This window comes from Pseudoalteromonas sp. PS5, from assembly GCF_004103255.1.
In the GTDB taxonomy this organism is placed as follows: domain Bacteria; phylum Pseudomonadota; class Gammaproteobacteria; order Enterobacterales; family Alteromonadaceae; genus Pseudoalteromonas; species Pseudoalteromonas peptidolytica.
The window spans coordinates 1-57,671 of sequence record NZ_RCSQ01000030.1; the positions used below are offsets into that span (position 1 = coordinate 1).

At 42.0% G+C, this 57,671-nt stretch carries 47 protein-coding genes and 1 pseudogene (1 of these 48 running past the window's edge); 26 read left to right on the forward strand and 22 right to left on the reverse strand.

Annotated features, from left to right (window positions below; translation table 11 throughout):
- Positions 1 to 364 precede the first annotated feature (364 nt).
- Both D9603_RS03715 and D9603_RS03720 read left to right on the forward strand, forming a co-directional pair.
- Entirely contained in the window at positions 365 to 1,990 is a 1,626-nt protein-coding gene (locus tag D9603_RS03715; RefSeq protein WP_128730222.1) for a M28 family metallopeptidase, read from the forward strand.
- A 70-nt stretch (positions 1,991 to 2,060) separates the two neighbouring features.
- A complete protein-coding gene (locus tag D9603_RS03720) occupies positions 2,061 to 3,227 on the forward strand; it encodes a putative manganese transporter (RefSeq protein ID WP_128730224.1) in 1,167 nt (388 codons plus the stop codon).
- On the opposite strand, the gene D9603_RS03725 is transcribed toward D9603_RS03720, so the two are convergent.
- The 10 genes from D9603_RS03725 to tmk form a co-directional block, all read right to left on the reverse strand.
- Positions 3,209 to 3,469, reverse strand: a complete 261-nt coding sequence (locus D9603_RS03725) for a hypothetical protein (RefSeq protein ID WP_128730226.1) — start codon at positions 3,467 to 3,469, stop codon at positions 3,209 to 3,211. The genes D9603_RS03720 and D9603_RS03725 overlap by 19 nt on opposite strands.
- Entirely contained in the window at positions 3,450 to 4,394 is a 945-nt protein-coding gene (locus D9603_RS03730) for an ornithine cyclodeaminase family protein (RefSeq protein ID WP_128730227.1), read from the reverse strand. Before D9603_RS03730 ends, D9603_RS03725 begins: the two co-directional genes overlap by 20 nt.
- A gap of 9 nt (positions 4,395 to 4,403) precedes the next feature.
- Positions 4,404 to 5,492 carry a Xaa-Pro peptidase family protein gene (locus D9603_RS03735; RefSeq protein WP_128730229.1) on the reverse strand — a complete coding sequence of 363 codons (1,089 nt, stop codon included), beginning with the start codon at positions 5,490 to 5,492 and terminating at the stop codon, positions 4,404 to 4,406.
- A gap of 154 nt (positions 5,493 to 5,646) precedes the next feature.
- A complete protein-coding gene (locus D9603_RS03740) occupies positions 5,647 to 8,631 on the reverse strand; it encodes a TonB-dependent receptor (RefSeq protein ID WP_128730231.1) in 2,985 nt (994 codons plus the stop codon).
- Between the two features lie 159 nt (positions 8,632 to 8,790).
- A complete protein-coding gene (locus D9603_RS03745) occupies positions 8,791 to 12,429 on the reverse strand; it encodes an ATP-binding protein (RefSeq protein WP_128730322.1) in 3,639 nt (1,212 codons plus the stop codon).
- A gap of 534 nt (positions 12,430 to 12,963) precedes the next feature.
- Positions 12,964 to 14,802, reverse strand: a complete 1,839-nt coding sequence (locus D9603_RS03750; RefSeq protein ID WP_128730233.1) for an alkaline phosphatase D family protein — start codon at positions 14,800 to 14,802, stop codon at positions 12,964 to 12,966.
- Positions 14,786 to 15,580 (reverse strand): YchF/TatD family DNA exonuclease, encoded by a 795-nt coding sequence (locus D9603_RS03755; RefSeq protein ID WP_128730235.1) that lies wholly within the window; start codon positions 15,578 to 15,580, stop codon positions 14,786 to 14,788. Before D9603_RS03755 ends, D9603_RS03750 begins: the two co-directional genes overlap by 17 nt.
- Positions 15,581 to 15,587: 7 nt before the next feature.
- The gene (locus D9603_RS03760; RefSeq protein WP_125251442.1) at positions 15,588 to 15,911 is read right to left on the reverse strand and encodes a PilZ domain-containing protein; all 324 of its coding nucleotides are present in this window, start codon (positions 15,909 to 15,911) and stop codon (positions 15,588 to 15,590) included.
- Positions 15,912 to 15,922: 11 nt separating this feature from the next.
- A complete protein-coding gene (gene holB, locus D9603_RS03765; protein WP_128730237.1) occupies positions 15,923 to 16,822 on the reverse strand; it encodes a DNA polymerase III subunit delta' in 900 nt (299 codons plus the stop codon).
- 1 nt (position 16,823) lies between these two features.
- A complete protein-coding gene (gene tmk, locus D9603_RS03770) occupies positions 16,824 to 17,477 on the reverse strand; it encodes a dTMP kinase (RefSeq protein WP_128730238.1) in 654 nt (217 codons plus the stop codon).
- Between the two features lie 484 nt (positions 17,478 to 17,961).
- Here tmk and D9603_RS03780 point away from each other — a divergent pair, with 484 nt between their 5' ends.
- The 3 genes from D9603_RS03780 (at position 17,962) to D9603_RS03790 (ending at position 22,004) form a co-directional block, all read left to right on the forward strand.
- Entirely contained in the window at positions 17,962 to 19,143 is a 1,182-nt protein-coding gene (locus D9603_RS03780) for an extracellular solute-binding protein (RefSeq protein ID WP_125251446.1), read from the forward strand.
- On the forward strand, positions 19,118 to 21,268 hold the full coding sequence (locus tag D9603_RS03785; RefSeq protein WP_128730241.1) for an ATP-binding protein: 2,151 nt from the start codon (positions 19,118 to 19,120) through the stop codon (positions 21,266 to 21,268). The genes D9603_RS03780 and D9603_RS03785 overlap by 26 nt, the downstream gene beginning before the upstream one ends.
- A 292-nt stretch (positions 21,269 to 21,560) precedes the next feature.
- Positions 21,561 to 22,004, forward strand: a complete 444-nt coding sequence (locus tag D9603_RS03790; protein ID WP_128730243.1) for a hypothetical protein — start codon at positions 21,561 to 21,563, stop codon at positions 22,002 to 22,004.
- A gap of 40 nt (positions 22,005 to 22,044) precedes the next feature.
- Here the strand turns inward: D9603_RS03790 and D9603_RS03795 are convergent, their stop codons facing one another.
- A complete protein-coding gene (locus tag D9603_RS03795; protein WP_128730245.1) occupies positions 22,045 to 22,473 on the reverse strand; it encodes an organic hydroperoxide resistance protein in 429 nt (142 codons plus the stop codon).
- A 192-nt stretch (positions 22,474 to 22,665) separates the two neighbouring features.
- Here D9603_RS03795 and D9603_RS03800 point away from each other — a divergent pair, with 192 nt between their 5' ends.
- Positions 22,666 to 23,106: a MarR family transcriptional regulator gene (locus tag D9603_RS03800; RefSeq protein ID WP_128730246.1), complete on the forward strand. Its 441-nt coding sequence runs from the start codon at positions 22,666 to 22,668 to the stop codon at positions 23,104 to 23,106.
- A 143-nt stretch (positions 23,107 to 23,249) separates the two neighbouring features.
- On the opposite strand, the gene D9603_RS03805 is transcribed toward D9603_RS03800, so the two are convergent.
- The gene (locus D9603_RS03805) at positions 23,250 to 24,137 is read right to left on the reverse strand and encodes a LysR family transcriptional regulator (protein WP_128730248.1); all 888 of its coding nucleotides are present in this window, start codon (positions 24,135 to 24,137) and stop codon (positions 23,250 to 23,252) included.
- Positions 24,138 to 24,244: 107 nt separating this feature from the next.
- On the opposite strand from D9603_RS03805, the gene D9603_RS03810 reads away from it, so the two are divergent.
- Together D9603_RS03810 and sbcB are read left to right on the forward strand one after the other, a co-directional pair.
- A complete protein-coding gene (locus D9603_RS03810; protein WP_128730249.1) occupies positions 24,245 to 25,477 on the forward strand; it encodes an MFS transporter in 1,233 nt (410 codons plus the stop codon).
- A gap of 326 nt (positions 25,478 to 25,803) precedes the next feature.
- Positions 25,804 to 27,274: pseudogene (sbcB, locus tag D9603_RS03815) on the forward strand (exodeoxyribonuclease I).
- A 41-nt stretch (positions 27,275 to 27,315) separates the two neighbouring features.
- Here the strand turns inward: sbcB and D9603_RS03820 are convergent.
- From D9603_RS03820 to msrA, 7 genes are all read right to left on the reverse strand, one after another.
- Positions 27,316 to 28,545, reverse strand: coding sequence for a lipoprotein-releasing ABC transporter permease subunit (locus tag D9603_RS03820; RefSeq protein WP_128730251.1), 1,230 nt, complete (start codon positions 28,543 to 28,545; stop codon positions 27,316 to 27,318).
- Positions 28,538 to 29,227 carry a lipoprotein-releasing ABC transporter ATP-binding protein LolD gene (lolD, locus tag D9603_RS03825; RefSeq protein WP_128730253.1) on the reverse strand — a complete coding sequence of 230 codons (690 nt, stop codon included), beginning with the start codon at positions 29,225 to 29,227 and terminating at the stop codon, positions 28,538 to 28,540. Before lolD ends, D9603_RS03820 begins: the two co-directional genes overlap by 8 nt.
- Entirely contained in the window at positions 29,220 to 30,419 is a 1,200-nt protein-coding gene (locus tag D9603_RS03830) for a lipoprotein-releasing ABC transporter permease subunit (protein ID WP_128730255.1), read from the reverse strand. Before D9603_RS03830 ends, lolD begins: the two co-directional genes overlap by 8 nt.
- A 390-nt stretch (positions 30,420 to 30,809) precedes the next feature.
- Positions 30,810 to 31,124 carry a hypothetical protein gene (locus D9603_RS03835; protein ID WP_125251457.1) on the reverse strand — a complete coding sequence of 105 codons (315 nt, stop codon included), beginning with the start codon at positions 31,122 to 31,124 and terminating at the stop codon, positions 30,810 to 30,812.
- 255 nt (positions 31,125 to 31,379) lie between these two features.
- Positions 31,380 to 31,898: a transporter associated domain-containing protein gene (locus D9603_RS22035; protein WP_241651569.1), complete on the reverse strand. Its 519-nt coding sequence runs from the start codon at positions 31,896 to 31,898 to the stop codon at positions 31,380 to 31,382.
- A gap of 5 nt (positions 31,899 to 31,903) precedes the next feature.
- Positions 31,904 to 32,683: a CNNM domain-containing protein gene (locus D9603_RS22040; RefSeq protein ID WP_241651570.1), complete on the reverse strand. Its 780-nt coding sequence runs from the start codon at positions 32,681 to 32,683 to the stop codon at positions 31,904 to 31,906.
- 137 nt (positions 32,684 to 32,820) lie between these two features.
- Complete coding sequence (gene msrA / locus D9603_RS03845) at positions 32,821 to 34,119, reverse strand: peptide-methionine (S)-S-oxide reductase MsrA (RefSeq protein WP_194086948.1); 1,299 nt, start codon at positions 34,117 to 34,119, stop codon at positions 32,821 to 32,823.
- Positions 34,120 to 34,324: 205 nt separating this feature from the next.
- Here msrA and D9603_RS03850 point away from each other — a divergent pair, with 205 nt between their 5' ends.
- From D9603_RS03850 to asnB, 8 genes are all read left to right on the forward strand, one after another.
- The gene (locus tag D9603_RS03850; protein ID WP_128730257.1) at positions 34,325 to 35,635 is read left to right on the forward strand and encodes an MFS transporter; all 1,311 of its coding nucleotides are present in this window, start codon (positions 34,325 to 34,327) and stop codon (positions 35,633 to 35,635) included.
- Between the two features lie 86 nt (positions 35,636 to 35,721).
- A complete protein-coding gene (locus tag D9603_RS03855) occupies positions 35,722 to 37,236 on the forward strand; it encodes a leucyl aminopeptidase (protein ID WP_128730258.1) in 1,515 nt (504 codons plus the stop codon).
- Positions 37,237 to 37,575: 339 nt separating this feature from the next.
- Positions 37,576 to 38,226 (forward strand): 5-oxoprolinase subunit PxpB, encoded by a 651-nt coding sequence (gene pxpB / locus D9603_RS03860; RefSeq protein ID WP_128730259.1) that lies wholly within the window; start codon positions 37,576 to 37,578, stop codon positions 38,224 to 38,226.
- Entirely contained in the window at positions 38,220 to 39,146 is a 927-nt protein-coding gene (locus D9603_RS03865; protein ID WP_128730261.1) for a biotin-dependent carboxyltransferase family protein, read from the forward strand. Before pxpB ends, D9603_RS03865 begins: the two co-directional genes overlap by 7 nt.
- A gap of 4 nt (positions 39,147 to 39,150) precedes the next feature.
- Positions 39,151 to 39,906 (forward strand): DUF969 domain-containing protein, encoded by a 756-nt coding sequence (locus D9603_RS03870; RefSeq protein ID WP_128730262.1) that lies wholly within the window; start codon positions 39,151 to 39,153, stop codon positions 39,904 to 39,906.
- Positions 39,903 to 40,913: a DUF979 domain-containing protein gene (locus D9603_RS03875; protein ID WP_128730264.1), complete on the forward strand. Its 1,011-nt coding sequence runs from the start codon at positions 39,903 to 39,905 to the stop codon at positions 40,911 to 40,913. Before D9603_RS03870 ends, D9603_RS03875 begins: the two co-directional genes overlap by 4 nt.
- Positions 40,913 to 41,575, forward strand: coding sequence for a pyroglutamyl-peptidase I (gene pcp / locus D9603_RS03880; protein ID WP_128730265.1), 663 nt, complete (start codon positions 40,913 to 40,915; stop codon positions 41,573 to 41,575). Before D9603_RS03875 ends, pcp begins: the two co-directional genes overlap by 1 nt.
- Positions 41,576 to 42,080: 505 nt before the next feature.
- Complete coding sequence (asnB, locus tag D9603_RS03885; RefSeq protein ID WP_128730267.1) at positions 42,081 to 43,751, forward strand: asparagine synthase B; 1,671 nt, start codon at positions 42,081 to 42,083, stop codon at positions 43,749 to 43,751.
- 83 nt (positions 43,752 to 43,834) lie between these two features.
- Here the strand turns inward: asnB and pssA are convergent, their stop codons facing one another.
- Positions 43,835 to 45,160, reverse strand: a complete 1,326-nt coding sequence (gene pssA, locus D9603_RS03890; RefSeq protein ID WP_128730268.1) for a CDP-diacylglycerol--serine O-phosphatidyltransferase — start codon at positions 45,158 to 45,160, stop codon at positions 43,835 to 43,837.
- A 290-nt stretch (positions 45,161 to 45,450) separates the two neighbouring features.
- On the opposite strand from pssA, the gene trxB reads away from it, so the two are divergent.
- The 4 genes from trxB (at position 45,451) to infA (ending at position 48,654) form a co-directional block, all read left to right on the forward strand.
- On the forward strand, positions 45,451 to 46,404 hold the full coding sequence (trxB, locus tag D9603_RS03895) for a thioredoxin-disulfide reductase (protein WP_128730270.1): 954 nt from the start codon (positions 45,451 to 45,453) through the stop codon (positions 46,402 to 46,404).
- A gap of 302 nt (positions 46,405 to 46,706) precedes the next feature.
- Positions 46,707 to 47,423 (forward strand): leucyl/phenylalanyl-tRNA--protein transferase, encoded by a 717-nt coding sequence (gene aat, locus D9603_RS03900; protein WP_125251469.1) that lies wholly within the window; start codon positions 46,707 to 46,709, stop codon positions 47,421 to 47,423.
- The gene (locus tag D9603_RS03905) at positions 47,416 to 48,126 is read left to right on the forward strand and encodes an arginyltransferase (RefSeq protein ID WP_125251470.1); all 711 of its coding nucleotides are present in this window, start codon (positions 47,416 to 47,418) and stop codon (positions 48,124 to 48,126) included. The genes aat and D9603_RS03905 overlap by 8 nt, the downstream gene beginning before the upstream one ends.
- A gap of 309 nt (positions 48,127 to 48,435) precedes the next feature.
- The gene (gene infA, locus D9603_RS03910) at positions 48,436 to 48,654 is read left to right on the forward strand and encodes a translation initiation factor IF-1 (RefSeq protein ID WP_058029687.1); all 219 of its coding nucleotides are present in this window, start codon (positions 48,436 to 48,438) and stop codon (positions 48,652 to 48,654) included.
- Between the two features lie 553 nt (positions 48,655 to 49,207).
- Here infA and clpA read toward each other — a convergent pair.
- Together clpA and clpS are read right to left on the reverse strand one after the other, a co-directional pair.
- Entirely contained in the window at positions 49,208 to 51,472 is a 2,265-nt protein-coding gene (gene clpA, locus D9603_RS03915) for an ATP-dependent Clp protease ATP-binding subunit ClpA (RefSeq protein WP_125254437.1), read from the reverse strand.
- A gap of 28 nt (positions 51,473 to 51,500) precedes the next feature.
- On the reverse strand, positions 51,501 to 51,818 hold the full coding sequence (gene clpS / locus D9603_RS03920; protein ID WP_128730272.1) for an ATP-dependent Clp protease adapter ClpS: 318 nt from the start codon (positions 51,816 to 51,818) through the stop codon (positions 51,501 to 51,503).
- Between the two features lie 200 nt (positions 51,819 to 52,018).
- On the opposite strand from clpS, the gene cspD reads away from it, so the two are divergent.
- The 6 genes from cspD to purB all read left to right on the forward strand — a co-directional run.
- Complete coding sequence (gene cspD, locus D9603_RS03925; protein ID WP_125254439.1) at positions 52,019 to 52,237, forward strand: cold shock domain-containing protein CspD; 219 nt, start codon at positions 52,019 to 52,021, stop codon at positions 52,235 to 52,237.
- Positions 52,238 to 52,698: 461 nt separating this feature from the next.
- Positions 52,699 to 54,918 (forward strand): NADP-dependent isocitrate dehydrogenase, encoded by a 2,220-nt coding sequence (locus D9603_RS03930; protein ID WP_128730274.1) that lies wholly within the window; start codon positions 52,699 to 52,701, stop codon positions 54,916 to 54,918.
- Positions 54,919 to 55,029: 111 nt separating this feature from the next.
- A complete protein-coding gene (locus D9603_RS03935) occupies positions 55,030 to 55,698 on the forward strand; it encodes a pseudouridine synthase (RefSeq protein WP_128730276.1) in 669 nt (222 codons plus the stop codon).
- Between the two features lie 115 nt (positions 55,699 to 55,813).
- Positions 55,814 to 56,914, forward strand: coding sequence for a tRNA 2-thiouridine(34) synthase MnmA (gene mnmA, locus D9603_RS03940; RefSeq protein ID WP_125254442.1), 1,101 nt, complete (start codon positions 55,814 to 55,816; stop codon positions 56,912 to 56,914).
- Complete coding sequence (gene hflD, locus D9603_RS03945; RefSeq protein ID WP_128730278.1) at positions 56,914 to 57,516, forward strand: high frequency lysogenization protein HflD; 603 nt, start codon at positions 56,914 to 56,916, stop codon at positions 57,514 to 57,516. The genes mnmA and hflD overlap by 1 nt, the downstream gene beginning before the upstream one ends.
- Before the next feature lie 62 nt (positions 57,517 to 57,578).
- On the forward strand, positions 57,579 to 57,671 hold the 5' end (the start) of the coding sequence (purB, locus tag D9603_RS03950) for an adenylosuccinate lyase (protein ID WP_128730280.1). It continues 1,278 nt past the right edge of the window; only the first 93 of its 1,371 coding nucleotides appear in the window; the start codon lies at positions 57,579 to 57,581; its stop codon lies off the right edge, out of view.

The window sequence follows — 57,671 nt, forward strand, 5'->3', positions numbered from 1 at the left end:
TTATCCCGAGCTGGGGTTAATTAAGTGGTCTATTTTGAGGCGAGAAAATCTTGTCGATAACTCCGCTACCGCGTCCTGCTATCGCTAAGGTACCTACATCCATATAGGCAAGGCAAAAATTTTGCTATTTAGTTGTTCTAAATGAGAAATTTTTAACGCTGTTAGCGTCAGATTTACTCCTTCAAATTGAGCAAGTATTAAGTCAAATTGGTATAACATCGCGATGGTGATACCTGATTGAAAACGACCCTACAAGCTACTAGTAAGTCGCTTCTATAAAGTGATGAACGTCTCCTTATTCTCGAACTTTACCGTATTTTGTGTTACAAGTTACGGGTTCCTAACAAGTAAAAGAAAGGCAATTATGAAACTTAGACTGGCGCTCAGCGCACTCTCTGTTGCTGTACTTGCGGGCTGTGTTAGCACAAGCAATAGCCCTCAAGACATCGACACTGCGTATAACAGTATTAATGATGCTCAACTAAGAGCTCACATCAAAACACTCGCATCTGACGAATTTGGCGGCCGCGCACCGTCAACTAAAGGGGAAGAGCTAACACTTGCCTATTTAACCAAACATTTTAAAGCACTTGGCTATGAGCCTGGTAATGGCAATAGCTTCCTACAAGAGGTTCCCCTTGTCTCGCTGGAAGCAGACCCTAATATGACGTTAGAAATTGGTGGCAAAAGCTACGAATATAAAAAAGATATGGTGATGGGCTCTGCTCGGATCAGCGAACTTGAATCAATTACAGATTCAGAGCTTGTATTTGTTGGCTACGGTGTTAACGCGCCTGAGTACGATTGGAATGATTATGAAGGGCTAGATGTTAAGGGTAAAACAGTCGTCATGCTAGTCAACGACCCTGGGTTTGCTAACCCTGATTCAGGCAAGTTTACTGGTGAAGCAATGACTTATTACGGCCGCTGGACGTATAAATACGAGGAAGCTTCTCGTCAAGGTGCTGCTGGCGCTATTATTGTTCATGAAACCGCACCAGCTTCTTACCCATGGAGCGTAGTGGAAAACTCTTGGAGTGGACCACAATTTGGTTTCCAAAAAGAAAATAATAATATGGATCGTGTGGCTGTTGAAGGCTGGGTAACCGTTGACGTCGCAAAAGAATTATTTGAAAAAGCAGGGCTTGATTTCGAGACCGCTAAGGCAAAAGCGGCGCAAGGCGCATATCATGTCGATATGGGCAACCTCAGTGCCTCTGTCACAGTCAAGAACACGATTAAAAAATCTACTTCATATAACTTTATTGCTACCCTTCCTGGCAGTAAAAAATCTGATGAGCACATCATCTACTCTGCACACTGGGATCACTTAGGTATCGACCCAAACCGTAAAGGCGACCAAATCTATAACGGTGCTCATGATAACGCAAGTGGTACGGGTGGCATGATTGAAGTCGCTGAAGCCTTCACTAAGCTACCAACACGCCCTGACCGCTCAATTACATTTTTAGCGGTGACGGCCGAAGAGCAAGGCCTGCTAGGCTCTAAGTTTTATGCTGCAAACCCAGTGATCCCTGCAAAGCAAACTGTTGCTAACATCAATATGGATAGCCTAAACCTTTTAGGTAAAGTAAAAGACATCAGCGTTGTGGGTATTGGAAAGTCAGAGCTTGACGAAATGCTAGAAACAGCTGCAAAGGCGCAAGACCGTGCAGTCTCAGGCGATCCTCGCCCAGCGGCTGGTGGTTACTACCGTTCGGATCATTTCGCGTTTGCGAACATGGGCGTACCTGCAATGTATGCAGGTGGCGGAACTGAAGCTCGAGATGCCGCTACTGAAAAGTATCGCAAGCGCATGGGGCTGGTATTGCGTGGTTGTTATCATCAGCCATGTGATCGCTACCGTGACGAATGGGATCTAAGCGGTGCGGTGCAAGACCTGCAACTTTTCTTTAAAGTTGGCTATGATGTGTCTCAACAAAATGAATGGCCAAAATGGAAAGCAACCGCCGAGTTCCAAAGAAAATAATACAAATGATATTGATTTTCATTTAATTTAAATCTAAAGTGCAACTTAGATAATACACGGGTTGCACTTTATGCTTTCATCTCTTCTTCGATACTCTCAACCAGCACACATAGCTAAGGTGAGTTTATTGTTTAACAAACGTCTGGTTTTACCGATTTTCATCATCGTACTTTTGGCATTTGAAACAGCCAGACCTATTGTTCTTGGCGCACTAAGTGATGCTTTTTTTCAAGTCAGCGTCTTCGTTGCGGCCACTTTACTTATCTATTACTTTTTAGTTGATAAGATCCCACAACTCAACCTGAATTATCTCAGTGCTAAATCCCCTATTCTTGAAATTATCATGGCGTCAATATTAGGCGCTTTACCCGGCTGTGGTGGTGCAATCATCGTTGTTACTCAATTTACCAAAAAGCAAGCTAGTTTTGCCTCTGTTGTGGCAGTACTTACAGCAACGATGGGAGATGCCGCGTTTTTGCTATTGGCTAAGGAGCCGCTTACAGCCGTCATAATCATTACAATGGGCGTCGGTGTGGGCATTGCAAGCGGAGTTGCCGTGCACTTAATTCATAAACCCGACTTTTGTGTACCACAGCGTGTTAACAAAGTCGAAGAAGAAGCACTACATGTCAGTCGTGCTTTCAGTATCAGCCGTAAGGTTTGGAAATTATGTTTACTTCCAAGTCTGGTAATTGCACTGGCTATCGCGTTTAACTTTGACATGGCACCATTTGAAAACATAATAATATGGCTAGGCGCTATACTGTGCCTTTTCGCCGTCAGTGTTTGGGCACTAAGTTCAAAAGGTGTCAGTTATAAAGACATCACCTGTGAAGAGGGTGAATGCGACCCGCCTTCTAAGCTTACTCGGGTTTTACAGGACACGCATTTTGTCACCGCTTGGGTGGTTGCAAGCTTCTTACTCTACGAATTATCTACCGCATATTTAGGGCTTGATCTGGCTATGTGGTTTAAAGACTACGCTATCTATGCACCACTTGTAGCTATACTTGTCGGGCTGTTGCCTGGTTGTGGACCACAGATTGTTGTGACGACTCTGTATCTTCAAGGTGTGGTGCCCTTTAGTGCACTTGCAGCAAATGCTGTAGCTAACGATGGTGACGCGTTATTTCCTGCAATTGCACTGGCGCCAAGGGCAGCACTATTTGCTACTTTCTACTCAGCAGTGCCCGCATTTATTGTGGGCTACGGCTTATTTTATTTCTCACTGGGATGATAATGCCGAATGCCATTATCATCCACCATCACGTAACAGCTATCACGATTTTGGAACGCTTTGTAAAAGGTGTCATCATACAACAGCTTTTCACTTTTTGTATAACCGCCCGCCCCTTGATAGCTGACTAACATGTGGCACTGGTGACATATTAAGGGATTAACCAAGCGTTTGTCTGCGGCTTTAATTACTGCGGTGACCTCATATACTTTGCCTTGCTCTTTACTTTTGAACCAAGTCATATACTAATTTTGCTCCTATTAAATCACTTAATGCTGTTCCTACAGACTTAAACAAAGTAATTTCATGCTCATCACTTCGCCTGAGATTATTTTTAGCCATTTCGCTAAGCTCTGCAACTATCTTTTCGGCGCTGAATTTGCCTTCACTGATCGGCAATAATAGTTCGCCGGCTTCGTTTAATACATTAGCGCGACTGTCAACAAATACTCGACTTCTCACCACGGTTGTTGTATCGCACTCTCGACAATGCTTATGGTGATTACCAATACAATCTATATGCGTCCCCCCGCTTAGCCACTCGCCATCAAATAGTGGCGAATGACTACCAGTCGCGCAACTGATCACATCTGCTGATGCAATAACAGATGCAGTTGCCCGCTTGTAACGCACAAACTCAATATCTTGATATTGTGATGATAGCAACTCTACTAACTGACCACTTTTGTGTTCATTACGTGCAATTATGGAAACTTTAGAATAATTTCTGACGCTTAAATGAGCGTTTATCATATAACGCGCTAAATTTCCTGACCCGAAAAAGACCAAATGCTTAGCATCCTTCGGTGCCAGATAATCTGCTGCTAATGCTGACACTGCAGATGTTCTCCATAACGTTACCTCGGTGCCGTCCACCAATGCCAGCGGTTCACCAAACTCGCGCCCGAATAGCATGATTTTAGAGTAAAGTGTCGCTTTATCATGCTGGGGATTGCTCGGAAAATACGTAAATGCTTTGACCCCTATCACGTCTGCATTCCACGCGGGCAAAACAGCAAACGCATCATGATTATTACGGCTATCATCCAACTCAAAAACTTGTCGTGCAGGGGTGCCCGCGGCTTGTGCAAAACCGTGCTTAAGCGCCTGTATTAGCGTTGAGTAGTTAAGGTTATTTATTACTTCTTGGCGAGAGATAATCTGCATCTTGACTCCTTAGTTCGCGAGCTGAAAGTTTTGCGGAGCATGGGTTAAACATTTAAACCCACTTTCTGTCACTAAGACATCCTCTTCAAGCCTTATGCCGCCATAATTTGGAATATAAATACCCGGCTCAATGGTGATGATATTGCCAACTTCTAATTGATGGTCAACGCCAGGTTTGATAAATGGCTGTTCATGCAAAAATAATCCAACACCATGTCCCAAACCTTCACCTGCGTATTGTGCAAATGGACTATTACTGAGCACTTGATGCGAAGCTGTATTCAACTCGCTACAATTGACCCCAGGTTTTATCAGCTCAAGCGCTGCGTGCTGAGCTGCTTGCACTGTTTCAAACATTGATTGTTGCTGTTGGCTTGATTCACCAAGTACATAACTTCTTGTCATATCAGAACGATAACCGTTTATTACAGCACCAAAATCGATGAGCACTAAGTCTCCGAGGTTGAGTTTAGTATTACTTGGGTTTCCATGAGGGAGAGATGAGCGCGCGCCGAATAGTAAAATAGTATCGAAAGCGACGCCCTCAGAGCCTAATTTTTGCATCTGATATTCAAGCTCAATCGCAACTTCTCGCTCCGTAGCTCCCGCTTTGAGAAAACGCAATGTATGCGCAAGTGCAGAGTCTGCAATCTCTGCTGCCCGTTGAATACAGTGGATTTCATATTCATCTTTCACTTGTCTAAGCGATTCCACCCATAGCGGCGCGGCTATCAGCATCTGACTTTTTGAGCTGGTATTTAATGACAAAAAATCTGCGTGACTAATGTGATGCGCCTCAAATGAAACCTGACGTACCTTACCCAGCAACCTGAAAATACAGTTGGGCAAAGATTCTTCGTCACGATTTCTTAGCACAACCTCAACGCCGACGGCTTCATTGCCTGCACGCTCAAAATACCGGTAATCGGTGATCAGTTGATGTTGTCCATTAGCTCGCACAAGTAATGTTGCTGCGTGGCCTGTAAAGCCGGTCAAATACACAATATTTTCGTAGCCATAAACAATAAGAGCATCACTTTGATGTTGTTGTAACTTCTTAATTAAACGTTGTTGTCTGGCTGAATAGTTAACCTGCATAGAAGTCAGCACCCTTTTTATTGACCTGTTTTAATAAAAGTCATGTTCACTAAAATAAAGCGAGTGAACCGTACCCGTAAGTCCACTCTGTATCAAATTTTAGTCGAGAAAATAAGCCAAACAAACCTGTTTGGCTTTGGTATCTTTAAGAAAACTAAAATGTAAACCTTGCAACTAATGAAGCGTAACGCTCTGTTTGACGCAGTGTCGCTAGGCCATAGTCGGGGTTAACCACCAATCCATTGTCTCCATCTAATGAGCGTTGCTCGTTGATGTCCAATGCCTTATCACTGTTAAGTAAGTTATAAATTGTTCCCTTCAGCAATAAATCATGCCCAAGTACGTCAGTGGAGTAACTCAATGATACATCCACTATTGTCGCCCACGGTAATTCGCCAACGCTGCCGCGAGGTATGGCCTTACCATTTTCATCATAATGAGAAACATGGCCATAATCTTTACTTACACAATCATCCCATGGGCTGCCATTTCGGCAGCTATCCACACCAACTGGGTGTTTTGAAAAATAGTTCATCGGACGTCCTGAGGTGGTACGGGCAACCAATCCCAATGTAAACTCATCAGTAATGTCGTACGATCCAGATAGCTTTATTGAATGGCGGTGATCATTAGGCAAATTACCATAGCCGTTATCCATCAAATCAGCATAGTCATACGATGTTGTCCAACCGGGATCGGCTTGGTTATTGTCTGTCTTTACCAACCCCTCGGTGTTGCCGTAACTATGAGACCAAGTATAAGAGGCGTTTATTCTCAGCTTATCGGAAATATTTCCTTCCAAAGTGAATTCAAGTGCAAGATATTTACGAACGGCCTGCTGAAGTGCTAGTTCTTCAGCCGTTAGCGTAATATCATCAGCCTGCCCGTCGCCATCAAAGTCATAACTCATGGTGATAGCTTCACCAGGGTTGTTTAACACATAGTACGACCCCTGCCCTACATTGTCCTGTATACCTAGCTCTGCCAACTTCTTCGCAAGAACAGGGCCGACATCAGTATCTTCAACACTACGACCAAGATCACGATAAATTGCCCTCACACCAAAAGCCATATCATCAAAAATTGAGGTTTGATAACCCAAAGTAAATTCATCGGAATACATAGGCTTTAGAGAAGATGACGCAATTAGCCCCGGCTCTGTGATACCCCGTTGTCGCCATCGCCTGTCACGTAGCATTTCTCCACGACTTGGTGAACCATCTTGCAACAAAACAGGGTAACCATTACCATCAATTTGGTCTAGGTCAAAATATTCAAACCACTCTACTGATGCCGAGCCTTGAGTGATATTCATATTCGCGGAAACAGGCTGAAAGTACCGTCCATAGGTTACAAACACCTTAGACTCACCGTCACCATTTAGGTCATAAATTGCTTGCAACCTTGGTGCAAGTTGATTGTCCATATCAACAAATGCGCGGCCATCTGTAACCGTATTCTCAAATTGGCTGTACCTAAGTCCTAAATTGAAAACCAGTTGCTCTGTTACTTGCCATGAATCGTTGACATAAAACGCCAATGATTTCACCTCGGAGTCAACTGTGCGTGTCCTGACCCGACGCTCAATATAGTCTTGCCCAAGTGCAGCACCTGATATGCTATTTTCCCCTGCGGTCTTTACCGTCCACCACCCTTGTGCGTCTGCGAGTCCATTTTGTCCTTCAAAATACTCTACTTGTACTTTTGTGTAGTCAACCCCAAACAAAATTGCGTGATAATCTAAATCGATATTAAAGTCTAGCCGCGCTTGATCGCGTATAAATTCTTGTTCAGACACGCCACTGGCGGTGTGGCTCGATAGCGTTACTGTACTTCCCCGTTCGTCCCAGACCCCAGGAGCCGTTGATGCGACTATATTTTCGACATTTTCAGTCACTTGGCCTACCACTGCTGAAACCGAGAAGAAGTCACTCAGATAACCGTTATAGTTAACACTATATACTTTACCACCATCCTCCCCCGGGGCTGCCACACCTTGCTTATCACCTATGGTATTACGCTGCCAATCATAAGTGTAAGTTTGCCTTGTCCATTCTCGCTTGTTGTTCATTGCTGAAATACCAACAGAATGGTTTTCATTAATGAACCAATCTAACTTTGTGAACCAACGGTCTTCATCTCGGCTCCTATCATTGTAGGTCGTTTGTCCTGCCCAGCGACTGTCTTCTCTGCGGGGCGCAAATAAGCCGTAAAAAAACAGGCTATCTTCAATAATCGCACCGCTTGTCCAAACTTGAAGTGCTTTAAATGAATCATAATTCTGTTGTGTATTGAGATGGATTGTGCCGTTATCTAGGTAAGTAGAATCGTGATAACTATGTGATGACGAGGGGTCTATTCGTAATTCAGCGCCAAGTGTAAACTCATTATCCCCTGATTTAGATACTGCGTTCACTATTCCGCCTAATGCTCCGCCAAATTCAGGGCTGATCCCACCTGTTTTTATCTGAGTTTGCGCGATTGCCTCCCAAGGCAAGCGAATAGCTCCTAAGCCTGAGCGAATGCTTGTTACATTAAGACCATTAAAATAATAACCATTTTCTGCTGACGATGAACCGCCAAAGCTTGATGCGCCTTTAAACGCATCACCACCGGGCTGCGCAGTGCCTGGGGCCAGTAAAGCGATACTCTCAAAGCCTGTGTTAACTGGCATAACTTTTAGCTCAGAGTCAGTAAACGTGACCCCCGCAGTCGATGACCCCATATCAACCCTGCGAATAGCTGTACCTCTCACTGCTATTCTTTCTATATTTTGTCCTTCTTTTAACAGTTGCGCGTCTAAAATAATTGCCTGTCCGATACTAAGCTCGACATTCTTCTCCAAAAGCGTTTCAAATCCAGCTTTATTAATAGACACAGTATAGGTGCCAACAGGGAGGTTACGGATAGTATATTCACCATTAGTATTTGTCTTAACGCTAAACTTTAATCCTTTGGTGTTGTGCGTAAAAGTCAATTGAGCTTGTGCCAACTCAATACCTTGACCACTTTTGATACTGCCTTTTACTGTGCTATTACCATCAGCAGCGACAGCTGTTGATGCCCCCATTACCATTGATAGTGCGGATGCCAGGAGCGTTTTACTTAGAATGTGCGTTGTGTTTTTGTTATTACGCATTGTGTTGTCCTTATGTTCCTATTGATGAGTGTGTTTTTAGGTAACAAGCAAACAATACACAATAGATATATTGTATACAATATTAATTATTCAATTATTGCTGGTTTTATAGTTATTTGTTTTTAATGGTACTGAGGAGGACTATCCTTAGTCATGGTATTAAGAAGGAGAGGAAGACGTGTCTGATTGAACAGTGGCAGAACGAGTAAGGGGTACACGAATAGTAATTTCAACACCCTCGAACTTCGCGGTTTTACAACGGATCTCCCCTTTTAATAATTGCGTTACTAGGTTATACACAATATGCATTCCCAAACCACAGCCACCTTGATTTCGTTTGGTTGTTACAAATGGCTCAAATAACGTTTTTTCCATTATTTCGTCCATACCGATGCCATTATCACTATAAATAATACTCCAATGTGAACCGTTTTCCTCTACTGTTACTCGTACACACCCTGAGGCGCTATCTTCAAACCCGTGGATGACTGAGTTATTAAATAAATTTGCCATTATCTGGTAAATCGCACCGGGAAAAGTAGTAATGTTTATCGACCTATTTCCATCTATTTCCAATTGCACTTCTTTATTTTTGGCAAGTGGCTTTAATGAGTCAAAAACATCGTTGATATACTCAAGCAGGTTAATATCACGTTCTACTTCACTGGACTGATCCACTGCCACTTGTTTAAAGTTGCTGATCAAACTCTCAGCTCGTCTTAAGTTTCGTGTGACCAATAAGTAGCCTTCTTTTTGCGATGCAATGGAAGCGACTAAATCAGCTTGCTTTAGAGTTTTATTTTCTAGTTTATCAACTAGGTCAGACAAACAATCTTCATTATGAGACAGCGCTGTGATTGCTATACCCAAAGGTGTGTTAATCTCATGAGCTACACCTGCCACAACCACACCCAAAGAAGCCATTTTCTCACTTTCAATCAGCTCTTCTTGAGTTTGCTTTAGCTCAATCATAGCTTGTTCAAGTTTTTGATTCTTCTTGTAAAGCTCATCGGTTCTCATCGCCACTTTAATCTCTAATTGCTCATTTAGCGACTGCAGGGCCTGTTGATGTGCTTTGAGATCAGCTATATCCTTCAAAGCACCTGCAATGCGAAGTGCCTTATCATTTTCATCTCTTGCCACCACTTTCCCGCGGTCAAGCACCCAAACCCACTCACCATCTTGCCCTTTCACTCGAATAGCTAACTCGTATACATCTTCATTACCATCTACACAGGCTAGTAAGCGCTCTTCCAACAATACGCAATCCTTAGGATGCACAAACTGGTCTAACTCGCTTAGAATAAGTTTGTCTTGCAATTCGCCAAAGTTAATTTTTGGGTTGACACTATAGCGATATATGCAGCCAGACTCGACATGCCAATCCCATAGTTCATCGCCACTTGCCCACAGTGATAATTCCAAACGCTCTTGAAGGGCAGACATGGCTTGGTTATCTCTAAGCACCTTTCGATAGCGTTGCTGCCGCGCTCTAACAAACCCGACAATAATAAAAATAATAACTAGGCCGTATAATGCTTTTGAATATGTGTTCCACCAAAGCGGTGCATCAACATAAATACTGAACTCATGCACTGGGGACTGCATATTGAAACGATTGACGGTGTATGTTTCGACCCGGTATACCCCAGGCTCCAACTGAAGTAAATTAATTTGCCGTGCACCATTTGCAAGTTTTAACCATTTGTCACTCAGCCCCTTTATCCGATAATAGAAGCTTAATTTTTCAGAACCAAAATCGAGACTCGAATACTGTAAAGAAATAATATTTTGGTCATGACGCAAGTGCAGTTCACTGGCCAATTCCGGTGCGACTGGCAATATCCCATTTGGGCTAGGCTTTATTGGCTCCCCAAGCAACTCTATTGTTGAAACCAAAATAGGTCTCGCACTATTTGAAATAGATACATTTTGAGGGAAAAACTGGTTGAAGCCTTTGGCTCCCCCCATAAAAATTCTACCGTCAGGGGCTTTCCATGCCGCGTTATAATTAAACTCATGAGCTTGTACACCATCAATAGGTAAAAAGTTATCTATTGCAAAGTCCATCACATTCACACGGGATAACCCGCCGCTTGTACCCAGCCACATATATTCGTAGTCATCATACACAAGCCCCCAAACAGCCTGATTACCTAACCCATCTTGTTCGCCAATGGTTTTTACTACTTGCATATCTTTATCAACAAGGCTTACTCCTGCTTCGCTTGCAATCCAAAGCCGTTGCCAAGGGTCTTCATCAATCATAAAAACTAAATTTGATTTCAGGCCATCTTGAGTCGTGATGTTGTGTAACTGACCTTTGCTATATTTAAATAACCCCTCACCAATAGAGCCAAACCACAGGTCTTGACCTACGACTTTAAACGAAGAAACATGTGAGGGTGTATCTGGACGATTCTCAAAAAATGGTAATAAACGATTGGACTCGTTATCAAAACGCATAAGGCCAAGCGTTCTTGAGCTGACTAATATTTGTGATTGGTACTTTGTTATATCATTAAAGCTTAGTTCAGGGCCGTTTTCCGAGTCTGGCTGCAAATGCAGATATTCTCCTTGCAATAAGCCATATTTTATCACCCCGTCTCCTCTGGTCGTTAGCCACAAGGTATCGTTATAGATTTTTACTTGAGTAATAAAACTACCCTTTATCGCTGAAAGGCTAGGAAATAGCCGATAGGCCTCAATAAAACTAGACTGTTGATAAATATATAACCCTGATGAAGTTCCAATCCAAAGTCGTTCACTACTGTCCAGTGCAAAGTTGCGCACATCTGGGTGACCAAGCGGTGCATGGGGGAAGTTTTGTTCTCCAACGTGACCAAATGACTCGCTCAATTGGCTGAAAAAATGTAACCCTTGAGATTCAGTACCAATCCATAAATCGCCATTGCGATCTCTTTGTACACTTAATATATTATTATCTTGTAAGCCATCATTTTGTTCGGCGCGACGATACCAATGACGTTTGATATTCCCCTGTAGATCCAGTACAAAAACACCATTATTTGACGCGACTAAAATCTCATTCGTACGCACTTTAACTTGGAAAATGCTAAAGTTTACTTTGTCGCTAATGACTTTTTTCCAAAGCACTTTATTGAACTTAGTGTCAAAAGCAATTATTTGTTCTTCATCATCAACCGCAAATATACGTCCATGAGACAGCGATAACGTCTTAAACTCACCGTCTAAAATAACCTTTGCACCGACTTTATCTTTTGGCTGGCTAACTAGGCCGTCGGCATTAAGATAAACAAATGCGTTCCTTGTTTCTTGTACATCGCGGACAAACTTGCCAGTTAAATATAACTTCTCAGGTTCAAGAGTTTGGTAGTTAACACGATAGGCATCCCCCTCTTCCGTTGACACCGTCACCGATTCGCCATAACAAGCAACTTTTTTTACTCTATCTGAGTTAATCGCATCATTGTAGGCAGCCAAAATAGATCGAAATAATCCAGCCTCCGCGTCATACACGCTAAGCCCTGTACTCGTTCCAATCCAGATGTATTTGCCGCTATGACAAAGAGAGGTGATAAAGCCTCCAGAGAGGTGATTTTTAGAGTTTTGTTTTACTTCAAATTGGATAAAATCATGGCCATCAAACCGGTTCAACCCAGATTGTGTTCCAACCCAAATGTAGCCAAGTTGATCTTGTGTGATTGCTGTAATTGTCACTTGGCTCAAACCAGAGCTGTAATCATAACGACGCATCACTTGTGCTGTATCGCTAAATTCTGGAAAGCTAGCGATGCTAGGTAAGCTCAACAACATACTCAATAGCAATACACCAATTCGGCCTATTCTATTCGTCAATGCAGTTGCTGTGAATTGATACCTAAGTCGGATCATATTTTGTTGATGTTTGCTTTCATTACACTAACTATAGCAAAAGCAAAAAAAGCGTATCATTTTTTCAAAGGTGATACCATTTACATCACGTAAATGACTTAGTTTATAAACAGCAATAGCTGAAGTAGCGGCACAAAAAAATTACAACGTAATACCAATTTGACTTAATACTTGCTCAATTTGAAGGAGTAAATCTGAAGCTAATAGCGTTAAAAATTTCTTATTTAGAACAACTGAATAGCAAAATTTTTGCCTTGCCTAAAGGGATGTAGGCACCTTACCGATAGCAGGACGCGGTAGCGGAGTTATCGACAAGATTTTCTCGCCTCAAAATAGACCACTTAATTAAGAAAATTGGTATAACTCGCGCCCGATTGATTTCTTTAAATTCGGTAAGTAGTAAAAGTTTAACTGAAAAACTTAGGACTCAAGTTTTGAGCCCTAAAGGTAAAATAGTTAGAGTTCAAAATGGCTATGGATCCCAGTGCCATGAAGCAGTTCGTATTTTTCAAGTAAGCCGTTATCCAGGGTGACTAAACTAATTGCCGAGTCTGAGACCAAATAACCATGGTCTTTGATAGAGGAAGGATGTTTGCTAACAGACAGTTGCCAACGTTTAGTAAATAAATTTAGCGGACTATATTTGGCATACAAAATGGTATCTAGTTTGTCTAACACCTTGATCAATGGCTTTGGAAATTCATTTTTGATACCGGAAGCGGTAAGTTGCCAAATTCGGTTGTCATGACGGCCAAAACGCGCTTGAACCGAGAAACAAAATGAATAGTGTACATCACCAGATAAGATAATTGTTTCTTTCGGGGTATCAGGGCGCTTGAAGATTTCAATTAGCTTTCTTGCAGCGCCTTCGTGTGCCATCCAGTTTTCAACATCCACCATTAAAGGTTCACCACAGGCATTAAAGACAGCTTGAATCGTCTCAATCGCTTTAACGCCAAATACAGGGGCTGGACTGACCATCAATACTGCACGATGATCGATAAGCGTATCTTGCAACTCCATCAACATTTCCCAGTCTAGAAGGCCACTTGGTTCATTAAAGTTTTGTTCGTTGCGCCAACGATGTGTACGGGTGTCTAATACCACTACCTTTGGAAAGGTATCTAGGCAATAATGCCAACGGGTAAAACGACGTACTTGCCTATCGAACGCATCAAATTGCCACTTTTTCTCATGTAAGCTGTTTTTAAAACCGTCAAGCAGCGCACGACTTTGCTCAAAAGCATCGTTTCCGATCCCTTGAAATAACCAATAGCTGATCACACCATTATTCACTATCCTGCGGCTCACTTTATGATTTGCAATGGCCTGCTCCCACTTTGCTGTTAAGTTCCAGTCATCCGTCACATCATGATCGTCGAACATCATCAGAGTGGGTACATTTGCACAAAGACGCTCGGCGCTTGATAAGGTATTAACAAAGTCCTTTATGGCAATAAGCTCAGAGTCAAATACTCGTTTATTGCGCTCGTTATTTCCCTCATAGACTAGCGCATCAAAGTCGACAAGCTGCCACGCAGTATGAGAAAAGTTTAATAAATAACAAGCTACAAACTCTTCGAAGAAGATAAGGTGATTAAACGCTTTCACGCTTGAGAAGTGTGCTTCATCCTTTCGAAACCAATACCCTGCAGAAAACTTTGAACGTGATTGCCAAGGCGTTTTTGGTAAGTATTGATGACGCTGATATAACTGAGCTTGCGCATCATCTGGTAGCTCAATCTCCAGTCTTGTTTCCGTGAAGAGGTCTAGACGTTGGATCAGCTGCCGGATAGCGAGGAGTGTGGCTCCTGCAACGTCATCTGCATATATCTGATCACCTGAAAAAATACATAAGTCAGCCCCTATCTCTCCTAGTTCACGTTGCTGTGCTTGCCACAGATCGGCTGTATGCAAGCTGTCTTTCGAGTGGTGGTGTGGGTTGCGACAAGAGCCGTGTAAAATGTGAGTTAACTTATCAGGAACCGCAAATTGCAGCATTTCGCCATAACGCAAATACTCTGGACTAAAAGTATTTTCATTGATTAACAACACATAGCTTATGAGTGTATTTGTTGGCAAACTATTTTTTGGGCGTACCAGAAGTGTGTACAAGAAGCACGCACCGCCCAGCTGTATTTCTTCAACGTCACAATCGCTTTCAAAGCCCGTGAGTTTTACGTCAGCACTAACCGCTTCGCTGGTGGCAAATTGAATACAAACTGTACTTTTATCGACGCGCCTAAGTAAAGGCGCCATCAATACCAGTGGTAGCTGATTACGTTGTGCTGCCATGTTGGCGGTTTACCAAGTTGAACAACGAATAGAAATTATTGCTAGTCTGCTGAGCCACTTCTTTATAGCTAACCCCTTTTAGATCCGCGATAAAATACGCCACATCTTGCACATATGCAGGCTGGTTAGTTTTGCCTCTGTGTGGAACAGGAGCCAAATAAGGAGAGTCTGTCTCAATCAGCAGCCTATCCATAGGAATTTGCTTTACCACATCTTGTAATGCTCTGGCATTTTTAAATGTCACAATACCAGAAATCGAGATATAAAAGCCCAAATCCAAAGCTTGCTTGGCCATTGGCCAGTCTTCAGTAAAGCAATGTAATACGCCACCACAATTTTGCGCATTGTGCGCTTTCATAATATCGATTGTATCGCTTTTGGCGTCACGAGTATGAATAATAAGTGGTTTTTGTAACTGATTTGCCACCTCAATATGGCCAGCAAAGCTCTCTTGCTGCACTTGATGAGTCTCTTTGGAATAATAATAATCTAAGCCAGTTTCACCAATAGCAACGACTTTTTCGTTATTAGCCAAGTTACGGAGCTTATCAATATCTAGTTTATCTTTTTGGTCTAGGGGGTGTACACCACAAGAAGCTGATACATCGTCAAATCCAGAAATTTTCTCGAGCATAGCGGGAAACTGCTCTAGAGTAACGCTAACACATAGGAAATGTTCGACCTGTTTTTGTCTCGCATTATGTAATACTTCTTCAAGGCTTAAGCCTAATTTATCAAAATCTAATCTATCTAAATGACAGTGAGAGTCTACAATCATACTGGCTCTACATTGTGTAAGTGGGTTTATCTGAGTTCAAGGCTGCACCCAGTAATTTATTTATTTTATCGTTTAAAGCTGGCGCGTCAACAAACGCCACACCAACTCCTGGTGGATTAGAGTTTTGTGCCCCTTGTGGAGTTAACCATGCCACAATGACCTCCACCTCATCAGCTTCTAACGCATCAGGAAGCGTGACTCGTAGTGTTAACTCCTGTCCCATCTCAAAATGGGCATTTGACTTAATGAATATACCCCCTGACTTCAAGAACGGCATATAACAGCGATAGAGCTCATCCAAGTCTTCAAAATCCGCAAGTAACTCTTGCATGTACCACCTCTTTATAACTGTTTTTGTAAGGCAAAAAGCAAATTTGAAATGCTAAGGCTTTGATTTAACCCTAACACATTTTTTTGTTCATACATAAAACGATGTATAAGGTTTAATAACGCTTGATACTGTGTAAAGCTGAGGCCCGCTTCTGATAGCATCGCAGACTTAACACGACTTAGCAAAAAGCGTGCAAATACATCACTCAACGAAGTGTGTTTTAATAGTATCTTTTCAACTTGCAATGCACTCTCGCCATCGAGCTTATTCGCTGCGTTAAATAACTGTGTTACCTCATCGATAAGCCCTTCCTTTTGCCACCCTGAAATCACAAAGGGCTGAAGTGAAAACTCTTGGATCCAAGGAAGGTTAGACCCGAGATCGTGCTCTGCCAACCATTTTGCAGCTTCTGTCAAACTCGGCGAGTGAATTGTCACTTTGTTGCAGCGGCTTAACACCGTCGCTGGCAATTTGCTATCATCATCACTGGTTATGAGTAAATATCTGTTAAAATTAGGCTCTTCCAGTGTTTTTAATAACGCATTTGCCGCAGAATGTGTCATCAGATGTGCCTGCTCGATTAGCGCAACTTTACTCCCCCCTTGCTGAGCTGAGTGGTTTAAAAAGTTGGTGATATCTCTGATCTCATCTACACCTATCGATTTACCATCAGGCGCGATAATAAGTTTGTCAGGGTGACTACCGGCAAGATTGAGGCTGCATGCTTTACAGCTCCCACAGGCAGTCAGTGTCTCAGCCCTATTGCAAAGCAAGGCATTAGCCAAATGTCTAGCGAGTACGCCTTTGCCTACGCCTTTTTTACCCGACAACAAGTGTGCATGATGCAAACGGCCAGCTTGCTGCGCTTGGGCTAGTTGATTAAGGGGAGTATGATGCCAACTTGCAAGCATATTACACTCTCGAGCTTAACTTAATATGTTGATCAATAAGCTTATCTACAAGTTCAATACTCTGCGCAAGCACGGTTGATTTACTCTGACTTGCATCAATTACAGTAAAGCGCGTTGGGTCATTTTTTGCCTGTAGCAAGTAACCTTCCCGGGCACGCTGCAAAAATTGTTGCTGCTCATCTTCTAGCCTATCTAACCCTTCCCCTCTTGACTTGACTCGCTTTAGTCCCTCTTGGGGGTCAAGATCTAATATGAGGTTCATGTCTGCTTTAAAATCTCCCAACGCGAGCCGATTAATCGTCGTTATGGTGTTGAGATCCAGACCTCGTGCGTAGTGTTGGAAACTAAACGTCGCGGCGTCAAATCGATCTGAAATAACCACTTTACCTTGTTCAAGGGCTGGAATGATTTTTTCCCGCACATGCTGTGCTCGCGCCGCAGCAAACAACATCAATTCTGCCATTTCAGTCATTTCGGGTGTCGAAGGATCGAGAATGATTTCACGAATTTTTTCAGATATTTTTGTTCCACCTGGCTCTCGAGTCATCACAACTTCAATACCACGTTGTTTTAGGTGCGTTTCTATGCCTGAGATAACAGTTGTTTTACCTGCACCATTGCTGCCATCACAGGCCAGCATAAACCCTTTATTCATAACAAGGTTGTACTCATCATTCTTATTTGCTGTGTATTTTATCGTGTTTCTGGAAATTATTCATCGCTGTTCTCATTATAATTAACACAATAACATGACTATTCAACCTGAGCTTCGGATAAGTACCTATCATCATTTTGCTAGGCAAAGCAGTGATTGAAGAATTCACTAAGACTTATAGACATAGATAAAAACCATCCCCTACTTTGCCGATTTCACCTGTATTGATTCCAAGCGCAGAAATATAGACTACACTGACAAAGAACCAATACCTGCGCGATAGAGACATACTTATACCAATTTGACTTAATACTTGCTCAATTTGAAGGAGTAAATCTGACGCTAACAGCATTAAAAATTTTTTATTTAGAACAACTAAATAGCGAATTTTTTGCCTCGTTATCGACAAGATTTTCTCGCCTCAAAATAGACCACTTAATTAAGAAAATTGGTATTATTAAACTCACTACGGAATAGTTATTTTATGCAAGGTCGATTAATTTGTACTATTTTGCTGCTCTTGAGTCTTCACAGTGGTGCTATCCAAGCGAAAGCCAATGTCAGCATTGACATTGCAGTTGGCCTAGAAAATTTTGATTTTCAGCCACTTTTTGAAGAGTTTAGTGCGCAGACAGGCATCAAAATAAACATTTTAGCTTTCAATAATAACCAACTAAAAAGTGAGCTATTACAATACGCAGATGCGATGCAACTCCCCGATGCTGTAATTATTCCCAGTGATTATATGGGCTTGTCTGAATTACGGTTTTCAACTATACCGTCAAGTTGGCTTGCAGATAAACTCACACTGCGCGTCAAAAACACGAGTAAAGTGGGCGGAGTAATAAAAGGCATCCCCCTCATGTATGGTAATCATCTAGTACTCTACTATAATCGCTCGCTTGTACCCGAGCCAATAACAGATCTCCAACACTACATCCAGCAAGGCCACTTTAAAGCGCCCGAGTTAGGGTGGAATTTTTATGAAATGTATTGGTTTATTACCTTTGTGAACGCTCTACAGGAAGAGGTTATTTTATCTGATCAGCCTCATCTCGACACGAGAGCGATGCGTTTGGCCTTATCAAATTACCAGTTACTGCTAAACAGTGGCATTATTGACGCAGATTGTGCGTACCAGTGTTTAATGAATCGTTTTAAAAGTGCGCAATTACGCTACTTTGTGAATGGCATTTGGGCGTATCAACAACTCAAAGATACTCTAAAAGATAACTTAGCAATCGCTTCCTTACCAAGATGGGGAGGGCATCAGCTCATCTCGTTTGCATCATCCCACGTTTTGGCTTTTCCTGCGAACGCAGTCGAATCGGAAAAAAAGCCGCATTTGAAATTACTAGTTGAATTTATGCAAAGCCAACGTGTTCAAGATCGTCTTTGGGATGAGTTAAAAGCGCTACCAACAAATTCTGACAGCCTAGACAAGTTAACAAAGCGAAAAGATATTGCGTTAATACAGTTAATCGCCTCACTTAATCATACTTACCCACAACCTAATGAACCCATTATGGCCTATATTTGGGAAGCCATACTCAAAGGCCTAACACGCTATTTAGGTGGGGTGTATAGCGTTGAAGATACCACTGAGTATATGCAGTTTATCGTCACAAAGTCGCAGAAAAATGAAACAAAAGCACAGCATCGTTAAAGAAATAAAAAGAAAAATTACGACATTATTCTCAATTTTTTTATTGATTCTAGTCGCGATGGTTAGCTTTGCTCTGTTAGAACAACAAGCAGCACTCATACAGGAAGACCTTAAAAGAAAAGGAAACAGTCTGATCAACGATTTTAAAGCACAAATCAATGAATTGATCTATCAGCTCGCACCGATAAGTGAAGACTACATACTGTCAAGTTTGCCCAACAACTTATTATACACTCAGCATGCGATCAAGGTACTCACACAGGTTGTTGATAATAACGCGATGATTAAATCCGCTTTTATTAATGATGGCTCTATTTTTACAGTAGAGGGATACCCGTTTTACACCTTAAAATGGAACAGCAAAGTTTTCTCTGCATACACTAATCAAGTGCTATCAGAACAAATGCGAACACTCAAAATTAAAAAACGTGTCGTATCGATGGCCGATATTAACGGCTCCCAAACAAAAGAAGCAAAGTTATTCTTAGAAATACCGCTCAGACAAAAGCAGTCATCTTTGATGCGCCCGTATAACCACACTGGCGTACTCTTTCTTGAACTTGATTTACAGCCATTCTTCGAAGCGAGCGAAAATAGCGGTATTATCTCGTTAAAAAGTGGCGATTTAACGTTAGAAGGGAGCGCAGAGCTGCGACATGACCAAACTGATTATCAAGATATTATATATTCTGCTGATGAGGACAGGATAAAACTAGAGCTGTTACTACATCGTCAATCCACCCCTTTTTCAAATGACATCATCAGAGCAATATTACTCATCATATCTTTTGGTTTGATTTTAGTTGCGCTACTAGTTTGGTATTTAAGAAAGTTGTCAAAACGGCTCATTAATCCAATGTTGATGTTGGAGCGCCACTGTGATCGGTTGAAGCAAGGCAACTATGTAACGACTACTCACGACTTTGAATTTAAGGAATTGCAAACATTACAAGTTACGCTTAACCAATTAGCCAAGCAAATTAAGTTGCAAATTAGCTCTTTAGAACATGAAAAAATAAAAGCGCAAAGCTCTGAACGCGCCAAAGCCTTCTTTCTAACCAATATGAGCCATGAATTAAGGACACCACTTAACGGTATTTATGGCGTATTTCAGCTAATGAAACATCATAGCGATGCGATCAACTCAAACGAATTGATCACTCAAGGAATGACATCAACAAAAACATTACTCAGTTTATTAAACGACTTACTCGACTTCTCAAAAATTGAAGCGGGTGAATTAAAAGTGGAGACTGTTGCAGTTAATTTGATCCGTATCGCAACGGAAGTTAAACATGAATTTATTCATACGGCTGACAATCTCAAGGTACCCTTGATAGTTGATTGTGAAAAACTAACCTCCCCTTACAGGTTGGCAGATCCTTTGAGGCTAAAACAAATCCTCCGTAATTTGGTCTCAAATGCGGTCAAATTCACCAGTTCTGGAGAGATCCGTATAGTCATGAAAGATGCTGGAAAATTAGTATCTATACAAGTTATTGATACCGGCGCAGGCATTAATAAAGCGACCGTCGACAGCTTATTTAAGCGCTTTCAACAGGCGGATCCCTCTACAACGAGAAAATATGGTGGAACAGGGCTAGGACTTGCCATCGTAAAACAACTTACTGAGCTGATGGGTGGCACCATTTGTGTACAAAGTGAAGAAGGTGTTGGTAGTGAATTTAAACTTGAGCTAAACCTAAGTATTTGCGCTACACCTTTGCTGCACGCACACCAAGATATACATGCCGTCCCCCAACTCAAAGATAAAAACTTATTGTTGGCCGAAGATAACCCGTTAAATCAGAAAATATTTAGCGCAATGATAAAGCCAACTCAAGCCCAGCTAGTTATCGCCAAAGATGGTGAGGAAGCGATAGAACTATATAAAAAAAGAAAGCCCGATATTTTCTTTATCGACATTCAGATGCCAAAAAAAGACGGCTTGGAGGTATGCGCAGAAGTTAGGCTTGATAACAAGCAGATTCCATTAATTGCGGTGACTGCAAATGTAATGTCAGGAGAGCTTGAAAGTTATCAAAAGCTTGGCTTTGATGCCTGCGTTGCAAAGCCTATCGATATGAAAAAGCTCTATGAAGTAATTAATACACTCATCCAGTAAAGGGCACTTTTGCCCTCCTTCAAACAAAAACATGTATTAAGATCATAATAATTTCAATATATTCACATTAGGTAAACATTGAATGTGTCACGCTCCGGTAATCAACTTGTGGTGTGGCTAAAAAACAGTAGTGATATTATCGACAGGGTTTTATCGCCTCAAAATAAATCATAAAATTAAGAAACTTGGCATTCAAATTTAAAGCTTATCACGCAGCCAACGCCCAGATTCACCCCTTAGCATTCAAAATTACTAATTGACCAGATATTCAACTTCATAGGAGTCAGAAGGAATGACAACCATTGTTTATAACGCCATTACAGCAGAGATAGCCTGTGATAGCAGAACCACTACAGACAAGATTATTGTTACAGATAATGCCCAAAAATGGTTTGACCACAATGGCTGGAGGGTATTTTGCACAGGTCAAACGTGCGATATACATAACCTAGAGCACAACTTTACCAACAGCCAGTTTGACAAAATAGAGAGTTTAGAATTTATAAAATATCATCCACACAAAGGGGTGTGGTATGGCTATGTGAAACATGGCACCTGCAAATCAGAGCCACTAACACAATCCTATGCTATTGGCTCTGGTCAGCAAGCAGCGATGTTTGGCCTTCTCAGCGGTTTTGATACCGTTGAAATTATTGAACAGGTCAAACAGATTGATTTTCGAACCGGTGGAGCGGTTCACAATTTTAAAACCACCCTCCCACTTACAACAGGTTGAGCCAATATTGAAAAAACTGGCCCAACAAAGCAGCATGGGCTTAAATCACAGATAACTCAACTGCAATATTTCCGCGCGTAGCATTTGAATAAGGACATACTTCATGAGCCTTGTCGACCAATGCGCGCGCCGTTTCTTTGTCTAATTCCCCAACTGAAACAGCTAACTTGACTGCAATCCCAAAACCGCCCTCAATCGGCCCTATAGCAACCTCGGCATTAATATACGTATCATCTGGCAATGTCACTTTTGCCTTTCCCGCAACTAGTTTTAATGCACCAATAAAGCATGCTGCGTAACCTGCTGCAAATAATTGCTCTGGATTAGTACCTTGACCGTCATCGCCACCAAGTGCTTTGGGTGTTGATAACTCGATATCAAGACGACCATCATCAGACTTTGCAGTGCCTTCTCGTCCACCAGTCGCGGTCGCGTTAGCTGTATACGCTATACTCTGAAGTGCTTTCATCTTGTTCTCCTCAATTTCATACCATTTGGATAATCACTCAAATGCTAGCAAACACAGCCTGTACTCCAGATGAGTCATGCTTGTTGCTAACAATTTATTTTGCACGCAAAATAATATGCGAAAGCATTTAGAATTGCAAATACTTTGCATGCAAATTAAAATACCTTATCAATACAGTAATAAAAGAATACGATGAATTACGCACAACTAAATTTAGATAGACAAATTTGTCATCGTTTATACATGGCTTCTAATGGCATTGCCCGAGCATACCGAGGATCTCTACTTGAGCTTCAACTCACTTATCCGCAATATGTGGTCATGATGGCGCTGTGGGAGCAAGACGAAATCAGCATTGCTGAATTACTAAAAAAGACGGCTATCGATGGCGGCGCAATGACACAGATTTTAAAGAAAATGACCGACAAAGCGTTGCTTACTATCGTTAAAGATGAGCAAGATAAGCGCAAGCGGGTTGTAAAACTGCAAGTTAAAGGTAACGAATTACGACATCAAGCAGCGAGCATTCCAGAACAAATTCGCTGTAAATTTCCGAGTATCAATGAGGACAAAGCAACAGCACTTATTGCGCTACTAGATTTGATCAATCAAGATTTAGCGAGCACTGAATAAACATATTTTTATGAGGGGTGTTCATCTGTATAAGCCATAAAAGTGGTCTCAAACTGACGCTCTCTTTCTCGGTGTATTCGAATGCAGTGCATCTAAGATAGCCTTACTTCAGTGACGCAATTATCACTCAAAGATGATAACGTTTAAAAAGTCGCTTGCAAGTGCTGCAAAAATGCCGTGATTTTTTTTGCAAGGTGTTTTCGTCCCGCGTACAGCGCATAGAGCACGAGATCTTCTGGCGGATGCTCCAAGTTTATTGGTATAAGTTCGCCTTTTTCGATTTCAGATCTACATGCCTCTACTGGTAAAATAGCAAAACCAAGTCCTTCCAGCGCTGCTAATTTAGCCACACTTCCACTGTTTACTCTAAAGCTTGAATTAACATGTAGCGTTTTTAACCGCCCATCTTCTAATTTAAATATCCAAGGTGTTCCGTTTAACGCGGAGAGTGTTGAGATGCAAGGTAAACCCTGCATATCTGATAAAGTAAATGGGGGCACATGTTTTTTAAGTAGGTTAGGCGCAGCAACTACAACGCTTGGTAATCGCGCAAGCGCTCTTACCACCCAGTTGCTATCTTCAAGGTTACCACGATGGAAGTAGAGCACGAGGTCAAATCCATCGAGTAAACTCTCCCTTGGACTAAGGCTAGTATCACAGCTGATTGAGACTGAAGGATAAGCGCTACAAAATGTCACGATTGCCCTACCAAGTATTGGTATATCGGGCATCAATATGCGCAAATGCCCTGTCGGCGTGCTTGCATGTCTAGTTACTTCTTGCATCGCATCTGATAATGACTCAAGCAGCGGCTTTGTACTCTCATACAGTTGCTCACCAGCTTCCGTGACAGAAATCCTTCTTGTTGTGCGCTCCAATAATCTTGTATCAAGCTTTTCCTCTAGTAAGGCGATATGTCTACTTACATTTGAAGTCGGGATCCTTAAAAGCTCGGCGGCTTGTTTAAAGCTCACACATTCATAAACACAATGAAAACTCTTTAACCACTGATGATCTACTTGGTCAGTCATTTTATTAGCCCAAAAAGTGGGTTTATGCATCCAATATAACGCACTTTATTACCTTAGTGAGGTTAATACAATCATATTCTCTTTTGTTAATTTGATTATGGATATATATGCTTTCAGCCTCGTTAAACAACTCAGTGCACTCAAGTGTCACACTTGGATTATGTTTTGCCATACATTTTCTACTCGCTTTGGATGCTTTAATCATTGTTCCTTTTAGCGCGCAAATGGCGCTTAGCACTCATACCACCCCTGCAAATTCAGGACTATTAGTTGCAGTTTATGCAGTTACTGCCTCACTCGTTTGTTTATGGGTTCGTGGCGGTGAAAACGTTGCTAACGAAAGTCGCAAACTCATTAGTCTACTACTCGCAGCCGCGTTTTTTACGCTTTGCGCTGCGTTGCTCAATAGTTTTTACTCGCTTCTAGTTGTACGAGCATTAACCGGCCTTTGCGCGGGTGCAGCACTTGTACTTAATCTTAATCTTGTTGTTTTGCTCAGCGACCACCACAACAAAAAAAGAAATACAGCGATATTACTAAGCACATTTCCTTGTGCCCTTGCGATAGGAATACCCGTACTTTTATTTATCACCGAGCATGTCGGCTGGCAGTCGAGTATATTTCTATTAGGCTGCTGCTTGACTATCACTGCGCTGCTGTTTCTGTTAATTTTTATGCAAAAGCATAAAAGAAATATACCAGCGAATGTCAATCATGAATGTCAAATAAAACAAAACAACAACCATCTATTTAATAAAAAGCTAAGCTTTGCCCTACTCTTTAGCTTTGTTGTTGTGATGAGCACATTTATCATTTCAACTCAGTTTCCCGTCATGCTAATAACCAACTTCAGCATTTCCAATACTTCACTTAGTTATTGCTACCTACTCAGCGGTGTGTGCTCATTTATTGTCATTCAGCTATATGCGAGAAGTAAGTTTAGTAATAGAACCACATCGTATTTAGTTTACTTCCTAAGTGGGGTTATGCTACTGACTGTGTTGGTTGGCTTTAATACAAGTCGAAGTACATTCTCAGCGGCACTTTTTATACTCTTTATCATTGCGAGCTCTTGTCGTTCAATGATTTTGGTAACAGAACTTATTGTTGCTTTACAGGCGCAAGAGCGTAGTGCCTTTATTAGTTTACAAAATGCAATTCAACACTTTGCAATTGCTGCAAGCGGTATCTTCGCAAGTCTATTGGTCAAAACTGAAGACAATCAAACACTGAATTTTAACACCCTAGTCGCTGTAGCTACCCTATTAATCAGTGTGACGATAGTCATGTGGAAGCATGTTAACAGATTAGGCCATAATTTCACCAGCGAGAGTCAGTAATTGAGTATTAGATAACTCGATTCTATAAGTCTTGTACCAATTATCTTGATTAGAAGGCCTATTTTAAGACAAAGATTTTGCTATTTTGTTGTTCTAAATAAGAAATTTATAACGCAATTAATGTCAGATTTACTCCTTCAAATTGAGCAAGTATTCAGGCCAATTGGTATTACTCTACACGCCCCCCTATGCGATAATACTCGTGAATACGATTCCTTCATGGTGGTAACTTATTTACCACCATATACACATGACCTTATACAGTTGTGATACCATCACCGCAGATGTTGGCCAAAACAAAAATAGTTAAATAGCACCTGGACTTTATGACAAATAAAAACCAATCGGAAACACCAAATAACACTCAGAATATCCCAACCATCTATTGGCATGATTACGAAAGTTGGGGGGCTACGCCGCAAAAAGATAGACCAAGCCAATTTGCTGGGATCAGAACGGATCTAGATCTCAACATTATCGGTGAACCTTTGATTGAGTATTGTCAACCAGCTCCTGATTACCTCCCTCACCCTCAAGCATGTTTGGTCACTGGGATCACGCCGCAACTAGCGCTAAAAAAAAGGCCTCACTGAGGCAGAGTTTATGGCTAAGATCCACACCGAATTTGCAAAACCGCAAACTTGCGTTGCTGGGTACAATAGTATCCGCTTTGATGACGAGCTCACCCGTTATAGCCTGTATCGAAACTTTTATGATCCATACGAGCGTGAATGGCAAAATGGCAATAGTCGATGGGACATTATCGATCTTGTTAGAGCATGTTACGCACTGCGCCCTGAAGGGATTGAGTGGCCAACCAAAGACGATGGTAGCCCCAGCTTTAAACTCGAGCATCTAACCGTTGCCAACGGTATTGAACATGGCGCAGCTCATGATGCACTAAGTGACGTTACTGCAACCATTGCACTGGCAAAATTGATTAAAACTAAACAGCCTAAACTGTACGATTTTTACTTTAACCACAGACATAAAAAGGCCGTGTCGAGCCTTATCGATGTCTTTAATATGCAGCCTTTAGTGCATATCTCTTCGATGTTTCCAGCTCAGCAAGGTTGCACTACGTGGATTGCCCCGATGAGTTTCCATCCTATTAATAGCAATGCCGTGATCTGCTTTGACTTGACTCAGTCGCCTGAGGTACTGAACGATCTTGACGTTGAGGCGCTTAAAGAACGGCTGTACACAAAACGCAGTGAGCTGGGCGATGATGAATTGCCGGTCGGGCTTAAATTGCTTCATATCAATAAGTGCCCATTAGTGGCCCCCGCTAAAACTTTGTTGCCAGAAAACGCAGCAAGGCTAGGGATTGATCGTGAGCAGTGCCTTGAAAACTTAAAATATCTCAAAGCGCGACCAGAGTTAAGAGATAAGGTTGCTGACGTATTCAGCGATGACAAAGGTTTTGAAAAGCCGAGTAATCCAGATTATCAACTCTATGATGGCTTTACTAGTAAAGCAGACAAAGCCAAGTTTGCAATAATTCGCAATGCCTCACCACAAGAACTCGCAACTATGGAGCTAGATTTTGAAGATAACAAGTTCAACACAATGTTGTTTCGTTACCGTGCGAGAAATTGGCCAGAGTCACTATCACCTTTAGAGCTTGATAAATGGCGTAAATACTGCCAAAACAAGTTAATGCACAATGATGACAACCCATCCATTTCGGCTGAAGACTTTATGCTTGAGCTAGAAAACCTTGTTGCTGAGAATGAAGGTAATGAGCGCAATATGCAAATATTAAAAGCGCTTTATCATTACGCACAAAGCTTATAGTTGGAATAGGCGTGCCTTTGGCCGCCTATTGCTCTTTCCGATTAGCCATTTCCAAGTACTTTGGCAGGATCGGTTTTTGTAGCCTGCCAAGCTGGATATAAGCTTGCAACTACCGCCATAAAGAACGTCGCTAGTAGGCTGATGTAAATATCAGTCCAAATAATTTTACTAGGCAGGTACTCGATAAAGTAAACACCTTCCAGCGGGTTATCGTCGCTCATGCTAATCCAAGCTTTAAAAATATCGGGAATATTGATGGCGATAAAAATGCCAATTACCGTGCCTAGCAGTGCACCAATACCAGCATAGGTCACGCCTTGTAGCGCAAATGTCGAAAAAATCGTACTGTCTTGTGCGCCCATGGTTTTTAAAATAGCAATATCGGCTCGTTTTTCTTTCACTTCCATCACCATGGAAGACACTATATTAAAGCTAGCTACCGCTATAATTAAAAATACGACAAGATAAACAATGGTGCGTACCATCTGAATATCTTGATATAGCCCACCTTGTGTTCTGAACCACGATGATACATATACCAAATCGGGCAACGCTCTGCCTGCAGATGTCGCAATGTGCTGTGCTTGAAATACGTCACTCACTTTCGCTCGTAAATCCGTTACCTGATCCTCTCTAAATCCCATCGTCTCTTGCAGTGCGCCAAGTGGCACTAAAGCTAATGTTTGGTCAACTTGCCCACCCATGGCAATCAGTCCGGCCACAGTGGCAGTTAATCGCTTTGGTGCAGCCAATGGATTGTCGGAGTGCTTGTTTGCGACCAATAGCTGCACATTATCTCCGATCGCGACGTTCAGTTTGTTTGCGATCCCCTTCCCAATAATGACTTCACCCGGCTTCAACGCTGGTAGCTGTGTTCCTTGGATAAATTCGCCAATACTTGAGACTGCGTGATGCCTATGCGGTACAACCCCCTTCAACTGGGTAGCTTTCAACGTACCTTTATACTGTACCATTGCGGTTAAATTGATTTCAGCAGTCGCACTGACAACGCCTCGTTGATCTTCCAAAATATCAACCTTTTGTTGCCATGACTGAATGGGGTCATAAGGTGCTTGATAACTCACTTGCGGCACCACAGAAAGCAGCCGCTGCTCTAGTTGTTCTTCAAACCCATTTATCACTGATAGCGCAATAATTAACACCGCCATGCCCAGCATGACGCCAAGAGTTGAGGCCCTTGTTAGAAAACCAATAAAGCCAAGCTGACGCTTAGACTCTCTAAAGCGTTTGCTCAAAAAGTAACTAAGCATCCTGATATACACCTACTTTACCGTCATCCAGTTGCACCGCACGACCAAGCTTGTCAGCTAGCTCTAAGTCATGGGTTACGACAACAAAACTGGTTTTAAGGTGATGATTAAGCTCAGCCAGGAGATCATAAATTTTAAGTGCATTGTGCTTATCGAGATTCCCTGTAGGCTCATCTGCAAGCACCAGATCAGGCTCAGTTACTAACGCTCGGGCAATTGCAACTCGCTGCCTCTCTCCACCTGAGAGCTCCGAAGGTTTGTGGTTAGCACGATGGCTAAGGCCAACTTTATCGAGCATATTTAATGCTTTTTCTTGTGCTTGCTTAGTTTTCAAACCTTTAATCAATAACGGCATTGCTACGTTTTCTAACGCACTAAACTCCATCAACAAGTGGTGAAACTGATAAATGAAGCCCAAATGTTTGTTTCTAAATTCAGCTTGTTTTGCACGTGACAGCTGACCAACTTCGACACCTTTAATTTTCACACTACCTTTAGATGCTTTATCTAAGGTACCTAGAATGTGTAGTAAGGTACTTTTGCCCGAGCCTGAGCTACCTACTATAGCTAGCATTTCGCCCTGTGTGACAGTAAGATCAACCCCTTTTAAGACAGTTACTTCGGATTTACCATCTTGGTAACTTTTAACCAAACCTTGACAGTCAATAACTAAATCACTCATATCTTAATACCTCTGCTGGCAGCACACTGGACGCGCGTTTGGCTGGGTACAAAGTGGCTAAAAAGCTAAGTAAAATGCTACCCATCGCCATGATCATTAATTCTGTTTGCTCTATTTTGACAGGAAGTTCAGCGCCGCCAAGCAACTGAAGACCGGCAAGATGTAATGCTTCATTTATGTAATTAGAGAGTAATAACCCACCAAAAATCCCTAGTATCGTTCCAAAAATACCGTTATACATGCCCTGTGCCATAAAGACTTTAGCAATCATTTGTGGTGTGAAGCCAAGTGTTTGTAAAATCGCAACCTCTCCTTGCTTTTCACTTACCATCATTGACAACGCTGAGATGATATTGAACACCGCCACGATCACTATCAACCCTAATAACAATGACATGATGCGCTTTTCCATCGCTACTGCAGCAAACAATGTACCTTGCTGAGTTTGCCAGTCCTGGGTATCAAACCCTTGCAACAAATGACCTGCTTGTTGATAAAAATCTGGTAGATTAAACGCATCAAATAATTGAATATTGAGATCATATTGCTCTGGCTTTTTGCGCATTAGCCGTTGCAAGCTTTTGCCATCCGCAAATGCCAGGTAAGTATCGGCTTCGCTCTGACCATCATAAATAGCCGCAACCGTAAATAAACGTTGCGTTGGTGTACGACCAAGTGGGGTATATGTGGTGTACTCTGGCATAATTATACGGATTTGCTGACCAATACTTACACCTAGTTTGTTTGCCAAATAACGGCTCAATGCAATTTGGTACTTGTGCTTGTGTAGCCGCGTTAGACTCCCGCCACGAATAGCATCATCTAGGACACTTTCGTACCCTTCAAACAACCCCTGTAACTGCACGCCTACCAAGTCTTGATTGGTTTGTAAAATCACATCACTGGTAACATAGGGTGATACTTGCTTGACTAATGGGTGATCTTCTATCGCCTTTAGTTTTGTCTGATCGAGTTGCTCACTTTCCCTAATTTGCACATGTGGGATCAGATCAAGCATCGCAGCTTTGAGGGTCTGCTCAAATCCATTCATAACCGAACTTACCGTGATCAAGCTCATCAGCCCAAGTGCTATACCCGCAATAGAGAAAAATGAGATAAACGATATAAACGCATTACCTTTAGCTGCGCGGCTATATCTTAACCCAACAAAGAGGCTAACTGGTTGAAACATAATCTATCTCGTAAAAAACTGCTGAACGGATACTATCATACTCAAAAACAGATTGATGGCTGGAAAACGATAAAAAATGTGACAAACTATAAATTTTTGTGGCCTTGGATAGAAAAAGTGCAGTCCTAGTTGAGGCGTAAGACCTTGCTTTGGGTTGCCGTATTATTTAAATCAACATTGTGACGTAACGGCTTTAAAGATAAAAGCTATATCTAGCCGTTTGATACATATCGGTTACTCTAACAAAACGAAAAAAGCGGAGCATAATAATATTCCGCTTTCAATAAATTTAGTTATAACTAGTTACTTAATGTCGTTATCTATTTTGAGTTAGGTCTTTAAAATAAGATTTGATGCCTCAAACAGACTCAATATTAAGTGGGTTAGATCTTATTGCTCTAAGTAACAAATAACAGCAGCTTGTTTTGGGTTACTTTGCGTATCTTCAATTAAATAACTCGCCTTCTTACTGTTTTGGCATAAACACATGTCATAATGGTTGATCATGTATGCGTTACCAACAGCATCTTCATCTGTTTTTTGGATGCTGCAAGTTGGCTCTCTCCAAATTGGATCCCAGCCACTTTGACCAATTGCAACAATTTTTATATTTTGCTGTGCAACTTGTACTTTTGCTTCTTGGGTTTCTTGCGCTGATACAGATAGTGCTACGAATGCAGCAAGTGCAGTGATTAACTTTTTCATTTTGTTCATCCTTAAGTATTAATTTGGTTTACGAAGATCTAATCCCAGAACTTCGTAAACGCAGCCATTCTATTCCGAAAATAATCAAGGTCAAGAATATAATAATTAAAATTTCATTAATGAAAATGTTGCGACAAAAAAATAATCCCGTTATTTTCAATAGATATCTAACTTAATATTAGGTCTTAGTAATAATGGACAACATTATTGGCTTTCAAGGTTTGCTTATCATCCATACTTAAAGATTAAGCGAGTTTACACTGTCGGCTCTTTTATCACTTCAATCTGCTTAATTGATAAACCTTGGAGCTTTGTTACTTTAAATTTAAATCCCTCGACCTGAAGTGACTCTCCTTCCACTGGAAAATGTTTTAGTCTATGGATCACAAATCCTGCTAACGTTTCTATCGCTTCTATTGGCTCGAACTCATATTCAATCACTGAAGTTTGAAAGTCTTTAATCGACATATCACCTTGTACCAACCAACGAGCGTTGTCTTTTTGTCTAAATTGCGCCTCTATAGCTTGATCATCCTTTAATGCAATCAGATTTAAAATACTCGAAAGTGTGACCATACCAACTACAGTAGAAAACTCATTAATCACAACAGCACAATTGCTTTCATGACTTTTCAGACCATCCAGTGCATCAGATAGACTCAATGTATCCAACAATATGACAGGCTTATGGAAGTCATGGTCGTGACCATCCAACAGTGGCCGATTAGCGAGTATATTACTTAATAATTGCTTCGCCTCAGGTGCAGCAACCACTTTATCTAACGAACCATCACAGAGTAAATACTGTGGAAACTATGACGCTGGATAAGACTACTTAGATTCTCTTCTAACTCTTGAACATCCAGCCACACAATCGCATCACGATTGATCATCGCCTGGGTAATATTGGTTTGGTTAAGATCCAGCACATTCCCAATAATATTGTACTCATGTTCACACAGCTCACCTTGCTCTGCGCTCTGGTCAACCACAGCATAAATATCATCTCGTGTTACTTGTTCATCTCGTTCGTTGGGTAAATTAAATAATTTAATGATCCAGTCAGCAAAGACATTAAACAACCAAATAACCGGCTTAAACAGCCAAACACTTGCTAACATCAAGGATATAAAGCGCATCGCAATGTTTTCAGGAATGACCATCGCTATTCGCTTGGGTAGCAAGTCAGCAAAAAGTACAAATAACGATGTGATCAATAAAAAAGAGAGCACGGTGGAAATTTGCAGCAAAATCGACCCATACACTGCAACATCAGCAAAAATAAAACTGGCTACCCAATTGAGTAATTGCAGGATATAGGGAGTGAAAACAGACTCACCAATCATACCTGCAACAATTGCCAAAGCGTTCAACACAACTTGCACTGCTGCAAAAAATTGATGCGCGTTTGCCTGTAAGTACAATACTTTCTTTGCCCTGACATCCCCAAGATCAAATAAAGTTTGTACTTTCACTTTACGCGCCGCAGCTAATGAAATTTCACAGAGTGCGAAAACCGCACTCAAAGTGATGAGTAAAAGTACCCAAAAAAAGTCCACACATATGCCTAAAATTAAAACTATCATTCAGCGCGATGTATACGCTTATTTTGGTTCTTTGGCAATCTAATTCATACCAAATGCAATACGCTCACTACTGAATGAAAATATATTAAGTGTCTGCTTATCACAGAGTGCTATTTGCTAAACTTATCTCTCAATTTAAACTCAAGTACTTGGGCGTTGATACAATAACGGTCTTCTCCCTTTGGCCCTTCATTTTTAAAAACATGGCCTAAATGGATCCCGCTACTTTTAGACCGAATTTCGGTTCTTACCATGGCGTGACTCAAGTCTTGATGATAGGTGACGCTTCCCTCTACAGGGTGAGTAAAAGAGAGCCAGCCAGTACCCGAGTTAAATCTATCTCGAGTATCAAATAATGCTTTGCCACTGAGTTTATCCACAAAAACGCCATCTGGAGTATTTTTAAAAATATCGTATTGTTTACAGAACGGCCGTTCTGTTCCCTTTTGAAAGGCAATATTAAAAGCCTCAGAGCGCCCTAGTTTAAAAGCCCCTAGTACTTTATAGAAGTCACTCCTTTTCATATAACCCTGGAAACCATATGATTCTTTACCATTCTCCGTAAAAAGAATGGTTGGCGTTGCCCAGGTTGCGGTCTTGATGGTTAAACCTTGGAGTTGATCTGCAAAGCGAAAATGCAGCGGAATATCACCTTGATAATCATTAATGACCTCTTTTTTAAGCTTTTCACAGTATGGGCAGTAGCTCCTAGAGTCGATAATCACTATATGCTTTCCCGTTAAGAGCAAGCTGTTGTCAGCCTCAGCTTTTTCAGCTTTCTCAAAGGTCACGCCAGTACTGTGATCAGGGCAATAGCCATTCGGGTTTTTAGCTAAATAGTTTTGATGGTACTCCTCAGCTGGGTAAAACTTTCTGAGTGGCTTAATAGAAGTTTGGATCTTGCCAAAACCCGCATTACTCAGGCGTTGCTGAAACTGCACTTTTAGTGCCTCAGCCGTATCACCCTGCTGCGTATCTGAATACAATATAATCGAGCGATATTGAGTTCCCACATCATTTCCTTGCCGATTACTTTGGGTCGGGTCATGGCTCTCAAAATACGATTTCAACAAGGCTTCTGTCGTCAATAAATTTGCATTGTATGTAACTTTCACCACCTCAGCATAATTATTCTCATCAAATCGTCGACTTGCCTTGATGATTTCTTTATATGTTGGGGTAAAGCCTTTGCCATCAGCATAACCTGATTCAGCGTCAATCACACCGGTCATTTTCTCATAACGCTTTTCAGGCCCCCAAAAACAACCAGAGCCAAGGACTAACGTTTTTATATGGTTACTCGCGCCATCTACTTTAGGCTCTGGCATACCAGTGCCCGCGTTTGCAGTGATTGCACTGCCCGCCAAAATCAATCCCCCTGCTGCCATAGCAAGATACACCATTTTCATTTTTCACCTCTCACAATACATGCGCTATTAACTAACCTTGCAATAACGAGCACCTTTCTCGCTGTAAGTACACAAAGTAGATATAAACTAAATGCTATTTCTTACGTATTGGATCAGACCGACAGAAGTTAATGATTCTTTCATCTTCCCTCTGTCATGATTTGAGTATTACATTTATAGCAGCGGCAATAACAAGGAAAACGGTGTGGATAAGTTCAGTGAAAGTATCTATCAAAAATTGACCAATGACGATGAAGCCCGAGCTTGTAAGGCCATCGACGACAAAGCGTGTAAAGAGGTGCCTGGCAACTATGTTCTAATCTTACTAAGTCAACTTTTTAGCAAATTAGCGGATGCACTACTCAACCCAAAAATAACCCTGCCATGGCTGATGCAATCCCTTGGAGCCCCCGCTTTTATGATTTCAGCGTTAGTGCCGATTAGAGAATCAGGTTCACTTATCCCTCAACTGTTCATTGGACAATGGGTAAGGCAACATGCAAAACGCAAATTGCTATGGTCACTCGGTGCACTGATACAGTCGGGTTGCGTTATTTTAATGGCAGCCTTGGCATGGCAACAAACTGAAAACTTACTGTATGCGTGGCTTGTACTTGGGCTATTAGTAGTTTTTAGTGTCGCAAGAAGCCTAAGTTCAGTATCTTCAAAAGATGTGTTAGGGAAAACGATCCCAAAACAAAAACGCGGGCAATTAAGTGGTCAAGCCGCATCCATTAGTGGACTTGTCACCGTCACTTTTGGCGTTGGCTTATTTTACGCTGCAACCGAGTTTGGCAACATTAACTTTGTCCTCACTTTGCTGCTTGCAGCCGTTTTTTGGATTATTAGCGCATTTATTTTTGCGCAAATTAATGAGTATGCAGGTGCGACAGACGGCGGTGAAAATGGCCTACACAAGATCAAACAAGAGCTTACACTACTGAAAACAGACCGTCTGCTTAGAAATTTTATATTTGCGCGGGGGTTATTATTAAGCTCTGCACTTATACCTCCTTACTTCACTGTGTTGGCGCAACAAAATATCAGTAATGCAGTCTGGGTGTTAGCAATTTTGTTAGGTGTTTCAGGAGTTGCAAGCCTAACCAGTGGAGCCTTTTGGGGGCGTCTTGCAGACAAGTCGAGCAAACAAGTCATGATACTCGGTGCAATACTCACCATTGTCGTAACGCTAACAGTACTCATCGCCTCTGTACTCTACCCTAGCGTTTTAACACAAGTATGGTTTATTCCACTTTGCTACTTTGTAATTGCAATTGCTCACCAAGGCGTCAGAGTTGGCCGAAAAACATATGTTGTAGACATGGCCGACGGCAATAAACGGACTAGTTATGTTACGCTGAGCAATACGATGATCGGTATCATATTGTTATTAACAAGCCTACTTGGGATTATCGCTTCAGTATTCTCAATTAATGCGTTACTTGGTTTATACATATTTATTACGCTCTTGGGTATTGGAATGACAAGCCGCTTATCAAATGTCACTGAACGGTAAAACCTGTTACTTCAACGACAAATAGTGTCTAATTTTATCTATTTAAGGTAAAAACGGCGCAGTTTTAGTTATCTGAGGATAAAAATATGTCATTGACTACGCGCCTTTCTGCTCTAGCGCTAGCAGTTGCCAGCCTAGCTTCAGCAAATGCTGCTGACTTTAAGTTTAACTCAACACTTTCAGACGCTGATGCTCTGGTTGTTTTTCAAGCAGGTGAAAATCAAAGTAACTTAAAGTTTTTAGACAAAGATACTCGCAAGCAATTACAGCGTGCAATTGCTGCTGAAGATTTCAAAGGTGCTTATGGCAAAACGGTAGAGGTACTAGCTCCCGTAGACTCTGATTATAAACGCATCTTCATCGTTGGTTTGGGTGAATCTGAGCAACTTGATGCAAGTAAGTTGACCAAGCTTGGCGGTAACTTGCATGCTAAATTTGAAGCTAAAAAGCTTGAAAATGTTGCAATCGCTTTTGATGAGGTGAACGGCAAACTCTCTAATGCTGAACTAGCCGCACAGTTTGCGCACGGTGCAAACTTACGTGACCATACTTTTGAAGTTTATAAAAAAGAACCAAAGACCTTCAACGTCAGCTATCACTTAGATGTTGCAGATAAAAAAGCTGCTCAATCGCATTATCAAAAGCTTGCACACATTCAACAAGGCGTATTTTTAGCGCGTGATTTGACGTCTGAAGTTGCCACTGAAATGACTCCTGTTGACTTTGCAAATGCGGCAAAAGAGCTTGAGCAATACGGTGTTGAAGTAAAAATTCTTGCACCTGAAGCGCTAAAAGAGCTGGGCATGGGCGCACTTGAAGGTGTCGGTCGAGGCAGTGAGCACGGTTCACGTTTGGTTGTTGCACATTATAAAGGAAACAACGAAACACCGATTGCCCTTGTGGGCAAAGGGATCACCTTCGACTCTGGTGGTTACAGCATCAAAACGGGTGCCTCTATAGCACGCATGAAGTCAGATATGGCGGGTGCTGCAGCGGTACTTGGCACGGTAAAAGCAATGGCACTTAGCAAAGCAGATGTTAACGTTGTAGCCGTAATGGGTATGGCTGCTAACATGGTTTCCCAGTATGCAATCGCACCTGGAGATGTACTTCGCACCGCTGAGGGGATCAGTGTAGAAGTCGTAAACACTGACGCTGAAGGCCGATTAGTGCTGTCTGATGCGATGTGGTACGCACGTAAATTTTATAGTCCAGAGATCATGGTTGATGTTGCAACACTAACAGGCTCAAAGATCCGTGCAGTAGGCAATGATTACTCTGCGATATTCTCTGAGGATGATGCGTTAATCACTCAATTCACTAATGCTGGTAAAGTAGTTAACGAGAACGTATGGCGCTTACCGCTTGGCTACAAAGAAAAACTAAAGTCTGACATTGCAGACTTCCAAAACGTGGGCTCTGGTGGCCCAGGTGCCACAACTGCTGCTACTTTCTTACAGCAATTTGCTGGTGATACTAGATGGGTTCACCTTGATATTGCTGGAAACGCATTATCAAGCTCAGCTAAAGATGAAATCCCAACCGGTGGTACTGGATATGGCGTTCGTCTTTTAAGCCAATGGTTACTTAATAATAAATAGCCTTACTTCTAGTTAAGCTAAAGTAAAGCCGCGAATATCGCGGCTTTATTATTTATCCTAATTTACTAATAATTAGAGCTTTTTTAGAAAAGTTGTATCTCTAACCACGTAGAGTTCACTGCCAATAGACTAGCTATTGGCGAATAAGTTTGCCTTATATTAGTCTGGCTAAAGCGGCATTACGCCTTTTGCACTTTGGTATCCTAGCTAATTCACTCACTTCTCACCCCTAGTTCAGGTTATTCATCGAAAAGTACTCAGTAAACGTAATCGCTTCGTTTAAATTACAAGGTGTGTTATAAGAAACATAATTTTTACTAAAGTAATACTTTGTTTTCTATGACCAATGTCAGCTGTTATCTATTGGGAGAGCGCGCGATTGTAATTGATGTGGCTTGCCACATAACGACGCAACCAAAGCTTAATCAAAAGCTTTTTGCATTAAAAAAATGGCTAGATAGTAGCGATGCCTTTATTGATGTCGTTCCCGCGATGTCTTCAATTACGGCATATCTAATCAACCCAGAAAAAATAAAGCAATGGCAACAAGTAATCGTAGAAAAATGGAATGACCTTGAGATGGATTCGTTCGAGTCCAAGCTGCACCATATCTCCGTGAATTATGGGGGTGAATTTGGTCAAGACTTTGGCGATGTAGCAAACCGATTAGCACTGACGCATGAACAACTTATTCGCCTCCACACCAGTGTCGATTATCAAGTGCAATTTATGGGGTTTTTACCCGGATTTGCTTATCTTTCGGGTCTGCCAGCTCAACTCCACCTTCCCAGAAAATCAACCCCTATAACTCATGTTCCCAAAGGTAGCATCGCAATTGCAGACAGTTACACTGCTGTATATCCTTGTGGCTCACCTGGCGGGTGGCATCTGTTGGGGCAAACAGACTCAACATTATTTGACGCAGAGTCAGAATCAGTGTGTTTGTTTCAGCCTGGTGATACAGTGCGTTTTGTGGAGAAGTCATGTTAGAAGTTATTAAACCAGGGCCACTGTCGAGTGTACAAGATCTTGGTAGGTGTGGAATGCGCCACCTCGGCGTTAGTCAAGCTGGCGTATTAGACCCTCTAGCACTACGTCTTGCTAACGCTTTACTAGCAAATCATGAAAATACAGCGGCCATTGAGATCACAATAGGGTTATGCGAATTTATATTTCACGCTCCGGCTAATTTTGTTATTGCTGGCGCAGATCTTAATGCTTGCTTGAATGATACAGATATATATCCATGTTGGCGCTACAGCGCCAAGGCTGGCGATAGACTAAGCTTTAAGCAAAGTAGAGATGGCGTACGTGCTTACCTGCTGGTTGAAGGTGGATTTCTTAATATTGACCAGCAGCTTGGCAGCTACTCCACCGATCTCATGGCAGGTTTTGGTGGGCTGCATGGTCGAGCATTAAAGGTGGGTGATAAACTGTATTATCAACAAGCGCAGGCAAAACCCGCTCTTGGTGCATTGCAACCGAGCTATGAAAAGCTCATTCATTTTACTCCTGGCCCCCATGCACAACTAGTCTCATCTCACGTCTTTGATATATTGAACCAAACCATCTGGAAAGTGCATGCTAGCAGTAATCGTATGGGTATCAGGCTCAGCAGTCACAAGGCACTAACACATAATCACAGCATTGCGACACAAGCCGTTCACCCAGGCGTCATTCAGCTTCCTCCAAGTGGTGAGCCTATAATTTTAATGAATGATTGCCAGACTACAGGTGGTTATCCAATTATTGGTGTGATCACAGAAGCAGATATGCGCCATCTCAGCCAACTGAGTGCCGGTGATTGTCTGCATCTAAAATCAACGTCTACAACTCATGCTGCCAAGCAGCGACATAGAGTAAAATCACACCTTAATCAGCTAAAGTTAGCACTCAACAAAAAAGAATAATAATATGAATGAGATTAACTTTCTTCCCCTTTCTGGTATTGCAGTCATTGTTCTTGGCTTTGCAATGCGTTTTAACCCTCTGTTGGTTGTCACTGCCGCTGGTTTAGTGACCGGATTTGCCGTTGGTATTGATTTTATCGCCTTAATAGCCACATTTGGCGAAAAGTTTATGAACTCTCGTCAACTAGCAAGCTTCCTACTTATTTTACCCGTCATTGCTATTCTTGAGCGCTATGGGCTTCAGCAACGCGCTAAAACTTGGGTAGCCAGTATCAAAGGTGCCACGACTTCGCGGATCTTAAGTATCTATTTTGTTGTACGTGAATGTGCAGCAGCACTTGGACTGATTAATTTAGCTGGTCAAGCACAAACTGTACGCCCTCTACTTGCGCCTATGGCAGTAGGTGCAGCAGCAAACCTGTATGGTGACTTACCACAAGCCGTTAAGGATATGATAGGTGCCCATGCTGCAGCCTGTGATAATATTGCCGTATTCTTCGGCGAGGATATTTTTATCGCCTTTGGCGCCGTATTGCTAATGGACGCGTTTTTAAAAGAAAATGGCATCGCCGGAATAGAGCCATTACATATTGGTCTTTGGGCAATTCCCACTGCGATTGCCGCGTTAGTGGTTCACTTATTTCGCCTTGCGCGATTTGAGGCAAAAATTCGTACCGAAATCGCCCGTTGCCAGCAGCAAACTAAGCAAGCCAGTGCTACTGACGATAGCACCACTATGTTTGAGGAGGGCTCGTTATGAAGTCTGTAGAGCAAGCGCCAGAGCCTCTAGCACTCCTATCTATTAACAATATTTATTTACTCATCGGTTTTATCGTCATGTTTTTGGTGATAAAAACCCTACAAGATAGCGCCCACCCAAAGCGTTTAAGCACTGCGCTGTTTTGGTTTCTTTTTGGCTCTGTTTTTATGTTTGGCGATGTTTCTATCACTTTAATTGGTGAACAAATCACCTATTTATGGGTTGGTGTGAGCGTGATTGTTATTGCCCTGTTAGCGGGAATGAATATGGTCTCAATGGGCACCTACGACGTACCTGATGAGCAGGTCAAGGCGCTAGATGCCAAACGCTTTGGCAACAAATTATTCATCCCAGCTGTAATTATTCCAATTGTTACTGTGATCTGCACCATTATTCTTGATGATCTTCACTTAGGTACGCTGTACTTTTTTGACCAAAGTCATGTGACACTTTCAGCGTTAACACTGGCTTGTACTGTAGCATTATTGATAAGTTGGAAAATTACTAAGGGCAGTCCTTTGCAAGCGCTGTCTGAATCTCGCCGTTTAGTCGACTCCATAGGCTGGGCTGCTATTCTGCCGCAAATGCTTGCTATGCTTGGCGGTGTCTTTATTGTTGCAAATACAGGCACAGCGATTCAAGATTTAGTTACATTGTTTATCTCCCCTGATAACCGGTTTATGCTGGTTGCCCTGTATTGCGTGGGTATGGCGTTATTCACTATGATAATGGGAAATGCGTTCGCGGCATTTCCTGTGATGACAGCAGGCGTTGCCTTACCTTTTTTAATTCAAGGCCACGGAGCAGCCCCTGCGCCTTTGGTTGCAATTGGCATGTACTCAGGGTATTGCGGTACACTCATGACCCCTATGGCTGCTAACTTTAATATCGTGCCAGCGGCACTGCTAGATTTAAAAGATAAATACCAAGTCATTAAAGTGCAAATACCCACTGCTATAACTTTATTGATAATTAATATTTTCCTGATGTATGGAGTGGTTTTTTAATGTCCAGTTACAGTAAGCCGTGTGTCCTCGTCACCGGATTCACCCCTTTTGACGGTGAGTCAATCAATCCTTCATGGCAATTAGCACAGCAACTTGAGGGGGAAACCCTTGAAGGGCACATAATACACACAAAAGAACTCCCTTGTGAGTTCGATACCAGTATTGCCTCATTAACCAAAGCGATTGATAAGTATCATCCAAGTGTCGTGATTTGCTTGGGGCAAGCTGGTGGTCGCTGTGATATTTCTATCGAACGCATCGCTATAAATATTAATGATGCAAGGATCGCTGATAACGCAGGTAATCAGCCCATAGACACCCCTGTTGTTACACACGGTCCAGATGCTTATTTTACAACACTGCCTATTAAAAGCATGCTTAAGAGCGCGATACAGGCGGGCGTTCCTGCAAGCATTTCTCACACTGCCGGAACATACGTGTGCAATCATGTTATGTATGGATTATTGCATTACTTAAGCACTCACGAATTGGCTTGTCGAGGAGGCTTTGTCCATATCCCTTATTTACCATCTCAAGCTGCGCACCACAGAGGTGCACCTAGTATGGAAATCGATACACTTGTTAAAGGGATAAAAATACTTATAACTAGCGCTATCACTCAGAAGCAAGATATAAAGCTTGTTGCAGGCACAACACACTAACACTTAATACCCCGAAATGGTGCAATGTTGCACCATTTTAAATCACAAAAAATTCACACTTTTCCTATTTCATTGTGTGACTTATCAATTTATTTTTGATAGAACAGAGAGAACCCAATGTGATTTTTCAGCATTGGTAATAATAACTTGTTGTTATACCAATTTGACTTATTACTTGCTCAATTTGAAGGAGTAATACCAATTTGACTTAATACTTGCTCAATTTAAAGGGGTAAATCTGACGCTAACAGCGTTAAAAATTTCTCGCCTCAAAATAGACCACTTAATTAAGAAGATTGGTATAAATCTGACGCTAACAGAGTTAAAAATTTTTATTTAGAACAACTAAATAGCAAAATTTTTGCCTTGCCTATATGGATGTAGGTACCTTAGCGATAGCAGGACGCGGTAGCGGAGTTATCGACAAGATTTTCTCGCCTCAAAATAGACCACTTAATTAAGATAATTGGTATTAAAATCAACACATCAATAGGAATGAGGAATTATGTGTTCAATTTTTGGCGTACTTGATATCAAGACCGACCCCTTAGCGCTGCGTGAACAAGCGATTGAGATGTCCAAGAAGCTCCGACACCGCGGTCCTGACTGGTCTGGTGTTTATTCAAGTGAAAAAGCAATATTGGTTCACGAGCGCTTAGCAATTGTTGGAGTATCTAGTGGCGCACAGCCATTATTTAACCCAGAAAAAACCAATATTTTAGCGGTCAATGGTGAAATTTATAACCATAAAGAACTCGCAGCATCACTCACTGTGCCATTTGAATTTCAAACAGAGTCCGATTGTGAAGTCATCTTGGCACTATACAAACAAAAGGGGCCTGAGTTTTTAGACGACCTAAATGGGATTTTTGCGTTTTGTCTTTACGATGAGACCAAAGATGCTTTTTTAATCGGTCGCGACCACATTGGTATTATTCCACTGTACACTGGAAGAGATCAGAGTGGAAACCTCTATGTTGCAAGTGAAATGAAGGCACTCACACCAATTTGTACACAAATCGAAGAGTTTCCTCCCGGACATTACTGGTATTCTAAAGAAGGGGGAGCTAGACCTTATTATCAGCGAGACTGGCAAGATTTTAAAGCAGTTAAAAGCAACGATGCTAGCCCTGAAGCGGTTAAAAATGGATTGGAGGCAGCTGTTAAACGTCAGCTTATGTGTGATGTTCCATATGGTGTGCTGCTATCAGGTGGTCTTGACTCTTCTGTCATCTCAGCAATTACACAACAGTTTGCGGCAAAGCGTATTGAAGACGATGGCGCTTCTGATGCGTGGTGGCCAAAACTCCATTCTTTCTCTATTGGTTTAGCCGGCTCACCCGATCTGGCCGCGGCACAAAAGGTAGCCGATAAAATCGGCACGATACACCACCCTATTCACTTTACTGTACAACAAGGGATCGATGCCCTTAAAGAAGTGGTCTATCATCTTGAAACGTATGATGTGACCACAATTCGGGCTTCTACACCTATGTATCTAATGGCTCGCTATATCAAAGCTATGGGTATTAAAATGGTGCTGTCAGGCGAAGGTGCTGATGAGCTATTTGGTGGTTATTTATATTTCCATAAAGCGCCAAACGCTGAGGAGTTCCACAACGAACTCAACCGTAAAGTTTCTAAACTCCACATGTTTGACTGTTTACGTGCAAACAAATCAATGGCCGCTTGGGGCGTAGAAGCACGAGTGCCATTCTTAGATAAAGAGTTTATCGATATTGCAATGCGTACGAACCCTGACTATAAAATGTGTAAAGATGGACGGATCGAGAAGCATATTATTCGTGAAGCCTTCGACGGCTACTTGCCAAATGAGGTGCTTTGGCGTCAAAAAGAGCAATTCTCTGATGGTGTAGGATACAGTTGGATAGATTCGCTTAAAGACTATGTCGCTCAACAGGTAAGTGATTCTGATCTGGAAAACGCGCATTACCGTTACCCAATTAATACTCCTGACAGCAAAGAAGCTTACTATTATCGTACTATTTTTGAATCACATTTTCCTGGAGAGGCTGCGGCCAAATGCGTGCCACATGGCAAATCAGTTGCATGCTCAACCCCTGAAGCCCTCGCTTGGGATTCGTCATTTCAACATAATGCAGACCCTTCTGGTCGCGCAGCAAGCTCGCACAATGACGCGTACAAGCAACAGTAACAGAGTAATAAACTGGTAAATAAAAAGGGACAACCGTCCCTTTTTATTTATGCAAACTGTAATGTGATATAACTAAAAACTAATCAAATAAAACGCTTAATAATAAAGTCTACCTTCACCCGCTTCGCTTGCCCTAATAACTTTTTAACGGGCGCTGGGTAGTCTGCTATCGTTTCTAGATCCTCATGACCATTGAGACGTCGACAATGTTGCAGAACTGCTTGCTTTTCTAGCTCGATCTGAGGAAGAATTGCCTGCTCAGGGTCTTCAATTAAAATACCGTTTTCAATATCTAGCCCCCATGCTCGCGGGTTGAGGTTATGGCCACTCATTAAATGCGTATTGCCATCTCTGCTTACACCTTTTAGGTGGAATGAATTATTACCGTCTTGCCAAAGGTAAACATCAAGCAAGCCTGAATTGATATAACGACGCTGCGATTTTACGAACTTATACAAAATCGTCTCGTATAAATATGGCAATGCGGCAATACGGTTAAATGGCTGATCAGGGCTAATGTAAAAATCATTTGCGGTCTTGTCACCCACAACAATCGTTACCTTTTTACCTGTTTTTAACAAACGTCTTAATGAGCGCAGTAAAGGCGCAGGAAAGTTAAAATATGGCGTGTACAGCACCAACTCTTGCTCTGTGGTGTCAAATAACGCTTTGATTAAACGGTTTAGTTTATTTGTTCTGCGGCCAAAACCCAAAAAAGGCCTCACAGTTAACCCGCTCCAACTTATTGCTTTAGAGACATCGTAACTGGCTTTTTTAAGCAGCTTCATCAATCGCTTTTGCTCAGTTCGAATATCAAGCAGCGTCGGTAGAGGTCTAATATCCAATCTTGGTACCGCATCCGAGGCAATCAGTACTTTATCCGTAAAATCACAAAAGCTATCAGCCAACTCAGGATGTTGAATTAAGAAGTAACGATCAAGTCGATATTTATCGTCTTGATGCAAGTAAACATTGTTCAAACTTGCACCGCTATACAAAACGGTATCATCTAAAACAAAGCCTTTAAGGTGCAACACACCAAATAGCTCTTTTGCTTTTACAGGCACACCATAAACTTCAACTTGCGTGCCCAACTGCGCTTTCAAATCGCAATATAGTTTGGCATTGCCTTCTGACTTTTCAGCTCCGATTAGACCACGCTGGGCTCGATGAAAATCAACCAAAACTTTGACATCTAAAGCTGGATTTTGTTGTGCGGCCTGATGCAACGCATGTAGCACTTCCCGGCCCGCTTCATCATCCTGAAGATAGAGTGCTGTTATGTAGATGCGCGTCTTTGCCTGTGAAATTAATTTTAAGAGTGTCTGATGATATTGTTTAGCATCAGTTAGCACCTCACAATCTTGCGCACTTAGCCCAAAGCCTGGGGTATTTTGCCAAAATGCCATATGTACCTTTTCAATTAGACTATCAACTCGTGATAGCAAAACAAAATTCTCTAAAACATATCAAAAAAACCTCCAGAGGTCATGAAATAGAGATGTTTTTTTGTTTGCTTTAGTTAAATCTGTCTACTCAATAGACGATTTAAAAACAACACAGTACAAATTTTTTGACAAGTTGCCAATTTCTTTCAAATCTGTTTGCTGTTTTTTATTTACTTCGCTATTGAATTACATAGAATCGAACAAACTTCTGCTTTATCGCAATTTTTAGAATATATAGTTAGGAAAATTACATGAGCGACGCAAAACACTGCAAACTGTTGATTTTAGGTTCAGGCCCTGCAGGCTATACAGCGGCAGTTTATGCTGCACGAGCTAATTTAAACCCAGTGCTAATTACTGGTATGCAGCAAGGTGGTCAGCTGACAACCACAACCGAAGTTGAAAACTGGCCTGGTGATGCACACGGCTTGACGGGTCCTGCGTTAATGGATCGTATGAAAGAGCATGCGGAGCGTTTCGAAACTGAGATCATTTTCGACCATATCAATAAGGTTGATGTCACAAAGCGTCCGTTCACGCTAACAGGAGACCAAGGTACGTATACCTGTGATGCGCTTATTATCGCGACTGGCGCATCAGCTAAGTACTTAGGACTTGAATCAGAAACCGCATTCCAAGGTCGTGGTGTATCAGCTTGTGCTACCTGCGACGGTTTCTTCTACAGAGGCCAAAAAGTGGCAGTGGTAGGTGGTGGTAACACTGCAGTTGAAGAGGCGCTTTACCTCTCAAATATCGCGGAAGAAGTACATGTTATTCACCGTCGCGACTCATTTCGCAGTGAGAAGATTCTTGCCGATCGCCTAATGGATAAAGCAGCGAACGGTAATGTTGTGCTTCACCTAAACCGTACACTAGATGAAGTATTAGGTGATGAAATGGGTGTAACAGGTATCCGCATTAAGGATACTGATTCTGATGCAACTGAGCAGCTTGACCTTGCAGGCGTGTTTATCGCTATCGGTCATAAACCAAACACAGATATGTTTGAAGGCCAGTTAGAAATGAAAGATGGCTACTTGGTGGTTCAGTCTGGTCTAAATGGTAATGCAACTCAAACTAGTGTTGAGGGAGTATTTGCTGCCGGTGACGTTTCTGACCACATCTATCGCCAAGCTATTACCTCTGCAGGCACAGGTTGTATGGCAGCGTTAGACGCAGAGCGCTTTCTTGATAGCCAAAAGTAGTCTTTTCTGTTCGTAAAAAAGTAGGGGTCTGTGTTCACGGCCCCCTGTTATCCTCATCTTAATTAACCTGAGGTTTGGATAAGGAATGAGCTGACTCATTGTTTTCAAGACCACATGAAGTTATCCCTTCTCTAGCCAGACAGTTTTGGGGATAACAAGGTTAATTTACGTACCAATATCTGGCTATTGGATGTGAATTCAACGCAGTTAGCGCTAAAACTGGCTGCTAGAAAGGCATTAATTATCCGAAGCTCAGGTTAATTTGCTATATTGTCGTAAATAACAAATTCGTAGTTTGCTTGATGGTCCAACAGCTATTTCACCTGTCTAAAAATGACTTCAGATTTCCACCCAATCATTACGCTTTATTAGAACCTGACGGACTGTTAGCAGTTGGTGGGTGTCTACGCGTTGAGCGATTAAAACAAGCCTATGCGAATGGCGTATTTCCTTGGTTTAACGAGGGAGAACCTATTATGTGGTGGACGCCAAGTGAGCGTGGTATTCTCGAGCTTGACGAGTTTCATTGTGGTAAAACATTAAAAAAAGCCCAGCGAAAATTGAAGCCGACCGTTACAGTCAATACCGCCTTTAATCAAGTGATAGAAGCATGCCGTGATCAAAGAATGGCTGCTGAAGGTACTTGGATCACCAATGCCATGCTATCTGCGTATCAACAAGCCCACATTCAAGGGATCGCACACAGCGTTGAAGTCTGGCATGAGGAAAAGCTAGTCGGTGGTTTATACGGGATCATGCAGTCTGGTGTTTTTTGTGGTGAATCTATGTTTCATACCGTTCCCAACACATCAAAAATGGCGATGTGGGCACTGGTTAATTGGCTAAAGGCGCATAAGGCTTCATTTATTGATTGCCAATTAGAAAACCCTTATCTGACAAGTTTAGGGTTAAAAGTTATACCAAGGCCTGAGTTTTTGACTAGACTTAAATTGGCGGGACAATTTCAGGTCCCATCATCTATGTGGCAGCCTCAGGAGCTGAAAGCTATCTATGAATGAACACTTTCCCTCTAAAATTGGACTAAGCCAACAATTTAGTTGTAGTTATTTACCTGAACAGAAGGAACAGTTACTGGTTATTCTCGACCCAAATTGTTACAGCCCAGATAGGTTTGAACAGCTACTTGCGTTGGGATTTCGTCGCAGTGGCGATCAAATTTATCGACCTCACTGCCCTTCATGCTCCGCTTGTCAGTCTGTTAGAGTGTTAACTGCGAAGTTTACAGCCAGTAAGTCTCAACGCCGTAAACGTAAAAAGCTTAACCAAGACTATCAGATTGTTATAAGTCACCAAGAGCGCCCCGAATACTACCCACTATATGAAAAGTACATTACACTGAGGCATAGTGACGGCTCAATGTATCCTCCTAATCATTTACAATACGAGAGTTTTTTGTTTTGCAGGTGGATGAATATTGTTTTCGTTGAGCTATGGCATCACGATAAACTTATCGCTGTTGCAGTCACTGACTCAATGCCTAATTCGTTATCGGCCATTTACACGTTTTTCGACCCTGATTATGAATCACTAAGTATTGGATCGATTATGATTATGGCTCAAATTGAACAGGCGGCAAAACAGGGGAAGCCCTATCTGTATTTGGGTTACCAAATTGATGAGTGTAAAAAAATGCGTTATAAAACACAGTTTTTGCCTGCTCAAAAACTCGTGAAAGATATTTGGTTAGATATTGAACCTTAATACCTTACTATGTATTGCAATACATTTAAGCCTGCTGTTCAACGTATCATAGCCAAAAAACGTAAGCCAAAGCGTAAAGAGTCTAATATTCACTCGTTACTAGTCGAAATAGTTGTGGTAGAATCCACACCTTATCGCTACCACTCATCCATATTGTTGCTTTGTGTAGTAGCATCCAAGCAGAAAATTGAAGTGTACTGGCTTAAAACAAGAACAAATTAACAAAAAATTGTCTTGTAACTTTACTTATTCCCCGCTTTTGGGCAAAATCTGCATCGTTTAATTTAACCAAGAGGTGATACGCTACACATGGCGAAAGAAGACGTAATTGAAATGCAAGGCACTGTCCTTGATACGCTACCAAACACAATGTTCCGTGTTGAACTAGAAAATGGTCACGTGGTTGTTGCACATATTTCTGGAAAAATGCGCAAAAACTACATCCGTATTTTAACAGGTGACAAAGTTACTGTTGAAATGACGCCTTACGACCTAACAAAAGGACGTATTGTCTTCCGTGCTCGTTAATCTGCGTGTGTAGATTTGTACTAAGCTGAAGCCGTAAACTCGCTGATACCCAAGAAACTTCAAATCCTGTTGATGTTATTTAGGTATAGCCAAGTTCATTCATATCATTAGTACACACGAACGACTTACATTGAGCTTATCTGATGATGACATCGTAAATTAAGCTCGATGGTAACAAAAAGCCCAGTTTTTCTGGGTTTTTTGTCGTCTGAAGCGCCTACTTCCATTGTCACTTCCCCATCAAAAGCAGCATCATGGTCTTCCCCACTCGTTAATCTGCGTGTGTAGATTTGTACTAAGCTGAAGCCGTAAACTCGCTGATACCCAAGAAACTTCAAATTCTGTTGATGTTATTTAGGTATAGCCAAGTTCATTCATATCATTAGTACACACGAACGACTTGCATTGAGCTTACCTGATGACTATTTAGTGGCTAGGCTTAGTAGCTCTAAATGCGCAATGGTCTTAGGGATTCGGAATATCATTATGACAACAAAAAACCCAGCTATGCTGGGTTTTTATGAGCACTATAGAGAAGGTAACCTAATACTACTTATGCCGACACGGCTTCAGTTTGATACTCAAAAGACAGTTTATTGTCCTTCACAGTTACTTTCACAGTACCACCATCAGACAAATGGCCGAACAATATTTCGTTCGCAAGTGGCTTTTTCAAGTTATCTTGAATAACTCTTGCCATCGGACGAGCCCCCATGGCTTTGTCATAGCCAAGATCTCCTAACCAATCTCTCGCTTGTGTTGTCAACTCTAGGTTAACTGACTTTTTATCAAGCTGAGCTTGTAGTTCGACGATAAACTTATCAACCACTTGCAAAATAACCTCTTTCTCAAGGTGATTAAACCAAATGATGTTATCCAACCGGTTTCTAAACTCTGGCGTGAACACTTTATTGATTTCTACCATCGCATCATGAGAGTAATCTTGCTGCTGGAATCCAATTGATTGACGAACCGTCTCTTGAACACCGGCATTTGTCGTCATCACCAGTACAACATTTCTAAAGTCTGCTTTGCGACCGTTGTTATCGGTCAAAGTACCATGGTCCATAACCTGCAACAGAATATTGTAGATATCAGGGTGAGCTTTCTCAATTTCGTCAAGTAATACGACTGCATGAGGGTGCTTTATGGCAGCTTCGGTCAATAACCCACCTTGCTCAAACCCAACATATCCAGGAGGAGCACCGATTAATCGGCTCACGGCATGACGCTCTGCATATTCTGACATATCAAAGCGTATAAACTCGATGCCCATACACTTAGCAAGTTGTTTGGTCACTTCAGTTTTACCCACTCCCGTAGGCCCTGCAAACAAAAACGAGCCAACCGGCTTGTCTTCATTAGCCAGACCTGAGCGAGACAACCGGATTGCTGACGTTAACGCATCAATAGATTCGTCTTGGCCAAATACCAACATTTTTAAATTGCGGTCTAGGTTTTTCAACGTTTCTTTATCGCTTGACGATACGCTTTGTTGAGGGATACGAGCCATCTTGGATACAATTGCTTCTATATCAGCAACACTGATTGTTTTTTTGCGTTTTGATGAAGGCTGTAACCTTTGGTTTGCTCCAGCTTCATCGATGACGTCAATTGCTTTGTCAGGTAAATGACGTTCGTTAATATACTTTGCACTAAGCTCAGCCGCAGCCTTCAATGCTTTTTGAGTATAACGAATACCATGATGCTCCTCATAACGTTCTTTCAACCCGTTAAGTATCTTGGTGGTATCTTCTACACTAGGCTCAACAACATCAATTTTTTGGAAACGACGAACAAGCGCTCGGTCTTTCTCAAAAATGTTTTTAAACTCAGAGTAGGTAGTTGAACCCATACATCTTAGTTGCCCACTGGATAACAGTGGTTTAATTAGATTAGACGCGTCCATTACACCACCAGATGCGGCTCCTGCACCAATGATAGTGTGAATTTCGTCAATAAAGAGGATAGCGTGAGGTTTAGCTTGAAGCTCTTTAAGCAAGGCTTTAAAGCGCTTTTCAAAGTCTCCACGATATTTCGTTCCGGCTAGAAGTGCCCCCATGTCCAATGAGTAAACTACGGCATCCGATATTACATCAGGTACCTGATTATTTACGATACGATACGCAAGTCCTTCAGCAATTGCCGTTTTACCGACACCAGCTTCTCCCACCAATAATGGGTTATTTTTCTTACGACGACACAGGACTTGAACCGTGCGCTCAACCTCCTCGTCACGCCCAACAAGCGGGTCTATTCGCCCCGATTCAGCTTGAACGTTAAGGTTAGAGGTAAAGTTTTCCAGTTTGGTTTTTTCTTCCTGCTGCATTTCACCGCTATCATCTTGCATCTCTTCGTGATCTTCTTGTTCTCCATCGTCCTCAATCTTTGAGATACCATGGCTGATAAAATTCACGATGTCTAAGCGGCTAACGTCCGATTTTTTAAGTAAATAGACTGCCTGACTTTCCTGTTCGGAAAAAATAGCGACGAGTACATTTACTCCTGTCACTTCAGAGCGGCCTGAAGATTGAACGTGGAATACGGCACGTTGAAGGACACGTTGGAAGCCAAGTGTCGGTTGAGTTTCTCTGTCTTCCTCTAAATCAGGAATAACAGGTGTCGTTTCATCAATAAACTCTGATAGCTCACGCTTCAGGCTAGTCATATCGACACCGCAAGCATCTAGCGCTTCACTAGCAGAAGGGTTATCGATCAATGCAAGTAATAAGTGCTCGACCGTCATAAATTCATGACGACGAGAACGAGCCTCGCGAAACGCGGCGTTAAGAGTAAGTTCTAAGTCTTTGTTTAGCATTGGCAACCCCCAACAAGAAATTTATAGGTCATTCCTGCTCACAACTACAGAGCAGCGGATGCTCATTGTCACGAGCATATCGGTTTACCTGCTCAGCCTTTGTATTGGCAATATCAGCAGGGTACACTCCACATACCGCTTTTCCCTTGTGATGCACTTCAAGCATCACCTCAGTTGCTCTCTCGCTATCCATATTGAAGAATGTCGTCAATACCTCGACAACAAAATCCATGGGTGTGTAATCATCATTGTTTAAAATCACTTTATATTTTCGTGGTGGCTGAAGCTGCTGCTTCTGCTCTTCACGAACGGCGTCCAATACACCCGAATCTTTTGTCCCACTCATAATTAAATATAGTCTTGTCTTATATACTCAAGCAAATAGAATTGAGAAATAAATAAAATGTTAAAAAAAAGAGCAAAAAACTTGACTGCTTGCTCATATAAACTACAGTCTTACATGACTGTCTAATCTATGGGCAGTTTAGCAAAATTAAAAGAGTAGATTAACTTTAATTTAGTCAACTTATAGAAGGATGTAGAAGTATGGCTTGCGGAAAAGTCAAATGGTTCAACAACGCCAAAGGGTTTGGTTTCATCGTAGAAGACGGCAGTGACGAAGATATCTTTGCGCATTACTCAACGATTGTAATGGATGGATACAAGACGCTTAAAGCTGGTCAGGATGTATCATTCGAGCTACAAGAAGGCCCTAAAGGGCTTCACGCTACCAACATTTCTCCTATTACGGAAGATGTTGTGTAAGACGTGGTAGTTTTTGGCTAAAGCGGGTTACATTCGTGCTCGCTTATTCCCCCCAAATTTTAACTAATCTTTCTTCACTTCATGCTAATACGCATTCACTTTTGTCCTAATTGTTATAACTTTTCACTTTTATACTTTAAATTTAATAATTAGCCCCCATATGCAAACATTGTTAGACTAAAGCACGGTTGCAAAGCGCAATAAAGGTTGGTTAGATATTCTTATTTAAAGTGTAAAGCCTTACTCTAAAAACTGAGGCAAGTAACAATATCTAACAAACCTGCTAACGTAACGCTAACTAGCTCACAGTTGTGTGGGCAGTTACTAAAGCCTCTATATCTATAATTGTTTTTGTTTTCAATTTACCGGTTGGTAAATAGGTTAGAAGCTTAGAAATCGCGTTGCTTAGTCCTAATAGCAATTGTTGAACGGCGCAAGCCCACAACTATCTAGGAATGATGATGACATCGAAAATTATCTACACCAAAACAGATGAAGCACCAGCACTAGCCACTTATTCGCTCCTGCCAATCATCCAAGCATTCACCAAGCCTGCAAATATCGAAGTAGAAACTCGCGATATTTCTCTAGCAGGACGCATCATTGCAACTTTCCCTGAATATTTAAAAGAAGAACAACGCATTGGTGATGCGCTAGCGGAATTAGGCGAACTTGCAAAGACGCCTGAAGCAAACATCATCAAATTACCAAACATCAGTGCGTCTATTCCACAGCTTCGTGCTGCAATCAAAGAATTGCAGGCAAAAGGCTACGCGTTACCTGACTACCCTTCAGAGCCTAAAACGGACGAAGAAAAAGACATTAAGGCGCGTTACGATAAAATTAAAGGCAGTGCTGTAAACCCTGTACTTCGTGAAGGTAACTCTGACCGCCGTGCTCCTACTTCTGTAAAAGGTTATGCGCGTAAAAACCCACATTCGATGGGTGCTTGGTCAAAAGACTCACAATCTTATGTAGCTTCAATGACTGACGGTGATTTTTTTGGTTCTGAGCAATCTGTAACTGTTAACGAAGCAACAGATGTGCGTATTGAGCACGTAGCGGCCAATGGCGAGGTAACCATATTAAAGCAAAGCACTCCACTTCTTGCAGGTGAAATTATTGATGCTTCACGTATGAGTGCCAGTGCACTACGCGAATTTCTTGCGGCACAAGTACAAGAAGCAAAAGATAAAGGTGTATTGTTCTCGCTGCACATGAAAGCGACGATGATGAAGGTATCTGATCCAATTATCTTTGGTCATGCTGTTAAGGTTTTCTATAAAGACGTATTTGAAAAGCATGCAGCGACATTTGCTGAAATCGGCGTTGACGCTAGCAATGGTATTGGCGACGTTTACGCTAAAATTGACTCTCTTGATGACGCAAAGCGCCAAGAGATTGAAGCAGATCTGAACGCAGTATATGAAACTGCGCCTGATATCGCGATGGTTGACTCTGACCGTGGTATTACTAACCTGCATGTTCCAAGTGATGTCATCATTGACGCGTCGATGCCTGCAGCTATTCGCTCTAGTGGTCAAATGTGGAATGCTGAAGGTAAACAACAAGACACCGCTTTTGTAATTCCTGATCGCTGTTACTCAGGCGTTTACAGTGCGACTATCGACTTCTGTAAAGAGCATGGTGCTTTTGATCCTCGCACTATGGGCACGATTCCAAACGTTGGCCTAATGGCTCAAAAAGCAGAAGAATACGGCTCACACGACAAAACCTTTGAAGCGCCTTCTGCGGGTACAATTCGTGTCGTTGATACAGCTGGTAATACATTACTTGAGCACACTGTTGAAGAAGGTGACATCTGGCGTATGTGTCAGGTCAAAGACGCACCAATTAAAGACTGGGTTAAACTTGCCGTGAATCGCGCTCGTGCAACCAATACACCTGCTGTATTTTGGTTAAATGAAAACCGTGCACACGATGCAGAGCTAATCAAAAAGGTCAATGCGTATCTTCCAGAGCATGACACAAATGGTCTTGAGATCTTGATCAAAGCACCTGTCGATGCGACTCTTTTCTCCCTTGAGCGTATGAAAAAAGGAGAAGACACGATTTCTGTAACAGGTAACGTGCTACGTGACTACCTAACAGATCTTTTCCCTATTCTTGAGCTTGGTACAAGTGCAAAAATGCTATCTATCGTACCACTAATGAATGGCGGCGGTTTATTCGAAACGGGGGCCGGTGGTTCTGCACCTAAGCATGTTCAACAATTCGAAAAAGAAAACCACTTACGCTGGGATTCTTTAGGTGAGTTCCTAGCAACTGCGGCTTCTTTTGAGCACTTAAGTCAAACAACAGGTAATGCTAAGGCGCAAGTTTTAGCTGATACTTTGGATGCAGCAACAGCTAAATTCCTTGACGAGAACAAGTCTCCTTCACGTAAAGTGAAAGAGCTGGATAACCGTGGTAGCCACTTCTATCTGGCAATGTACTGGGCGCAGGAACTTGCAGCGCAAGACCAAGATACTGAGCTTAAAGCCAAATTTGAAAATATAGCTGGCGAGCTGACTGCTAAAGAAAGCGAAATTGTTGCAGCATTGAACGAAGTTCAAGGTGTGTCAATGGATGTTGGCGGATATTACCAGCCAGAGGACGACAAAGCATTTGCAGCAATGCGTCCGTCATCTGTACTCAACGATATTTTAGCTTCACTTTAATGTTTAGTTAAACCACTAAAGGCGGCCAAAAGGCCGCTTTTTTGCTTTTGGGCGACACATTTGCTCAATTGCGTTAATATACTGCTTTTCGTGAAAACTAGGAATATGGCGATGAGCACAAGTAATAGAGCCAGCAAATCAAACTCCAGAGCACCGCAAAGAAAAAAGCCCCCTTTTCTTCAACGGTCTAGATCACGAAAGCCCCCGGTTAACCAAAGGCCGTTAAAGCCAACACTGCCGCCAGAGCAAGTCAAAGTAGTATTGTTTAACAAACCTTTTGATGTATTGTGTCAATTCACTGACGATCAAAACCGTAAAACCCTAGCCGACTTTATTGATATTAAAGATGTTTATGCTGCAGGTCGCTTAGACCGAGACAGCGAAGGGTTATTATTACTCACTAACTGCGGTAAGTTACAAAATAAACTGACCGCACCTAAGAAATCGACCTATAAAACATATTGGGTTCAAGTCGAAGGCATCCCCTCCAATGATAACCTTGATGCCTTGAGAAATGGAGTGGAATTAAAAGACGGGCCAACCTTGCCTGCAAAAGTAGAGGTAATAACTGAACCTGATATCTGGCCAAGAAACCCGCCTATTCGTGAGCGTAAGAATATCCCCACTACGTGGCTGTCAATCTCAATCACAGAGGGCCGTAATCGCCAAGTGCGAAGGATGACTGCACACATAGGCCATCCGACGCTCAGACTGATCCGTGCCCAAATCGGATCATACAGCTTGGGCAATTTAAAAAATGGTGAATACAAGGTGGTTTAGCACATTGCATATAGTGCTTTAACACCTACCACGGGCACTTCACAGACGTGCAATTTGAAGAGATTTAAGTATAATAAGCGCTTTCTTACTGAGCATTAAGATTAATAGCAAAATTATGAGCGATAATAGTCACATTAAAGTTATCGTCGGAATGTCCGGCGGTGTTGATTCTTCCGTATCTGCCTACCTTTTAAAACAGCAAGGATACCAGGTCGAAGGCCTGTTTATGAAAAACTGGGAAGAAGATGACAATGATGAGTATTGTGCTGCAGCTGAAGATCTAAAAGATGCTCAGGCAGTTTGTGACAAGCTAGGCATTGAACTACACACCGTCAACTTTGCCGCCGAGTACTGGGATAATGTGTTCGAACACTTCCTTGAAGAATACAAGGCGGGTCGTACGCCAAACCCAGACATCATGTGTAATAAAGAAATCAAATTTAAAGCATTTTTACAATTTGCTGCTGAAGCACTTGGCGCTGACTATATTGCGACAGGACATTACGTTCGACGAGCCGAGCGCGATGGTAAATTCGCTATGTTGCGTGGGGAAGACGAGAACAAAGACCAAAGCTATTTTCTTTACACGCTAAGTCATGAGCATATTGCGCAAACGCTTTTCCCTGTAGGTGAAATCGCTAAACCAGAAGTGCGCAAAATTGCGGAAGAACAAGGCTTAATCACACATGATAAAAAAGACTCAACCGGTATTTGTTTTATTGGTGAACGCAAATTTAAAGACTTTCTTGCGAAGTTTTTACCAGCGCAACCTGGTGTGATTGAGGATTGTGAAGGTAATCATGTTGGTGAACACGAAGGCTTGATGTACCACACGCTCGGTCAGCGCAAAGGCTTATTAATTGGCGGTTCAAAAGAAGGCAATGGTGAACCTTGGTATGTAGTAGACAAGGACATTGAAAGAAATGTTCTGGTTGTAGGTCAAGGAAAGAATCACCCTCGCCTATTCAGTAACGGTTTAAATGCTAATCAACTACACTGGGTTGACCGAGTAGGTCCCCAAGGTACGACACGTTGCACCGTAAAAACACGATATCGACAAACCGATATTCCATGTACGCTTTTAGTCGGTCAAGACGGCATGGCTCGCGTGCTATTTGATGAGCCACAAAAAGCGGTTACACCAGGACAATCGGCAGTATTCTATGCCGATGACGTATGCCTTGGTGGCGGGATCATTGAATCGGTAATTAAGTAATGCAAAATCAATCTGTAATGCCTTTGGCCGCGATGTGCCAAATCAGTAAACTGGTACAAAAATGTGCCCGCTACGGGACATTTAATGATAACGAAGTAGAAGGCTTTCTAAAGAGCATTATTAATACCGCCCCCGAGCGACCTGAAGATGTTTATCCAGATAAATTTGCAATTAAAGCTGGATGTAAAACACTGGTTGAGCAACTTTCTGCGGGCGGTGAGAAAGACGTTGAAATGGTTAAATACGTTGGCGCGATGATGCAACTGGAGAGAGTGTTAACAAACGACAGTAAATCACTCAACTTATTGGCACAAAAAATTGAACAGGTAGAGCGTCAACTTCTACACTTTGACATCTATGAAAGTCAAATCATTGCTTCCCTTGCCGATATATACGGACAAGTTATCAGCCCCTTAGGCCCTAAAATCCAAGTATTTGGCAAGCCTGAGCTATTAAAACAACCTGCTACGCAACAAAAAATCCGAGCATTACTGCTTGCAGGGATCCGCAGTGCTGTATTGTGGCGTCAACTCGGTGGAAAACGTCGTCACTTCTTCTTTGCGAAGAAAAAAATCATCAGCGCGGCAAAGAGTTATTTGTAAATTCGTAGTGGCGCCAAAGCCACTCTAAAAGTATCGTTCAAAACAAACAGTTAGGAGTTATTATGGAGCTTTCAGCGTTAACCGCTATCTCTCCTGTGGATGGTCGCTATGGTAGCAAGACTAAAGAACTGAGAAGTATCTTCAGTGAATTTGGC

Bases quoted from the DNA above. Each gene is read 5' to 3' on its own strand.
- D9603_RS03715 (WP_128730222.1), top strand. From the start codon at position 365: ATGAAACTTAGACTGGCGCTCAGCGCACTCTCTGTTGCTGTACTTGCG.
- D9603_RS03720 (WP_128730224.1), top strand. From the start codon at position 2,061: ATGCTTTCATCTCTTCTTCGATACTCTCAACCAGCACACATAGCTAAG.
- D9603_RS03725 (WP_128730226.1), bottom strand. From the start codon at position 3,469: ATGACTTGGTTCAAAAGTAAAGAGCAAGGCAAAGTATATGAGGTCACC.
- D9603_RS03730 (WP_128730227.1), bottom strand. From the start codon at position 4,394: ATGCAGATTATCTCTCGCCAAGAAGTAATAAATAACCTTAACTACTCA.
- D9603_RS03735 (WP_128730229.1), bottom strand. From the start codon at position 5,492: ATGCAGGTTAACTATTCAGCCAGACAACAACGTTTAATTAAGAAGTTA.
- D9603_RS03740 (WP_128730231.1), bottom strand. From the start codon at position 8,631: ATGCGTAATAACAAAAACACAACGCACATTCTAAGTAAAACGCTCCTG.
- D9603_RS03745 (WP_128730322.1), bottom strand. From the start codon at position 12,429: ATGTTGTTGAGCTTACCTAGCATCGCTAGCTTTCCAGAATTTAGCGAT.
- D9603_RS03750 (WP_128730233.1), bottom strand. From the start codon at position 14,802: ATGGCAGCACAACGTAATCAGCTACCACTGGTATTGATGGCGCCTTTA.
- D9603_RS03755 (WP_128730235.1), bottom strand. From the start codon at position 15,580: ATGATTGTAGACTCTCACTGTCATTTAGATAGATTAGATTTTGATAAA.
- D9603_RS03760 (WP_125251442.1), bottom strand. From the start codon at position 15,911: ATGCAAGAGTTACTTGCGGATTTTGAAGACTTGGATGAGCTCTATCGC.
- holB (WP_128730237.1), bottom strand. From the start codon at position 16,822: ATGCTTGCAAGTTGGCATCATACTCCCCTTAATCAACTAGCCCAAGCG.
- tmk (WP_128730238.1), bottom strand. From the start codon at position 17,477: ATGAATAAAGGGTTTATGCTGGCCTGTGATGGCAGCAATGGTGCAGGT.
- D9603_RS03780 (WP_125251446.1), top strand. From the start codon at position 17,962: ATGCAAGGTCGATTAATTTGTACTATTTTGCTGCTCTTGAGTCTTCAC.
- D9603_RS03785 (WP_128730241.1), top strand. From the start codon at position 19,118: ATGAAACAAAAGCACAGCATCGTTAAAGAAATAAAAAGAAAAATTACG.
- D9603_RS03790 (WP_128730243.1), top strand. From the start codon at position 21,561: ATGACAACCATTGTTTATAACGCCATTACAGCAGAGATAGCCTGTGAT.
- D9603_RS03795 (WP_128730245.1), bottom strand. From the start codon at position 22,473: ATGAAAGCACTTCAGAGTATAGCGTATACAGCTAACGCGACCGCGACT.
- D9603_RS03800 (WP_128730246.1), top strand. From the start codon at position 22,666: ATGAATTACGCACAACTAAATTTAGATAGACAAATTTGTCATCGTTTA.
- D9603_RS03805 (WP_128730248.1), bottom strand. From the start codon at position 24,137: ATGACTGACCAAGTAGATCATCAGTGGTTAAAGAGTTTTCATTGTGTT.
- D9603_RS03810 (WP_128730249.1), top strand. From the start codon at position 24,245: ATGCTTTCAGCCTCGTTAAACAACTCAGTGCACTCAAGTGTCACACTT.
- D9603_RS03820 (WP_128730251.1), bottom strand. From the start codon at position 28,545: ATGCTTAGTTACTTTTTGAGCAAACGCTTTAGAGAGTCTAAGCGTCAG.
- lolD (WP_128730253.1), bottom strand. From the start codon at position 29,227: ATGAGTGATTTAGTTATTGACTGTCAAGGTTTGGTTAAAAGTTACCAA.
- D9603_RS03830 (WP_128730255.1), bottom strand. From the start codon at position 30,419: ATGTTTCAACCAGTTAGCCTCTTTGTTGGGTTAAGATATAGCCGCGCA.
- D9603_RS03835 (WP_125251457.1), bottom strand. From the start codon at position 31,124: ATGAAAAAGTTAATCACTGCACTTGCTGCATTCGTAGCACTATCTGTA.
- msrA (WP_194086948.1), bottom strand. From the start codon at position 34,119: ATGAAAATGGTGTATCTTGCTATGGCAGCAGGGGGATTGATTTTGGCG.
- D9603_RS03855 (WP_128730258.1), top strand. From the start codon at position 35,722: ATGTCATTGACTACGCGCCTTTCTGCTCTAGCGCTAGCAGTTGCCAGC.
- pxpB (WP_128730259.1), top strand. From the start codon at position 37,576: ATGACCAATGTCAGCTGTTATCTATTGGGAGAGCGCGCGATTGTAATT.
- D9603_RS03865 (WP_128730261.1), top strand. From the start codon at position 38,220: ATGTTAGAAGTTATTAAACCAGGGCCACTGTCGAGTGTACAAGATCTT.
- D9603_RS03870 (WP_128730262.1), top strand. From the start codon at position 39,151: ATGAATGAGATTAACTTTCTTCCCCTTTCTGGTATTGCAGTCATTGTT.
- D9603_RS03875 (WP_128730264.1), top strand. From the start codon at position 39,903: ATGAAGTCTGTAGAGCAAGCGCCAGAGCCTCTAGCACTCCTATCTATT.
- pcp (WP_128730265.1), top strand. From the start codon at position 40,913: ATGTCCAGTTACAGTAAGCCGTGTGTCCTCGTCACCGGATTCACCCCT.
- asnB (WP_128730267.1), top strand. From the start codon at position 42,081: ATGTGTTCAATTTTTGGCGTACTTGATATCAAGACCGACCCCTTAGCG.
- pssA (WP_128730268.1), bottom strand. From the start codon at position 45,160: ATGGCATTTTGGCAAAATACCCCAGGCTTTGGGCTAAGTGCGCAAGAT.
- trxB (WP_128730270.1), top strand. From the start codon at position 45,451: ATGAGCGACGCAAAACACTGCAAACTGTTGATTTTAGGTTCAGGCCCT.
- aat (WP_125251469.1), top strand. From the start codon at position 46,707: ATGGTCCAACAGCTATTTCACCTGTCTAAAAATGACTTCAGATTTCCA.
- D9603_RS03905 (WP_125251470.1), top strand. From the start codon at position 47,416: ATGAATGAACACTTTCCCTCTAAAATTGGACTAAGCCAACAATTTAGT.
- infA (WP_058029687.1), top strand. From the start codon at position 48,436: ATGGCGAAAGAAGACGTAATTGAAATGCAAGGCACTGTCCTTGATACG.
- clpA (WP_125254437.1), bottom strand. From the start codon at position 51,472: ATGCTAAACAAAGACTTAGAACTTACTCTTAACGCCGCGTTTCGCGAG.
- clpS (WP_128730272.1), bottom strand. From the start codon at position 51,818: ATGAGTGGGACAAAAGATTCGGGTGTATTGGACGCCGTTCGTGAAGAG.
- cspD (WP_125254439.1), top strand. From the start codon at position 52,019: ATGGCTTGCGGAAAAGTCAAATGGTTCAACAACGCCAAAGGGTTTGGT.
- D9603_RS03930 (WP_128730274.1), top strand. From the start codon at position 52,699: ATGACATCGAAAATTATCTACACCAAAACAGATGAAGCACCAGCACTA.
- D9603_RS03935 (WP_128730276.1), top strand. From the start codon at position 55,030: ATGAGCACAAGTAATAGAGCCAGCAAATCAAACTCCAGAGCACCGCAA.
- mnmA (WP_125254442.1), top strand. From the start codon at position 55,814: ATGAGCGATAATAGTCACATTAAAGTTATCGTCGGAATGTCCGGCGGT.
- hflD (WP_128730278.1), top strand. From the start codon at position 56,914: ATGCAAAATCAATCTGTAATGCCTTTGGCCGCGATGTGCCAAATCAGT.